Origin of the sequence: Kluyvera sp. (genome assembly GCF_047971185.1) — a bacterium.
GTDB lineage: Bacteria > Pseudomonadota > Gammaproteobacteria > Enterobacterales > Enterobacteriaceae > Kluyvera.
This window is the reverse complement of the sequence record NZ_JBKDZH010000056.1, coordinates 1-54969: the sequence shown is the minus strand read 5'-3', so window position 1 is coordinate 54969 and position 54969 is coordinate 1. Positions and strand designations below refer to the sequence as shown.

General features: G+C 55.5%; 61 protein-coding genes and 1 pseudogene (1 of these 62 only partly in view). 26 read left to right on the top strand and 36 right to left on the bottom strand.

Annotated features, from left to right (window positions below; translation table 11 throughout):
* The 3 genes from ACK5JN_RS16255 to ACK5JN_RS16245 all read left to right on the top strand — a co-directional run.
* Positions 1-182: the final stretch of an alpha-glucosidase/alpha-galactosidase gene (locus ACK5JN_RS16255; RefSeq protein ID WP_416871120.1), read on the top strand. It extends 1174 nt beyond the left edge of the window; only the last 182 of its 1356 coding nucleotides appear in the window; its start codon lies beyond the left edge, outside the window; it ends in the stop codon at positions 180-182.
* 87 nt (positions 183-269) lie between these two features.
* A complete protein-coding gene (melB, locus tag ACK5JN_RS16250) occupies positions 270-1700 on the top strand; it encodes a melibiose:sodium transporter MelB (protein WP_416871119.1) in 1431 nt (476 codons plus the stop codon).
* A 2-nt stretch (positions 1701-1702) separates the two neighbouring features.
* A complete protein-coding gene (locus ACK5JN_RS16245) occupies positions 1703-1957 on the top strand; it encodes a SemiSWEET transporter (protein WP_416871118.1) in 255 nt (84 codons plus the stop codon).
* 49 nt (positions 1958-2006) lie between these two features.
* On the opposite strand, the gene ACK5JN_RS16240 is transcribed toward ACK5JN_RS16245, so the two are convergent.
* Complete coding sequence (locus ACK5JN_RS16240; RefSeq protein ID WP_416871117.1) at positions 2007-2627, bottom strand: DUF2238 domain-containing protein; 621 nt, start codon at positions 2625-2627, stop codon at positions 2007-2009.
* A gap of 171 nt (positions 2628-2798) precedes the next feature.
* Here ACK5JN_RS16240 and lolC point away from each other — a divergent pair, with 171 nt between their 5' ends.
* From lolC to cobB, 5 genes are read left to right on the top strand one after another with little or no spacing between them, the layout of a single operon-like run.
* Positions 2799-3998, top strand: a complete 1200-nt coding sequence (lolC, locus tag ACK5JN_RS16235; RefSeq protein WP_416871116.1) for a lipoprotein-releasing ABC transporter permease subunit LolC — start codon at positions 2799-2801, stop codon at positions 3996-3998.
* Positions 3991-4692, top strand: coding sequence for a lipoprotein-releasing ABC transporter ATP-binding protein LolD (gene lolD, locus ACK5JN_RS16230; protein WP_064549182.1), 702 nt, complete (start codon positions 3991-3993; stop codon positions 4690-4692). The genes lolC and lolD overlap by 8 nt, the downstream gene beginning before the upstream one ends.
* The gene (lolE, locus tag ACK5JN_RS16225) at positions 4692-5936 is read left to right on the top strand and encodes a lipoprotein-releasing ABC transporter permease subunit LolE (protein WP_416871115.1); all 1245 of its coding nucleotides are present in this window, start codon (positions 4692-4694) and stop codon (positions 5934-5936) included. Before lolD ends, lolE begins: the two co-directional genes overlap by 1 nt.
* A 59-nt stretch (positions 5937-5995) precedes the next feature.
* Complete coding sequence (gene nagK / locus ACK5JN_RS16220) at positions 5996-6907, top strand: N-acetylglucosamine kinase (protein ID WP_416871131.1); 912 nt, start codon at positions 5996-5998, stop codon at positions 6905-6907.
* A 12-nt stretch (positions 6908-6919) separates the two neighbouring features.
* Positions 6920-7741 (top strand): Sir2 family NAD+-dependent deacetylase, encoded by an 822-nt coding sequence (gene cobB / locus ACK5JN_RS16215; protein WP_064549186.1) that lies wholly within the window; start codon positions 6920-6922, stop codon positions 7739-7741.
* A gap of 84 nt (positions 7742-7825) precedes the next feature.
* Here the strand turns inward: cobB and potD are convergent, their stop codons facing one another.
* From potD to potA, 4 genes are read right to left on the bottom strand one after another with little or no spacing between them, the layout of a single operon-like run.
* Positions 7826-8872 carry a spermidine/putrescine ABC transporter substrate-binding protein PotD gene (gene potD, locus ACK5JN_RS16210; RefSeq protein WP_416871114.1) on the bottom strand — a complete coding sequence of 349 codons (1047 nt, stop codon included), beginning with the start codon at positions 8870-8872 and terminating at the stop codon, positions 7826-7828.
* Between the two features lie 16 nt (positions 8873-8888).
* A complete protein-coding gene (potC, locus tag ACK5JN_RS16205; protein WP_416871113.1) occupies positions 8889-9680 on the bottom strand; it encodes a spermidine/putrescine ABC transporter permease PotC in 792 nt (263 codons plus the stop codon).
* The gene (potB, locus tag ACK5JN_RS16200; RefSeq protein WP_416871112.1) at positions 9677-10534 is read right to left on the bottom strand and encodes a spermidine/putrescine ABC transporter permease PotB; all 858 of its coding nucleotides are present in this window, start codon (positions 10532-10534) and stop codon (positions 9677-9679) included. Before potB ends, potC begins: the two co-directional genes overlap by 4 nt.
* Positions 10518-11654: a spermidine/putrescine ABC transporter ATP-binding protein PotA gene (gene potA / locus ACK5JN_RS16195; RefSeq protein WP_416871111.1), complete on the bottom strand. Its 1137-nt coding sequence runs from the start codon at positions 11652-11654 to the stop codon at positions 10518-10520. Before potA ends, potB begins: the two co-directional genes overlap by 17 nt.
* A 269-nt stretch (positions 11655-11923) precedes the next feature.
* Between potA and pepT the strand changes: the two genes are divergently transcribed.
* The gene (pepT, locus tag ACK5JN_RS16190; protein ID WP_416871110.1) at positions 11924-13150 is read left to right on the top strand and encodes a peptidase T; all 1227 of its coding nucleotides are present in this window, start codon (positions 11924-11926) and stop codon (positions 13148-13150) included.
* A gap of 148 nt (positions 13151-13298) precedes the next feature.
* On the opposite strand, the gene ACK5JN_RS16185 is transcribed toward pepT, so the two are convergent.
* The 10 genes from ACK5JN_RS16185 to ACK5JN_RS16140 all read right to left on the bottom strand — a co-directional run bounded on the left by ACK5JN_RS16185 (position 13299) and on the right by ACK5JN_RS16140 (position 22247).
* A complete protein-coding gene (locus ACK5JN_RS16185) occupies positions 13299-14420 on the bottom strand; it encodes a JmjC domain-containing protein (RefSeq protein ID WP_416871109.1) in 1122 nt (373 codons plus the stop codon).
* 76 nt (positions 14421-14496) lie between these two features.
* On the bottom strand, positions 14497-15960 hold the full coding sequence (gene phoQ, locus ACK5JN_RS16180; RefSeq protein ID WP_416871108.1) for a two-component system sensor histidine kinase PhoQ: 1464 nt from the start codon (positions 15958-15960) through the stop codon (positions 14497-14499).
* A complete protein-coding gene (gene phoP / locus ACK5JN_RS16175; RefSeq protein ID WP_416871107.1) occupies positions 15957-16631 on the bottom strand; it encodes a two-component system response regulator PhoP in 675 nt (224 codons plus the stop codon). The genes phoQ and phoP overlap by 4 nt, the downstream gene beginning before the upstream one ends.
* A 125-nt stretch (positions 16632-16756) precedes the next feature.
* Positions 16757-18127, bottom strand: coding sequence for an adenylosuccinate lyase (purB, locus tag ACK5JN_RS16170; RefSeq protein WP_416871106.1), 1371 nt, complete (start codon positions 18125-18127; stop codon positions 16757-16759).
* Positions 18128-18130: 3 nt separating this feature from the next.
* Positions 18131-18772 (bottom strand): high frequency lysogenization protein HflD, encoded by a 642-nt coding sequence (gene hflD / locus ACK5JN_RS16165; RefSeq protein WP_333500711.1) that lies wholly within the window; start codon positions 18770-18772, stop codon positions 18131-18133.
* Positions 18773-18846: 74 nt separating this feature from the next.
* On the bottom strand, positions 18847-19956 hold the full coding sequence (gene mnmA, locus ACK5JN_RS16160; protein WP_416871105.1) for a tRNA 2-thiouridine(34) synthase MnmA: 1110 nt from the start codon (positions 19954-19956) through the stop codon (positions 18847-18849).
* A 53-nt stretch (positions 19957-20009) separates the two neighbouring features.
* Positions 20010-20471, bottom strand: a complete 462-nt coding sequence (locus tag ACK5JN_RS16155; protein ID WP_416871104.1) for an NUDIX hydrolase — start codon at positions 20469-20471, stop codon at positions 20010-20012.
* A 57-nt stretch (positions 20472-20528) separates the two neighbouring features.
* Positions 20529-20858: a curli assembly chaperone CsgC gene (csgC, locus tag ACK5JN_RS16150; protein ID WP_416871103.1), complete on the bottom strand. Its 330-nt coding sequence runs from the start codon at positions 20856-20858 to the stop codon at positions 20529-20531.
* A 58-nt stretch (positions 20859-20916) separates the two neighbouring features.
* Entirely contained in the window at positions 20917-21696 is a 780-nt protein-coding gene (locus ACK5JN_RS16145; RefSeq protein WP_416871102.1) for a hypothetical protein, read from the bottom strand.
* Between the two features lie 44 nt (positions 21697-21740).
* On the bottom strand, positions 21741-22247 hold the full coding sequence (locus ACK5JN_RS16140) for a curlin (RefSeq protein WP_416871101.1): 507 nt from the start codon (positions 22245-22247) through the stop codon (positions 21741-21743).
* A gap of 720 nt (positions 22248-22967) precedes the next feature.
* Here ACK5JN_RS16140 and csgD point away from each other — a divergent pair.
* From csgD to csgG, 4 genes are read left to right on the top strand one after another with little or no spacing between them, the layout of a single operon-like run.
* The gene (csgD, locus tag ACK5JN_RS16135; protein WP_416871100.1) at positions 22968-23618 is read left to right on the top strand and encodes a biofilm master transcriptional regulator CsgD; all 651 of its coding nucleotides are present in this window, start codon (positions 22968-22970) and stop codon (positions 23616-23618) included.
* Between the two features lie 2 nt (positions 23619-23620).
* The gene (csgE, locus tag ACK5JN_RS16130; protein WP_416871099.1) at positions 23621-24010 is read left to right on the top strand and encodes a curli production assembly/transport protein CsgE; all 390 of its coding nucleotides are present in this window, start codon (positions 23621-23623) and stop codon (positions 24008-24010) included.
* A gap of 9 nt (positions 24011-24019) precedes the next feature.
* Positions 24020-24433, top strand: coding sequence for a curli production assembly/transport protein CsgF (gene csgF / locus ACK5JN_RS16125; RefSeq protein ID WP_416871098.1), 414 nt, complete (start codon positions 24020-24022; stop codon positions 24431-24433).
* Between the two features lie 19 nt (positions 24434-24452).
* A complete protein-coding gene (csgG, locus tag ACK5JN_RS16120) occupies positions 24453-25298 on the top strand; it encodes a curli production assembly/transport protein CsgG (protein ID WP_416871097.1) in 846 nt (281 codons plus the stop codon).
* Positions 25299-25318: 20 nt separating this feature from the next.
* On the opposite strand, the gene rluE is transcribed toward csgG, so the two are convergent.
* Positions 25319-25981 carry a 23S rRNA pseudouridine(2457) synthase RluE gene (rluE, locus tag ACK5JN_RS16115; protein WP_416871096.1) on the bottom strand — a complete coding sequence of 221 codons (663 nt, stop codon included), beginning with the start codon at positions 25979-25981 and terminating at the stop codon, positions 25319-25321.
* Positions 25982-26196: 215 nt separating this feature from the next.
* Between rluE and icd the strand changes: the two genes are divergently transcribed.
* Positions 26197-27447, top strand: coding sequence for an NADP-dependent isocitrate dehydrogenase (icd, locus tag ACK5JN_RS16110; RefSeq protein ID WP_065356324.1), 1251 nt, complete (start codon positions 26197-26199; stop codon positions 27445-27447).
* A gap of 68 nt (positions 27448-27515) precedes the next feature.
* Here icd and ACK5JN_RS16105 read toward each other — a convergent pair whose 3' ends face one another.
* On the bottom strand, positions 27516-27758 hold the full coding sequence (locus ACK5JN_RS16105; RefSeq protein WP_416871095.1) for a DinI-like family protein: 243 nt from the start codon (positions 27756-27758) through the stop codon (positions 27516-27518).
* Positions 27759-27898: 140 nt separating this feature from the next.
* Entirely contained in the window at positions 27899-28459 is a 561-nt protein-coding gene (locus tag ACK5JN_RS16100) for a thioredoxin fold domain-containing protein (RefSeq protein WP_416871094.1), read from the bottom strand.
* Between the two features lie 223 nt (positions 28460-28682).
* Between ACK5JN_RS16100 and ACK5JN_RS16095 the strand changes: the two genes are divergently transcribed.
* A complete protein-coding gene (locus ACK5JN_RS16095; protein WP_416871093.1) occupies positions 28683-29222 on the top strand; it encodes a DUF2058 domain-containing protein in 540 nt (179 codons plus the stop codon).
* 11 nt (positions 29223-29233) lie between these two features.
* On the opposite strand, the gene ACK5JN_RS16090 is transcribed toward ACK5JN_RS16095, so the two are convergent.
* Positions 29234-29917, bottom strand: coding sequence for an RluA family pseudouridine synthase (locus ACK5JN_RS16090; protein WP_416871092.1), 684 nt, complete (start codon positions 29915-29917; stop codon positions 29234-29236).
* A 189-nt stretch (positions 29918-30106) separates the two neighbouring features.
* On the opposite strand from ACK5JN_RS16090, the gene ACK5JN_RS16085 reads away from it, so the two are divergent.
* Complete coding sequence (locus ACK5JN_RS16085) at positions 30107-30583, top strand: cold-shock protein (protein WP_416871091.1); 477 nt, start codon at positions 30107-30109, stop codon at positions 30581-30583.
* 64 nt (positions 30584-30647) lie between these two features.
* Here ACK5JN_RS16085 and ACK5JN_RS16080 read toward each other — a convergent pair whose 3' ends face one another.
* A complete protein-coding gene (locus tag ACK5JN_RS16080) occupies positions 30648-31043 on the bottom strand; it encodes a DUF1398 family protein (RefSeq protein ID WP_416871090.1) in 396 nt (131 codons plus the stop codon).
* A 246-nt stretch (positions 31044-31289) separates the two neighbouring features.
* Between ACK5JN_RS16080 and ACK5JN_RS16075 the strand changes: the two genes are divergently transcribed.
* Positions 31290-31514 carry a hypothetical protein gene (locus ACK5JN_RS16075; protein ID WP_416871089.1) on the top strand — a complete coding sequence of 75 codons (225 nt, stop codon included), beginning with the start codon at positions 31290-31292 and terminating at the stop codon, positions 31512-31514.
* A gap of 378 nt (positions 31515-31892) precedes the next feature.
* Positions 31893-32528, top strand: a complete 636-nt coding sequence (locus ACK5JN_RS16070; RefSeq protein ID WP_416871088.1) for a carbonic anhydrase — start codon at positions 31893-31895, stop codon at positions 32526-32528.
* Between the two features lie 281 nt (positions 32529-32809).
* On the opposite strand, the gene ACK5JN_RS16065 is transcribed toward ACK5JN_RS16070, so the two are convergent.
* The 3 genes from ACK5JN_RS16065 to ACK5JN_RS16055 are packed head-to-tail and all read right to left on the bottom strand — an operon-like array spanning position 32810 to position 33709.
* Positions 32810-32992 carry a DUF1869 domain-containing protein gene (locus tag ACK5JN_RS16065; protein ID WP_416871087.1) on the bottom strand — a complete coding sequence of 61 codons (183 nt, stop codon included), beginning with the start codon at positions 32990-32992 and terminating at the stop codon, positions 32810-32812.
* A gap of 5 nt (positions 32993-32997) precedes the next feature.
* Entirely contained in the window at positions 32998-33351 is a 354-nt protein-coding gene (locus tag ACK5JN_RS16060; protein ID WP_416871086.1) for a DUF1971 domain-containing protein, read from the bottom strand.
* Positions 33352-33382: 31 nt separating this feature from the next.
* Entirely contained in the window at positions 33383-33709 is a 327-nt protein-coding gene (locus ACK5JN_RS16055) for a DUF1971 domain-containing protein (protein WP_416871085.1), read from the bottom strand.
* 213 nt (positions 33710-33922) lie between these two features.
* Between ACK5JN_RS16055 and ACK5JN_RS16050 the strand changes: the two genes are divergently transcribed.
* Positions 33923-34183 carry a DUF2534 family protein gene (locus ACK5JN_RS16050; protein ID WP_416871084.1) on the top strand — a complete coding sequence of 87 codons (261 nt, stop codon included), beginning with the start codon at positions 33923-33925 and terminating at the stop codon, positions 34181-34183.
* Between the two features lie 195 nt (positions 34184-34378).
* Entirely contained in the window at positions 34379-35854 is a 1476-nt protein-coding gene (locus tag ACK5JN_RS16045) for a GGDEF domain-containing protein (RefSeq protein WP_416871083.1), read from the top strand.
* Positions 35855-35953: 99 nt separating this feature from the next.
* On the opposite strand, the gene ACK5JN_RS16040 is transcribed toward ACK5JN_RS16045, so the two are convergent.
* Positions 35954-36058, bottom strand: coding sequence for a YoaK family small membrane protein (locus ACK5JN_RS16040; RefSeq protein ID WP_100249921.1), 105 nt, complete (start codon positions 36056-36058; stop codon positions 35954-35956).
* Between the two features lie 46 nt (positions 36059-36104).
* Positions 36105-37124: a sensor domain-containing diguanylate cyclase gene (locus ACK5JN_RS16035; protein WP_416871082.1), complete on the bottom strand. Its 1020-nt coding sequence runs from the start codon at positions 37122-37124 to the stop codon at positions 36105-36107.
* A 324-nt stretch (positions 37125-37448) separates the two neighbouring features.
* On the opposite strand from ACK5JN_RS16035, the gene ACK5JN_RS16030 reads away from it, so the two are divergent.
* On the top strand, positions 37449-37697 hold the full coding sequence (locus ACK5JN_RS16030) for a DUF333 domain-containing protein (protein WP_416871081.1): 249 nt from the start codon (positions 37449-37451) through the stop codon (positions 37695-37697).
* Positions 37698-37757: 60 nt separating this feature from the next.
* Positions 37758-38063 carry a hypothetical protein gene (locus ACK5JN_RS16025; protein ID WP_416871080.1) on the top strand — a complete coding sequence of 102 codons (306 nt, stop codon included), beginning with the start codon at positions 37758-37760 and terminating at the stop codon, positions 38061-38063.
* A gap of 34 nt (positions 38064-38097) precedes the next feature.
* Here ACK5JN_RS16025 and ACK5JN_RS16020 read toward each other — a convergent pair whose 3' ends face one another.
* Positions 38098-38442, bottom strand: coding sequence for a DUF488 domain-containing protein (locus ACK5JN_RS16020; protein ID WP_416871079.1), 345 nt, complete (start codon positions 38440-38442; stop codon positions 38098-38100).
* A gap of 140 nt (positions 38443-38582) precedes the next feature.
* Between ACK5JN_RS16020 and ACK5JN_RS16015 the strand changes: the two genes are divergently transcribed.
* A complete protein-coding gene (locus ACK5JN_RS16015) occupies positions 38583-39290 on the top strand; it encodes a CTP synthase (RefSeq protein ID WP_416871078.1) in 708 nt (235 codons plus the stop codon).
* Between the two features lie 34 nt (positions 39291-39324).
* Here the strand turns inward: ACK5JN_RS16015 and ACK5JN_RS16010 are convergent, their stop codons facing one another.
* Positions 39325-40512, bottom strand: a complete 1188-nt coding sequence (locus tag ACK5JN_RS16010; protein WP_416871077.1) for a CynX/NimT family MFS transporter — start codon at positions 40510-40512, stop codon at positions 39325-39327.
* Between the two features lie 96 nt (positions 40513-40608).
* On the opposite strand from ACK5JN_RS16010, the gene ACK5JN_RS16005 reads away from it, so the two are divergent.
* Entirely contained in the window at positions 40609-41403 is a 795-nt protein-coding gene (locus tag ACK5JN_RS16005) for an AraC family transcriptional regulator (RefSeq protein ID WP_416871130.1), read from the top strand.
* Here ACK5JN_RS16005 and ACK5JN_RS16000 read toward each other — a convergent pair.
* The 7 genes from ACK5JN_RS16000 to yeaG all read right to left on the bottom strand — a co-directional run bounded on the left by ACK5JN_RS16000 (position 41387) and on the right by yeaG (position 51179).
* Positions 41387-41833, bottom strand: coding sequence for a DUF441 domain-containing protein (locus ACK5JN_RS16000; RefSeq protein WP_416871076.1), 447 nt, complete (start codon positions 41831-41833; stop codon positions 41387-41389). The genes ACK5JN_RS16005 and ACK5JN_RS16000 overlap by 17 nt on opposite strands.
* 163 nt (positions 41834-41996) lie before the next feature.
* Positions 41997-44033, bottom strand: a complete 2037-nt coding sequence (locus ACK5JN_RS15995; RefSeq protein ID WP_416871075.1) for a TIM-barrel domain-containing protein — start codon at positions 44031-44033, stop codon at positions 41997-41999.
* A 7-nt stretch (positions 44034-44040) separates the two neighbouring features.
* Positions 44041-45384 (bottom strand): glycoside-pentoside-hexuronide (GPH):cation symporter, encoded by a 1344-nt coding sequence (locus ACK5JN_RS15990; RefSeq protein ID WP_416871129.1) that lies wholly within the window; start codon positions 45382-45384, stop codon positions 44041-44043.
* 216 nt (positions 45385-45600) lie between these two features.
* Complete coding sequence (locus ACK5JN_RS15985) at positions 45601-46101, bottom strand: YbaK/prolyl-tRNA synthetase associated domain-containing protein (RefSeq protein WP_416871074.1); 501 nt, start codon at positions 46099-46101, stop codon at positions 45601-45603.
* A gap of 20 nt (positions 46102-46121) precedes the next feature.
* Positions 46122-47603 (bottom strand): diguanylate cyclase DgcJ, encoded by a 1482-nt coding sequence (dgcJ, locus tag ACK5JN_RS15980; protein WP_416871073.1) that lies wholly within the window; start codon positions 47601-47603, stop codon positions 46122-46124.
* A gap of 246 nt (positions 47604-47849) precedes the next feature.
* Entirely contained in the window at positions 47850-49133 is a 1284-nt protein-coding gene (locus ACK5JN_RS15975) for a YeaH/YhbH family protein (protein ID WP_167576146.1), read from the bottom strand.
* 111 nt (positions 49134-49244) lie between these two features.
* Positions 49245-51179, bottom strand: a complete 1935-nt coding sequence (yeaG, locus tag ACK5JN_RS15970) for a protein kinase YeaG (protein WP_163445726.1) — start codon at positions 51177-51179, stop codon at positions 49245-49247.
* A 439-nt stretch (positions 51180-51618) separates the two neighbouring features.
* Here yeaG and ACK5JN_RS15965 point away from each other — a divergent pair, with 439 nt between their 5' ends.
* Both ACK5JN_RS15965 and ACK5JN_RS15960 read left to right on the top strand, forming a co-directional pair.
* Positions 51619-52365 (top strand): MipA/OmpV family protein, encoded by a 747-nt coding sequence (locus ACK5JN_RS15965; protein ID WP_416871072.1) that lies wholly within the window; start codon positions 51619-51621, stop codon positions 52363-52365.
* A 172-nt stretch (positions 52366-52537) separates the two neighbouring features.
* Positions 52538-53389 carry an aldo/keto reductase gene (locus tag ACK5JN_RS15960; RefSeq protein ID WP_416871071.1) on the top strand — a complete coding sequence of 284 codons (852 nt, stop codon included), beginning with the start codon at positions 52538-52540 and terminating at the stop codon, positions 53387-53389.
* A 47-nt stretch (positions 53390-53436) separates the two neighbouring features.
* Here ACK5JN_RS15960 and ACK5JN_RS15955 read toward each other — a convergent pair whose 3' ends face one another.
* Entirely contained in the window at positions 53437-54321 is an 885-nt protein-coding gene (locus ACK5JN_RS15955; protein ID WP_416871070.1) for a D-hexose-6-phosphate mutarotase, read from the bottom strand.
* Positions 54322-54404: 83 nt separating this feature from the next.
* Positions 54405-54969 (bottom strand): annotated as a pseudogene (locus ACK5JN_RS15950) (type I glyceraldehyde-3-phosphate dehydrogenase); the annotation flags it as partial.

The window sequence follows — 54969 nt, the reverse complement described above, 5'->3', positions numbered from 1 at the left end:
ACATCAACGTGCAGACGCTGCTGACGGAGGCCATTCTGACCGAAAACCGCGACCGGGTTTATCACGCCGCGATGATGGATCCGCATACCGCCGCCGTGCTGGGCATCGACGAAATCTATGCGCTGGTGGATGACCTGATTGCCGCTCACGGCGACTGGCTGCCGGCCTGGCTGCACCGCTAAAAAAAGACGGCGCCGGGCAAAGTATCCGGCGCTTTACCTCTTGCTAATAACAGAAGGCGGGCGCTGGTAACAGTGACCCGGTACCCTATGAGCATCTCTCTGACAACAAAACTCAGTTACGGATTCGGGGCGTTTGGTAAGGATTTCGCCATCGGCATCGTTTACATGTACCTGATGTATTACTACACCGATGTGGTGGGGCTGTCGGTTGGCCTGGTCGGTACGCTGTTCCTCGTGGCGCGTATCTGGGACGCGATCAACGATCCGATTATGGGATGGATCGTGAATGCCACCCGCACGCGGTGGGGGAAATTTAAGCCGTGGATTTTCGTCGGCACGCTCGCCAACTCACTGGTGCTGTTCCTGCTGTTCAGCGCCCATCTGTTTGAAGGCACCGCGCAGGTGGTGTTTGTCTGCGTTACCTACATTCTGTGGGGGATGACCTACACCATCATGGATATTCCGTTCTGGTCGCTGGTGCCGACCATTACCCTTGATAAGCGCGAACGCGAGCAGCTGGTGCCGTATCCGCGCTTTTTCGCCAGCCTGGCAGGGTTTGTGACGGCGGGCATCACGCTGCCGTTTGTGAGCGCCGTCGGCGGGGCGGATCGCGGCTTCGGCTTCCAGATGTTTACGCTGGTGCTGATTGGCTTCTTTATCGTCTCGACCCTCGTCACCCTGCGCAACGTTCATGAAGTGTTCTCCTCCGATAGCGATGCGTCCGCCGACAGTTCTCGCCTGACGCTGAAAGGCATCGTCGCGCTAATCTACAAAAACGATCAGCTCTCCTGTCTGCTGGGTATGGCGCTGGCCTACAATATCGCCTCCAACATTATTACCGGCTTTGCGATTTACTATTTCACCTATGTGATCGGCGATGCGGCGCTGTTCCCGTACTACCTGTCCTATGCGGGGGCGGCGAATTTGCTGACCCTGATCCTGTTCCCGCGGCTGGTGAATGCGCTGTCGCGGCGCGTGCTGTGGGCCGGGGCATCCATTCTGCCGGTTATCAGCTGCGCGGGGCTGTTTGCCATGGCGCTGGCGGGGTATCACAACGCGCCGCTGATTATCGTGGCGGGGGTGTTCCTTAACGTCGGCACGGCGCTGTTCTGGGTGCTTCAGGTCATTATGGTGGCGGATACCGTCGACTACGGTGAATTCAAGCTGCACGTGCGCTGCGAAAGCATTGCCTACTCGGTGCAGACCATGGTGGTGAAGGGCGGCTCGGCGTTTGCGGCCTTTTTCATCGCCGTGGTGCTGGGGATTATCGGCTATACCCCCAACGTGGCGCAGTCGGCGCAAACCATTCAGGGCATGCAGTTTATTATGATTGCGCTACCGGCACTGTTTTTTATCGTTACGCTGGTGCTGTACTTCCGCTATTACCGGTTAAACGGCGATACGCTGCGCAAGATACAGATCCACCTGCTGGATAAGTACCGTAAAGTGCCTCAGCCCGCCGTGGTGCTGGAAAAACCGGTGGCGGTGTCCAGCGTGGCGCGCGATGTGCAGGCCTGATCATGGAATGGACATCCTGGATTGGTTATCTGGCCGCCAGCCTCACGACGCTCTCTTTCTTGCCGCAGGCGATTAAGGTCATCACCACACGCAATACCCAGGGCATTTCGGGATTGATGTACGTGATGTTTGTCTGCGGGCTGGCGCTGTGGCTGGTGTACGGCGTGATGATTAACGATACGGCGGTGAGTATGGCGAATTTTCTGACGCTGCTGTTCGCGCTGCCGATTCTGATCATTAAGCTGCGTCGCGGGTAGGGAACACCGGCCTGCAGGTGGCATCCTGTAGGCCGAATAAGCCTTCGCGTCATCCGATAGCGTTGAGTTGACGGCTATGCCAGCGCGCCAGCAACAGCACCGTCGTCAGCGCTCCCAGCAGGGCGCAGAACATGTCCGATTGCGTATCCCACGGGTCGCCCTGGGTGCCGAGGAAGTCATCCGCGCCTTGCCCCATCGCCAGCGCGGCCCACCACTCGATCAGCTCATAGGTGGCGCTAATGGCCAGCGCCACGCAGCACACCAGAAATGCCAGCATTTTACGGCCCCGCACAATCCCGCCGCGCAGCAGAATTTCGCGCGCCGCCAGCGCCGGAACCAGCCCCTGGAAGAAATGGCCCAGCTTGTCATACGGATTGCGGCTCAGGTTCAGCCACGCCTGCACGTCAAAGCCAATCGGCACCTTCGCGTAGGTATACTGACCGCCGACCATCAAAATAACGGCGTGGCAGAAAATCAACGCGTACAGCAGCGGCGTCAGCGGATAGCGCTGTGCGGTTAACAGCAGCAGCGGAACGATAATAATCACCGGCGTGACCTCCATCAGCCAGGTCACTTTTTCCGCGGCGCTAACGCCGGTGTAAATCAGGAACAGGGCCAGCAGCAGGGCGCCAGCGCGTAATATCAGAGGGTTAACGGTGCGGCTCGTCATGAATTCGCCAACGGTTGGGGAAAACCTCACTATTGACCGCCGCGGCGAAAATTTCAACATTCGTGTTACGTCACGGTGAATTGTCAGCCTTGCGCTTACGGTTCAGTCATTTACCCATTCCGCTTTCGCTTATATACTCGTGCTTCTGCTATCAGCAACCAGACGGATTACATGTATCAACCTGTCGCACTATTTATCGGCCTGCGCTACATGCGCGGGCGGGCAGCGGACCGCTTCGGTCGCTTTGTTTCCTGGCTGTCGACCATCGGCATTACGCTTGGCGTGATGGCGCTGGTCACCGTCCTTTCGGTGATGAACGGCTTTGAACGCGAGCTGCAAAACAACATTCTGGGGCTGATGCCGCAGGCCATCCTGAGCGCTGACAACGGCTCGCTGAACCCGCAAAAATTCCCACAGACCAGCGCTAAGCTTGAGGGCGTGACGCGCGTTGCGCCGCTGACCACCGGCGATGTGGTGCTGCAAAGCGCGCGCAGCGTGTCGGTCGGCGTGATGCTGGGCATTGACCCGGCGCAGGCCGACCCGCTGACGCCGTATCTGGTGAACGTCAAGCAGACCGATCTTACCGCCGGAAAATACAACGTGATCCTCGGCGAGCAGCTGGCGGGCCAACTGGGCGTTAACCGTGGCGATCAAATCCGCGTGATGGTGCCGTCAGCCAGCCAGTTCACCCCGATGGGGCGTCTGCCAAGCCAGCGTCTGTTTACGGTGATTGGCACCTTTGCCGCCAACAGCGAAGTCGACGGCTACCAGATGCTGGTCAATATTCAGGACGCCTCGCGCCTGATGCTCTATCCGCAGGGTAACATTACCGGCTGGCGTCTGTGGCTGGATAAACCGCTGCAGGTTGACACCCTCAGCCAGCAAACGCTGCCGGAAGGCACCAAATGGCAGGACTGGCGCGAGCGTAAAGGCGAGCTGTTCCAGGCCGTGCGTATGGAAAAGAACATGATGGGGCTGTTGCTGAGCCTGATCGTCGCGGTCGCCGCGTTTAACATCATCACCTCGCTGGGGCTGATGGTGATGGAGAAGCAGGGCGAAGTGGCCATTCTGCAAACCCAGGGGCTGACGCCGCGGCAGATCCTCACCGTCTTTATGGTGCAGGGGGCCAGCGCGGGCATCATCGGCGCGCTGCTCGGCGCGGTGCTGGGCGTGCTGCTCGCCAGCCAGCTCAATAATTTAATGCCGATTATCGGCGCGTTCCTCGACGGCGCGGCGCTGCCGGTTGCCATCGAGCCGCTGCAGGTTATCGTGATTGCGCTGGTGGCGATGGCCCTGGCGCTGCTGTCAACGCTGTACCCTTCCTGGCGCGCTGCCGCCACCCAACCCGCTGAGGCTTTACGTTATGAATAAGATCCTGTTGCAATGCGACAACCTGTGCAAACGCTATCAGGAAGGCTCGGTGCAGACTGACGTACTGCACAACGTCAGCTTCAGCGTGGGCGAGGGCGAAATGATGGCCATCGTCGGCACCTCCGGTTCCGGGAAAAGTACGCTGCTGCACCTGCTCGGCGGCCTCGACACGCCGACCTCTGGCGACGTGATTTTCAGCGGCCAGCCGATGAGCAAGCTCTCCTCGGCGGCGAAGGCCGAGCTGCGTAACCAGAAGCTTGGGTTTATCTACCAGTTCCACCACCTGCTGCCGGACTTCACCGCGCTGGAAAACGTGGCGATGCCGCTGCTGATTGGCAAAAAGAAAGCCGCAGAGATCAACTCGCGCGCGCTGGAGATGCTGAAAGCAGTTGGGCTGGCGCACCGTGCGAATCACCGCCCGTCGGAGCTGTCCGGCGGCGAACGCCAGCGCGTGGCGATTGCCCGCGCGCTGGTCAATAATCCGCGGCTGGTGCTGGCGGATGAACCGACCGGTAACCTCGACGCCAAAAACGCCGACAGCATTTTTAAACTGCTCGGCGAGCTGAACCAGTCGCAGGGCACCGCCTTCTTGGTGGTCACTCACGACCTTCAGCTGGCGAAACGCATGGGCCGCCAGCTGGAGATGCGCGACGGTCATCTCAGCGACCAGTTGACCCTGATGGGAGCGCATTAATGGCTCCTTCGCTGTCGTTACTGATTGGCCTGCGCTTTAGCCGCGGGCGTCGGCGCAGCGGCATGGTGTCGCTGATTTCCGTTATCTCAACCGTCGGCATCGCGCTGGGCGTGGCGGTGCTGATCGTCGGCCTGAGCGCAATGAACGGCTTCGAACGCGAGCTGAATAACCGCATCCTCGCGGTGGTGCCGCACGGTGAAATCGAAGCGGTGAACCCGCCGTGGAACCACTGGCAGAACGTGCTGCCGAAAGTCGAAGCGGTCAAAGGGATCGCGGCCGCCGCGCCGTACATCAACTTTACCGGCCTGGTGGAGAGCGGCAGCAACCTGCGCGCCATTCAGGTGAAAGGGGTGGATCCGCAGCAGGAGAGTAAGCTCAGCGCGCTGCCGCGTTTTGTACAGGCGGATGCCTGGGCGAACTTTAAGGCCGGCGAACAGCAGATTATTCTCGGCAAGGGCGTGGCCGATGCGCTGAAGGTGAAGGCCGGAGACTGGGTGTCGATCATGATCCCCAACTCGAACCCTGAGCATAAGCTGCTGCAGCCGAAACGCGTGCGCCTGCACGTGACCGGCATTTTGCAACTGAGCGGTCAGCTCGACCACAGCTTCGCCATGATCCCGATGCAGGACGCCCAGCAGTATCTCGATATGGGGGAGAGCATCTCCGGTATCGCCATCAAGGTGAGCGACGTGTTTAACGCCAACAAGCTGGTGCGCGACGCGGGCGAGGTCACCAATAACTACGTCTATATCAAGAGCTGGATTGGCACCTACGGCTATATGTATCGCGACATTCAGATGATCCGCGCGATCATGTATCTGGCGATGGTGCTGGTGATCGGCGTGGCCTGTTTCAACATCGTGTCAACGCTGGTGATGGCCGTGAAAGATAAAAGTAGCGATATTGCGGTGCTGCGCACATTGGGCGCCAAAGACGGGCTGATTCGCGCAATTTTCGTGTGGTATGGTTTATTGGCTGGCCTGCTGGGCAGCATTTGCGGCGTGGTTATCGGCGTGCTCGCTTCGCTGTACCTCACCGATATTATTCACGTGATTGAAAAGATGATTGGTCACCGATTCTTATCCGGTGACATCTATTTTATCGACTTCCTGCCGTCTGAACTGCACTGGCTGGATGTCGTTTATGTGCTGGTCACGGCACTGTTGCTGAGTCTGCTGGCAAGCTGGTATCCCGCCCGCCGCGCCAGCCGTATCGACCCTGCGAGGGTGCTGAGTGGCCAGTAATTTGACGTCCTGACCGCGCGGTGTTGCTGCTGCGTGCGTCAGTTAGAGGAATGAACATGATGCATTATGGATTTGACATTGGCGGCAGCAAAATCGCGCTGGGCGTATTTAATTCATCGCGCCAGCTTCAGTGGGAAAAACGTATCCCGACGCCGAAAGAGAGCTATGAAAGCTTCCTTGCGGCGGTCACCGGGCTGGTGGCGGAGGCCGACGAACGCTTCAACTGCCGGGGAACCGTGGGTATTGGTATTCCCGGTATGCCGGAAACCGAAGACGGCACGCTGTACGCCGCCAACGTTCCGGCGGCGAGCGGCAGGCCGCTGCGTGCGGACCTGAGCCGTCTGCTGGACCGCGACGTGCGTCTGGACAACGACGCCAACTGTTTCGCGCTCTCCGAGGCCTGGGACGACGAGTTCACCCAGTATCCGCTGGTGATGGGCCTGATTCTGGGCACCGGCGTGGGGGGCGGTATCGTGCTGAACGGTAAATCGATTACCGGTCACAGTTATATCGCCGGGGAGTTTGGCCATATCCGCCTGCCCGTCGACGCGCTGGAGGTCGTTGGGCGAGACTTCCCGCTGGTGCGCTGCGGCTGCGGCCAGCTTGGCTGTATCGAAAACTATTTATCCGGACGCGGTTTTGCATGGCTGTATAACCATGTCTACCAGCAGCCGCTGACCTCGCCGGAGATTGTTGCCCTCTGGCAGCAGGGAGACGAAAGGGCGCACGAGCACGTAGAGCTGTATCTGGATCTGCTTGCCGTTTGCCTGGGGAATATACTGACCATTGTCGACCCGGATCTGCTGGTGCTCGGCGGTGGGTTATCAAATTTTTCAGCGATCGCCGATGGACTTGCGCACCGCTTACCGCGTCATTTACTGCCTGTAGCCCGCACGCCGCGCATTGAACGCGCACGCCACGGTGATGCAGGGGGGATGCGCGGCGCTGCGTTCCTTCATCTGACCAACTAACATGGAGTAGATATGCAGTCGCGCCGCTTACATCGATTGAGCCGTTTTCGTCGGAATAAACGTCAGCTGCGCCAGCGTCTGCGCCAGCGGATTTTTTTCACGGACAGGGTGATGCCAGAAGAGATGGATAAACCAAGAGTGTTGGTGTTAACCGGCGCGGGGATTTCGGCAGAGTCGGGGATTCGAACTTTCCGGGCGGCCGATGGGCTATGGGAAGAGCATAAGGTTGAGGACGTGGCGACGCCGGAAGGCTTCGCCCGTAATCCTGAGCTGGTGCAGAGCTTTTACAACGCTCGTCGCCGTCAGCTCCAGCAGCCGGAGATTGCGCCTAACGCGGCGCACCTGGCGCTGGCCCGGCTGGAAGAGGCGCTCGGCGAGAACTTTATGCTGGTCACGCAGAACATCGACAATCTGCACGAGCGCGCGGGCAACAAAAACGTGCTGCACATGCACGGTGAGCTGCTAAAGGTGCGCTGCACCCAAAGCGGCCAGGTGTTCGACTGGCCGGGCGATTTGCCGGTAGACGAACGCTGTCACTGCTGCCAGTTCCCGGCGCCGCTGCGCCCGCATATCGTCTGGTTTGGCGAGATGCCGTTTGAGATGGACCATATCTACCTCGCGCTGTCGATGGCCGATATTTTTATCGCCATCGGCACCTCCGGCCACGTTTACCCGGCGGCCGGGTTTGTCCACGAAGCGAAGCTGCACGGTGCGCATACCGTCGAGCTGAACCTCGAGCCAAGCCAGGTGGGCAGCGAGTTTGAAGAGAAGCACTATGGGCTGGCGAGTGAAGTGGTGCCGGCGTATGTGGATGAACTGCTGAAATCGCTCTAATACGGCGACGCAGAGAATCAAAAAGCGGAGCACAGGCTCCGCTTTTTTGTGGCCGCTCTCCCGGCGTTGTGCAGGCTGTCGCGATTAACGCCCGGCTTTCAGCTTCTGGTAGTACTCTTCATACAGCGTGCTGGCGCTGCCGACATCGTTCTGCCACTCGCCTTTCTGCACGGTTTCCGCATCTGGATACAGCGACTTGTCGTTGGCCACTTCCGGGCTCAGCAGCTTGCGCGCCGCCAGGTTTGGCGTCGGGTAGCCGATGGTTTCCGCGACCTGTTTCGCTACGTCCGGACGCAGCAGGAAGTTAATCAGCTTCAGCGCGCCGTCCTTGTTTTTGGCGTTGGCCGGAATCGCCAGGCTGTCCATCCAGAAGATACCGCCTTCTTTCGGCCACACGATTTCCAGCGGCGTACCCGCCTGGCGGGCGACGAATGCCGAACCGTTCCATACCATCCCCAGATTCACTTCCCCTTCCATATACGGGTTGGCCGGGTTGTCGGAGTTGAAGGCGGCCACGTTTGGCATCAGTTTTTTCAGCTCGTTGTAGGCCGCTTCAATCTCTTTCGGGTCGGTGGTGTTGCCGGAGTAGCCCAGTTTACGCAGGGCAATCTGGAACACTTCGCGCGCGTCGTCGGTCAGCAGCAGGCTGCTTTTGTATTCCGGCTTCCACAGGTCGGCCCAGCTGGTGACGGTTTTCGGGTCAATCTCGTCGCTGTTCACGCCGATGGCCGTGGCACCCCAGATGTAGGGGATAGAGTAATCGTTGTTCGGGTCAAACGGCTTGTTGAGCATCTCGGGGTCGAGATTTTTAAAGTTGCTCAGCTGCGTTTTATCGATCTTCTGAATCATCCCCTCTTTGCGCATTTTGTCGACAAAGTAGGTGGACGGCACGACCAGGTCGTAGGCACCGTCTTTATAGGTCTTGAGCTTGGCGTACATGGTTTCATTCGATTCATAGGTCGAATAGATAACCTTGATGCCGGTCTCTTTGGTGAACTGTTCCAGCAGTCCAGGCGGAACGTATTCCGTCCAGTTATAGAAGTACAGCGTCTTGCTGTCGTCCGCGTGGGCCGCGCTCATACCGAGCGCTAAAGCACCTGCCGCGAGCAGGTGGCGTGACCATTTCATCATTTTACGTCCCCTGAGTTTAAGACCTGACCTTCAGGCCCTTCGTTTTATCACGTGCAATCAGCTGGCTGGCAATCACCATCACCAGCGACAGAACCAGCAGAATTGTTGCCAGCGCGTTCACTTCCGGTGATACGCCCACTTTCACCATTGAGTAAATCTTGAGCGGCAGAATTTCGTATCCCGGCCCGGTGACGAACGACGAAACCACCACGTCATCCATCGACAGCGTAAAGCTCAGCAACCAGCCCGCCGCCACCGCAGGCATCGCCAGCGGGAGGATAATTTTGCGCAGGATCGTCAGCTCGCTGGCGCCCAGATCTTTTGCCGCTTCCAGCATCCGCACGTCAAACCCCTTCAGGCGGGAGAAAACGGTGACCACCACGAACGGCAGACAGAAGGTGATATGCGAGAACAGCAGCGACCAGAAGCCCAGCTGAATGCCCAGCAGCATAAACAGCACCAGCAGGGAGATCGCCATGACGATATCCGGCGACATCATGACCACAAACAGCATGCCGCTGACGAACGGCTTGCCGCGAAAGCGATAGCGGTACAGCGCCACGGCGGTCAGTGAACCGATAAGCGTCGCAGCGGTGGCGGAGAAAATTGCCATCGTCAGCGAGTGCTGGGCCGCCTGGAGCAGGCTGTCGTTGTTCATCAGCAGGCTGTACCAGTTGGTGGTAAAGCCCTGCCAGTTGATGCCGAAACGTGAGCTGTTGAACGAGTTCACGATCAAAATGATAATCGGAATATAAAGATAAGCGTAAATGGCGGTCATAAAGCCGCCGCGCAGCAGTCGACCCATCATTCCAGTTCCACCTTCTTATTCAGCAGGCGCGAGGCGCGCCAGTACACCAGCAGCATCAGCCCCATCACCACCGTCAGCGTAATGCTGGTGGCCGCGCCGAACGGCCAGTCGCGAATGTTGAGGAACTGGCTCTTTATCACGTTACCAATCAGCAGGTTTTTCGCCCCGCCCATCAGATCCGAGACGTAGAACAGCCCCATGGCGGGCAGCATCACCAGCAGGCAACCGGCAATAATCCCCGGCATGGTCAACGGAATGATAATGCGGATAAAGGTTTGCAGCTTATTGGCGCCGAGGTCTTTTGCCGCTTCCAGCAGCGGTTTGTCGAGCTTTTCAATGCTGGAATACAGCGGCATCACCATAAACGGCAGCAGGATATACACCAGGCCAATGATCACCGCGCTGGGGGTGAACATGATGCGCATCGGCGTATCAATCACCCCCAGCCACAGCAGGAATTCATTGAGGTAGCCTTTGGTGCTGAGGAAAATTTTCAGCCCGTAGATGCGGATGAGCGAGTTGGTCCAGAAGGGGACAATCAGCAAGAACAGCAGCAGCGGGCGCACCTTCTGCGGCAGGCGGGCGAGGAACCAGGCAAACGGATAGCCCAGCACCAGGCACGCCAGCGTGGCGATCGCCGCCATATTCAGCGAATGCAGCAGCACCTGGGCATACAGCGGATCGAGCAGGCGCGCGTAGTTATCCAGGGTGAAGACCATCTGGACAAAGTTGGCATCGTCACGCGTCAGGAAGCTGGTGACGATGATCATCAGGTTGGGCAGGAACACAAACAGCACAAGCCAACCGACGATAGTGGCAATGACCACGTTCTGGAATTTACTTGTGCTCTTCATCAGCCAGTACGACCTCCCAGCTTTCGACCCAGTTGATCGCCATTTTCTGGTCCAGCGAGTGGTCGAAATCAGGATCGTCTTCGTTGAAGAACTCGCTGACCATCACCATCTTGCCGTTTTCCAGCTCGACGACCGATTCCAGGGTCATGCCCTTGTAGTTACGCTCGCGGATGTAGCCGATAAGCCCTTCCAGCTCGGTGCCGTCGTGGATTTCATCGACGCGCAGATCTTCCGGGCGCAGCAGAACGTTGAGCTTTTGCCCCGGGGTGACCGGGAAGTTAACGTAGATATTGCACTCGCGGCCTTCGACGTTGGCGCGCACGCGCTGCTCGTCAAGGCGTTCAATGACGGTGGCATCGAAGAGGTTAATCTCGCCGATAAAACCGGCGACAAACAGGTTTTTCGGCTCTTCGTAGATTTCCCGCGGCGTGCCGTCCTGCTCAATTTTGCCGTCGCGCATCACCACGATACGGTCTGACATGGTCAGCGCCTCTTCCTGATCGTGGGTGACGAAGACGAAGGTGATACCAAGCTTACGCTGGAGGGCCTTCAGCTCATTCTGCATCTGTTTACGCAGCTTATAGTCGAGCGCAGAGAGCGACTCATCGAGCAGCAGCAGGCTCGGTTTATTCACCACCGCGCGGGCGATGGCAACGCGCTGCTGCTGGCCGCCTGAAAGCTGGTGGGGTTTACGTTGAGCGAACTCTTCCAGTTGAACCATGCGCAGGGCGTCGAGTACGCGCGGGGCGATTTCGCTCGCCGGCGTTTTCTGCATGCGCAGGCCAAAGGCGACGTTATCGAAAACGGTCATATGCGGGAAAAGCGCGTAGCTCTGAAAGACGGTATTGACGTGACGATCTTCGGCTGGAACGCGGGTTATGTCCTGGTTTTCCAGGTGGATCTGCCCGGCATCGACGTTTTCCAGCCCGGCAATCAGGCGCAGGACGGTTGTTTTGCCGCAGCCAGAGGGGCCAAGCAGCGTGAGAAACTCGCCGTTATTGATGGTCAAATCGAGATCCGAGATGACCGTTTTACCATCGAAGTCCTTGCGAATCCCCACTAGCTCCACCAGCGGTGACAGCGAACGCGATTTAGTATTCAATTTATTACTCTGTCCCATGTAAACGCATCGAGAAAAATCCTGGCGATGCGGGGTTTGTGGTTAACCACCTTTAGACGTTTAGAGGTCTGAAATGTATTAATAAGGGCTGGCATTCTACGGCAAACATACTCAATCGCCAATCCTTGTTAAACTTCCTATAAGAATATCTGACGATTAGACGCGATACGGGAAAAAAAATGGCCTTTGCCGGGCTAAAAGTGACCTGACGCAATATTTGTCTTTTATGGCTTATTGATAATGTTGTCACAAAAAGTGAGGGTGGCTACATGGATAAATTGCTTGAGCGTTTTTTGCAGTACGTTTCTCTGGACACGCAATCGAAGCCCGGCGTGCGTCAGGTGCCGAGTACCGAGGGGCAGTGGAAACTGTTACATCTGCTCAAAGAGCAATTAGAAACGATGGGGCTGGTGAACGTCACGCTGAGCGAGAAGGGCACGGTAATGGCAACATTGCCCGCCAACGTCAGCGGCGATATCCCGGCGATTGGTTTTATTTCCCATGTGGATACCGCACCGGATTTTAGCGGTAAGAACGTGAACCCGCAGATCGTCGAAAACTACCGCGGCGGCGATATCGCGCTGGGGATTGGCGATGAAGTGCTCTCTCCCGTGATGTTCCCGGTGCTGCACCAGCTGCTGGGGCAGACGCTGATCACCACCGACGGCAAAACGCTGCTCGGCGCTGATGATAAAGCCGGTATCGCCGAAATCATGACCGCGCTGGCGGTGCTGAAAGGGCAGAACATTCCGCACGGCGACATCCGCGTGGCCTTTACGCCGGATGAAGAAGTCGGCAAAGGCGCTAAACATTTCGACGTCGAAGCTTTTAACGCCCAGTGGGCCTATACCATCGACGGCGGCGGCGTGGGCGAGCTGGAGTATGAAAACTTCAACGCGGCTTCCGTCACCATCAAGATTGTCGGTAACAACGTCCATCCGGGCACCGCAAAAGGGGTGATGGTCAATGCGCTGTCGCTGGCGGCGCGCATTCATGCGGAAGTTCCCGCCGATGAAAGCCCGGAAAAAACCGAAAGCTACGAAGGCTTCTACCATCTGACCAGCATCAAGGGCACGGTTGACCGCGCGGAAATGCACTATATCGTGCGCGACTTTGACCGCAAGCAGTTTGAAGCGCGCAAGCGCAAGATGATGGAGATCGCTAAGAAGGTCGGTAAAGGGCTGCACCCGGACTGCTATATTGAGCTGATCATTGAAGACAGCTACTACAATATGCGCGAGAAGGTGGCGGAGCATCCGCACATTGTGGATATCGCCCAGCAGGCGATGCGTGATTGCGATATCGAACCGGATCTCAAACCGATCCGCGGCGGCACCGACGGCGCACAGCTGTCGTTTATGGGCCTTCCGTGCCCAAACATTTTCACCGGCGGCTACAACTACCACGGCAAACACGAGTTTGTGACGCTGGAAGGGATGGAGAAAGCGGTGAAGGTGATTGTGCGTATCGCTGAGCTGACGGCCCAGCGCGGCTAACCGGCAAAGAAAACCCGGCGTATATTTGAGCCGGGTTTTTTTATGTAGGCCGGATAAGGCGAAGCCGCCATCCGGCAGACTCCGCGCAGATTGCCGGATGGCGGCGTAAACGCCTTATCCGGCCTACCATCAGCGTTGGTCCGGTCGTTTATTCTGCGAAGAACCAGTATCCGCTGTTGACCAGCGCGGTCAGCATCACCAGGAACGAGGGATCTTCCAGCGCCTCACCAAAGTGCTGGCTCTCCAGCATGATACTGCCCGCCATTGCATCCAGCGCCTGATGGTGCGGTGAATCGACCTTCTCACCGTTGACAAAGAAATCATCGCCGATACGAATGACGCGCAGCCCGCCCAGGCGTTGCAGCAGGTCGCCCTGCTGAAGGGCGTCGTAAATCTCATCCGGCTGATACGGCGGCTCCGGCGGCGCGACGTCCAGCTCGTGGCGCGACTGGCTGATAAATTCCCCCAGCCACTGCTGGAAATGCTCCGGCTGCTGAATCAGCCCTAACATCATCTCGCGCAGGCGATCGACCTCCTGAGGCAGCATGTCCGCCGGGTGGTCGCGCGACGGGACGTCCGGGTCGCTGTAGTGCTGATTGCCGAGATCGCGTTGCAGAATATAGTCGGCAAAGCCGCTAATCAGCTCGCGGCTGTTCGGTGAGCGGAAGCCCACGGAATAGTTCAGCGAGTTTTCCAGCGCGTAGCCCTCGTGCGGGAAGCCCGGCGGAATATACAGAATATCGCCCGGCTCCATCTCTTCATCAATAATCGCGTCGAACGGCTGTACCTGCAGCAGGTCCGGGTGCGGGCAGTGCTGCTTGAGCGCGCCTTTCTCGCCGACGCGCCAGCGGCGACGGCCGGTACCCTGAATGATAAACACGTCATACTGATCGAGGTGCGGGCCAACGCCGCCGCCGGGCACGGAGAAGGAGATCATCAGATCGTCGATACGCCAGTCGGGGAGGGCGCGGAACGGGCGCATCAGCGCGCTGGACGGCTCGTGCCAGTGGTCAACCGCCTGTACCAGCAGCGACCAGTTGCTTTCGCCCAGATGATCGTAGCTTTCGAACGGGCCGTGGCTGACCTGCCAGTCACCGTCAAGGTGGCTCACCAGTCGGCTATCGACCTCATTTTCCATCGCCAGACCCGCCAGTTCATCCGGTGAAATGGGGTCGATAAAATTGGCGAAGCCGCGTTTAAGCACGACCGGGCGTTTTTGCCAGTAGCGCGCCAGAAAATCGGGCCAGTTTAACGTTAAGTGGTATTCCATATGACTCTTTCCGCAGCAGATGTATGTCCGGATTATACATCTTATTCACAAAACTACCCTGCTGCGGAAACACAATTTACCCTTCGTGACTCTCCAGATTTTGATGGCCGAAAATAACTTCCATTTTGGCGCCGCCGAGCAGGCTGTCGCGAGACATTATCTGCCCGTCGTACTGGCTTACAATATCGCGGGCAACGGCGAGGCCCACCCCCTGGCCGGGACGCATGGTATCGGCGCGCTGGCCGCGGTCGAAGACGATATCACGCTTGCTTTGCGGAATGCCCGGGCCGTCATCTTCGACGATAATATGCAGATAATCATCGGTCTGGCGGGCGGAAACCTCTACAAATTCAAGGCAGTACTTGCAGGCGTTATCCAGCAGGTTGCCCATCACTTCCATAAAGTCGTTTTTCTCACCGGCAAAGGTGATTTCCGGCGAAATATCCAGCGTGATGTTCACCCCTTTTCGCTGATAGACCTTATTCAGCGCGGAGGTCAGGCTGTCCAGCAGCGGCGCCACCGAATGCAGCTCGCGGCTGACTAACGTGCTGTCGGTACGCATACTGGCACGATGCAGGTAGTAGCCAATCTGCTGCGAAATTCGGCTGATTTGCTCGAGCATCACCGGTTCGGCTTCGCTGACGCTGATCTTTTCACTGCGCAACGAACGTAGCGAACTTTGCAGCACCGCCAGCGGCGTTTTCAGACTGTGCGTCAGGTCGGTGAGGGTGTTGCGGTATTTGTCGTAGCGCTCGCGTTCGCTTTTCAGCAGCCGGTTGAGGTTGCGCACCAGGCTGGTCAGCTCGCGGGTGGTCTCCGGGTTGAGATGCTCGCGGTGATGCTCCTCCAGCTCGCGCACCTCACGGGTAAGGTCGGCGATAGGGCGCAGGCTCCAGTGGGCGGCAATCCACAGTAGCGGGATCACCAGCAGCAGGTTGGCCGCCAGCACGTAGGAGAACCAGCTCCAGACCATATAGGAACGCTTAAGCTCAATCGGGACGGTATCCACAACCACGATCGTCAGCGCGGGCATCGTGGCGGTAGCCGGGTAGCTGTTTACGGCCACCGAGTGCGTCATTTCCGAGTCATCGCCTTCCTGCTGCATTTCGGTGAGTTCTTTTTGAATCTCATGATCGCCGTGTAACAAGGTGCTTGAAGAGCTGGCGTCGGCCTCAATTTCATAGAAACCGTTGCCTTTAAGCCACTCGGGATGAATGCTTTTCGTCAGCCACGGCAGATCTTTTTGCTGCCACAGCAATTTGCCATGGTCGTCATAAATCAGCGCGATGGTTGGGCCCTGCATATTGAGATTCTCGGGAATATCAACGTCCAGGGTGTTGTTTTCCCATGTGGCGAGCGTATAGAACAGGTTGCTCTCGCCGCGCAGCAGACGAAAGGTAGTTTTATCGAAGCTGACGCTGTAGCCCACCAGCGCCACCATGCCGTAGGCTAGCGACAGTATGATAACCACGGCGGCCGTCGCCAGCAGAAAACGCATCCGCAGCGACAGCGGCAGAAGATGCCGACGGAGATTTTTCATTCGCGAAGTTCGAACAGATAGCCCTGGCCGCGGACGGTAATAATGACGTCATGCGGGTACTGAGCCTGAATTTTTTTACGCAGGCGGCCCATCAGCACATCGATGGTGTGACTTTCGCGCAGCTCGGCGTCCGGGTAGAGCTGAAGCATCAGAGAATCTTTACTGACCACTTTCCCGTTATTGCGGATCAGCGTTTCCATAATGGTGTATTCGAAGGCGGTGAGTTTGATCACTTCTTCATTAATGGACAGCTCGCGGCGCGACAGGTCAACCTGGAACGGAGGCAGGGAGATCACCTGAGACGCGTGGCCGCTGTTACGGCGCATCAGCGCCTGCATGCGGGCGGAGACTTCTTCAATATGGAACGGTTTGGTGACGTAGTCGTCGGCGCCCGCGCTCAGCACTTCTACTTTGTCCTGCCAGCTCTCACGCGCCGTCAGCACCAGAATCGGCAGCGAGATGTCGTGGCTGCGCCAGCGGCGAATCAGCGACAGGCCGTCTTCGTCCGGTAGCCCCAGATCGACAATAGCAATGTCGGGAATGTGTTCGCCTAAGTAATAATCTGCTTCCTTCGCATCTTCTGCGGCATCCACCTGGTGACCCATTTCCTGGAGTTGAACTTTCAGGTGGTGACGTAACAGAGCGTTATCCTCTACGACGAGTACGCGCATGCTGTTTCTCCATTAAATTAACGACGTGAATAGTTTAACGCTGATTATGTCGTTCTGGAGATAAACATTTAATAAATTGATGGGAAAGACCCCTTCTTCAGGACGAAGAAGGGGGAGAGCGGTGATTATTTCAGCTCGTCAACCATGGTGATGGCGCGGCCGATATAGTTCGCCGGGGTCATCGCCTTCAGGCGGGTTTTCTCTTCTTCCGGCAGCGCGAGGCCGTCGATGAACTGCTTCATGCCTTCGGCGTCAACGCGTTTGCCGCGGGTCAGCTCTTTCAGCTTCTCGTACGGCTTCTCAATGCCGTAGCGACGCATGACGGTCTGAATTGGCTCAGCCAGCACTTCCCAGTTGTGATCCAGTTCGTCCAGCAGACGATCGCGATTAACTTCCAGCTTGCTCACGCCTTTCAGGGTGGACTGGTAGGCGATCAGCGCGTAGCCGATACCCACGCCCAGGTTGCGCAGCACGGTGGAGTCGGTCAGGTCGCGCTGCCAGCGGGAAACCGGCAGTTTGCTGGCCAGGTGCTGCAGCACGGCGTTGGACAGGCCCAGGTTGCCTTCGGAGTTTTCGAAGTCGATGGGGTTGACCTTGTGCGGCATGGTGGAAGAGCCGATTTCACCGGCGATGGTTTTCTGCTTGAAGTGGTTCAGCGCGATATAGCCCCACACGTCGCGATCGAAGTCGATAAGGATAGTGTTGAAGCGCGCGACGCAGTCAAACAGCTCGGCGATATAGTCGTGCGGCTCGATCTGGGTGGTGTACGGGTTCCACTGAATGCCCAGCGAGGTGACAAACTCTTCGCTGAACTGGTGCCAGTCAACGTCCGGGTAGGCGGCGATGTGGGCGTTGTAGTTGCCGACCGCGCCGTTGATTTTGCCGAGGATCTCCACCTGCGCCAGCTGGCGGTACTGACGTTCCATACGGTAAGCAACGTTAGCCATCTCTTTACCGATGGTGGACGGCGTGGCCGGCTGGCCGTGGGTACGGGAGAGCAGCGGGATGTCACGGTACTGAACGGCCAGATCTTTGATGGCGTCGATAAGCTTACGCCAGTACGGCAGCACCACGTCTTCACGCGCGGTTTTCAGCATCAGCGCGTGGGACAGGTTGTTGATGTCCTCGGAGGTGCAGGCAAAGTGGATAAACTCAGACACGGCGTGCAGCTCGGGCACCGACGCGACTTTTTCTTTCAGGAAATACTCAACCGCCTTCACGTCGTGGTTGGTGGTGCGCTCGATAGTTTTAATGCGCGCGGCGTCTTCTTCATTGAAGTTTGCCACGATGCTATCAAGGTAACCGTTTGCGTCGGCAGCAAAAGCAGGAACTTCCTTGACGGCTGCGTGTGCGGCCAGCTTCTGCAGCCAGCGTACTTCGACTTGTACACGGAATTTCAGCAAACCATATTCGCTGAAAATCCCGCGCAGCGCGCTGACTTTATCGCCGTAGCGTCCATCGACAGGGGAAACGGCGGTCAGTGAGGATAATTCCATAGATCACAACTCCGGGGTTAAATGAGCAAGAATTTGTTTTGCCTGAGTGGTCAGGCGATTACGAGAAAACATCAGCTGCAGACGTCCGCCGCCGACCTGGTGCCACAGCACCGCCGAGCGGATCCCGGCCAGCAGCGAGGCGCGAACTTTGGCCTGCACCTGCGGGCTTTGCAGCACGGCAGGGGAGCCGGTGACCTGAATGCGCGGGCCGAGCGGGCTGATGACGTCAACATAGATACCCGCCATGGCGCTCAGCAGGGTATCGGACTGCAAATCGAAATGGTCGAGCTGGCGCTGTAACCCGTTGATGCGGTTACCCAGCGTGTCCATTGCGCCTTTGGCGGCGGCGAGCTTGCGCTCCAGCACCATCAGGCTAAGAGTATAGCGGGTTAACTCGGCGTTCAGACCCTGACGGCTGCTGGCATTGAGCACACCGAGTAAGGTTTCCAGGCCGAGACGAAGATTGGCTTCGCTGCCACCGAACACGCCCAGCGCGGAGTCTGGGTTAAGGTCGATAACGCTGTTCAGCGATACGTGTAACGCGTCGCCATCGCAGTGCCCCTGATGGGCCAGCTGCTGCACCAGACGGGCTGACTGGCAAATTCCCGCCAGCGCCAGGGTGATGTCATAGTAATTCTTCGCCACGCTAACTCCTTGTTGGCGTCTGCCCGACGGCGCGACGCCAGGCAGACTACGTTATGCCCTGCTCAGTGAGGGCTTTATACCACAGGCAGCGGCAGGCGCTGCTCAATCACGCCGCCGCCCAGGCAGACTTCACCGCGATAAAACACGGCGGACTGGCCCGGAGTGACGGCGGCAACAGGTTCATCAAAATGAACCTCAATACGTTCTGCATCCAGCGCGGTGACGGTGCACGGGATATCCGTCTGACGATAGCGGGTTTTCACCGTGCAGCGGAAGGTGCCGCTGACCGGCTCGCGGTCCACCCAGTGCAGCTGTTGGGCGATCAGTCCTACCGACATCAGACGCGGGTGATTGTGACCCTGAGCGACCACCAGAATGTTGTTCTCAACGTCTTTATCGACCACGTACCACGGATCTTCGCTGCCTTCTTTGGTGCCGCCAATGCCCAGCCCTTTACGTTGACCCAGCGTGTGGTACATCAGCCCCTGATGGGTACCGATCTCTTCACCCTCGACGGTGATAATTTTACCCGGCTGCGCGGGCAGGTAGCGGCCAAGGAACTCGCGGAATTTACGCTCGCCGATAAAGCAGATACCGGTGGAGTCTTTTTTCTTCGCGGTGATGAGATCCAGCTCTTCGGCAATTTTACGCACCTGCGGCTTTTCCAGCTCGCCAACCGGGAACAAGCTTTGGGCAATTTGTTCGTGGCCCAGCGTGTAAAGGAAGTAGCTCTGGTCTTTGTTGCCATCCAGGCCGCGCAGCAGCTGGCTCTTGCCGTTGACATCGGCGCGGCGCACGTAGTGGCCGGTGGCGATGTAGTCGGCGCCGAGGTCTTCTGCGGCAAACTCGAGGAAGGCTTTAAACTTGATCTCTTTGTTGCACAGAATATCCGGGTTCGGCGTGCGGCCGGCTTTGTACTCTTCCAGGAACAGTTCAAAAACGTTGTCCCAGTATTCGGCGGCAAAGTTCACGGTGTGCAGCTCAATGCCGAGCTTATCGCAGACCGCTTGCGCATCGGCAAGATCGGCGGCGGCAGTGCAGTATTCCTCGCCGTCGTCTTCCTCCCAGTTCTTCATGAACAGGCCCTCCACCTTATAGCCCTGTTGTTGCAACAGGTAGGCGGAAACGGAGGAATCAACACCGCCGGACATGCCGACGATCACTTTTTTCTGGCTTTCTGACATTGGAATACTCACGACATTGGACTTCAAGGCGGCATATTCTAGCACGCAGCCTGTTACTTGGCACCCTCGGTAAACGGCCAGTTAAATGCGCCGATTAATGACAGCGGATAGCGTTCACCCTGCTGATAGCTGTGGATGCTTTCGGCAACCAGCGCCGAGCGCAGGTTTTTCGCCGTAAGGATCTCCTCAGCGCTGACCCACAGGCAGCGATCGATGTCGCTGTCGTGCGGCTGGGTAGGGCACGTTTCGGTAAGTTCAATCGCAAAGAGGAAGCGCAGGAACGGCGTGCGGTCCGGGGCAATCCACTGGTGCAGACGAATAAAATGCTGCGGGGTGGCGCGAATGCCGGTCTCCTCCCACAGCTCGCGCTCGGCGGCCTGTACCAGCGTTTCATCCGCTTCCAGATGCCCGGCGGGCTGATTCCACAGTGCCTTGCCGTTGATGGTTTCTTCAACGACAAGATATTTGCCCGCGGCGTGAACAATGCAGGCGACGGTAACGTGGGGTTTAAACATGCGGCGTCCTTATCGAGCGAGAGAGACGATAAGGATATAAAGAAGAAGAGGGGAAAATCAAACCCGCGCCGGGGAACTCCAGCTCTGCGTCATAATAACGCCCTGTTGATTGCTGAGCGTGACGGTAATTTGCGTCCATTCGCCCTGAGGGAGATTCAGGTGCAGGCTGGCAAGCGGCTGGGGGTGCTGGGATTTAAGAGACACTAGCCCGCTCTGGCTACTGTTGCTGGTGCCGGACTGGCCCTGATGGATAACGTTGATGGTCATCTGGCAATGGCAGTCGTCCGTCAGCGTGGCCATCGGCGTCACCACCAGCGTGTCGTCCTGCTGTTGAGTTTCAAACCACAGCTGGTTGCTGAGTGCGGCGGCAATAAGCAGGAGGTGCATAGGAGGCCTCGTCAGTGAGTGAAAGACAGCCGGATGACAAGTCACCCGGCTGTAGGGGTTAGTTCTGATTAACGTAAGAAGTGTTACCTGAACCCGATTGCTGAACGTAGGTCACAGCATTGTTGTGCGTCTGACCGACGCTGCTGAAGTTCGACGCGTTGGTCTGAGCCACTAAGATAGCGGACTCATTAGCACTTTGATTCACGTAGGACTTATTCAAGCCGACAGATTGCTGGACATCAACAACGCTTTTGTTGCCCGCCTGGACAATATCAGAGAAGTTGAAGTTGCCGCTCTGTGCTACAGAACTTGAGTTACTGGTGCCGGATTGTTTAACGCCGGAATTATTGCCCGTGCCGTCTTGTGACACCACGATGGCGTTACCCGAGCCCCCCGGCTGCTGTGTGGCTGAAGAGAGGTTGTTGGCACCTTTCTGAGTCACGCTGATTGAGCTCGTTGTCCCGTTCTGCGTTGCCACAGATTGGTTACCCGAGCCATACTGGTTCACGAATACTGCACTTTTGGTCGCGTTCTGGTTAACAGTGGAGCTACCATAGTTGCCGTACTGATGGACATCAATAACGGATCCGGAGGAGCTTGCCTGATTCGCCAGCGAGAAGTTGCCGCTACCCGGCTGGTAAATATGGATAGCCTGATCCCATTTACCGCTTTGCGGAACGATAGGGGCTTTGGCCGCAATCGTCGGGATGTCCGGAAGCGTAACGCCGGAGCTCCCCCCTGCAGGAGGCCAATGACCACCGCCTTTATCCTCATCCCCAGCGACGGCGACACCAGAGACTAACAACGATGACAAAATAACAATTTTCCACGTTTTCATTGAGATACCCCATAGGTTTAGAGATTGGTTAATCAGGTAAAACACTAATTTTGGGTAATACGAATTGCCATTCCTGCCGAGTTTTGCACAACGGCCGCGCCGCGGCTTGTGCCTGTTTGATTAATCTGCGTAATATTGCCAACGCCTTTGCTGACAATTTCCGCAGAGTTATCAAAGCCGGTTTGCGTAATATCCGCCTGGTTCCCCGTTCCAGCCTGTACTAAGACGGCTGAATTGTTCGTCCCTGATTGGCTCACCGTGGCGTTATTACCGTTACCGTATTGTGCTATTGCTGCGCGATTATTAAATCCATTCTGGTTTAATATCGCGCTGTTATATCCACCTACCTGCGAAATAGAACCATAAATATGCGAGCCAGACTGTGTAATAGACGCAGTGTTATTACTGCCGTGTTGGCCAGTAATGGCAACCATATCGTAGCTGTGACGATAATTGTTCAGCCCTGCAAATTCAGCGCTGGCAAGATCGCCTCCCGCAGTAGTGATATATGAATAGCCCAATAAGGGTATTAATAATAACCACTGTTTCATAATGGCACCTAGATTTAACCGAGGTTAAGGTCAGGCGTTAAATCAGCCAGACCTTAACCCGATAATGGATTAGGGAATGAAACTGATTTATGGATTGAGTATGTCCGAGAGGGATATCTCTGTTTTTCGCCTGGATGGCGTATTTTGAAAATGGGCGTCAGTCATTAGTATGAGAATATAAGGATGAGAAGCGAGATGCGGCAAGGCTTAAGCGCTCAGGCTGACAATGCGGCGGTACCGATCGTGTTGCAGTCGCGTCAGCTTTACACTCTGATGGTAACCTGCCTGTAGTAAGGTTTACCGGCGGCACGAAAAATTGACATATCGGCCAGCGGTTGTTGGTGACTGGCATACTTTGAGGTCCGCGATGTTTAAATACGTCATTAACTGCGGCTGCTGTATGATATAGCGAGAGCCTATTTTTCTCTATTAATCATGAAGAAAGGTGGAATTTTTTGTAATAAAATGACATGTTCTAGTTACATTTTGAAACACAAATAGTCCTTGCTATAAAAATGGCAATGTCTAGATTGAACAGTATTGCAGCACTTGGGAAACAAGCGCGCAACGCGTGCTTAATACCTTTTGGTCATACTTATTAATTGTCATACTTATTAAATCAGCAACTACACAGAACAGCGACCCTTTCTGTATATGCAGCCTTTTGTGCATTGCAGAAAGGGCTCGCGTTCCGAGCAGCAAGCGGGATGGGATTACATAATGCCGAAAGAAACTGAACCGGTTTATAACGATATTTTGTTGTTAATAACCAGGCCGTCATTGCAGGCTACCGCCCTGGTCCACCAACTCAAAACTTCATTAACGATTAATGTTAAAATACAGAATATTCAAAAATCGCTCGACCAGCCGAATGCCGAGCGGATTCTGGTGCTTTTTGATCTTAGCGAGTCGGATAGAAAAAGAACGCTGCTGTGGCAGAGTGAGCTTCGACGATTACGCGAGAAGGTGAAAGTGCTGCTGATCAATATGCCAGATGACTATCAATTTCATGAGGTTGAAACCTGGCTTGGGATCAGTGCCGTATTCCAGCTTTCCGTTGATGAAGCCACGTTGGTCGGCGGTATCCGTAATGTCATAAACGGCGGCTGCCATTTCCCCCACGATCTTACCAGCTATCTTATTAATCAGTCAGGCAGTTATCGGTATCATGACGATACCAGCGGGCTGACACAAAGAGAAAAAGATATTCTTAATAAACTGCGAATGGGCGCGTCCAACATTGAAATTGCCCGTCTGTTGTTTATCAGTGAAAACACGGTAAAAACACACTTATATAATCTATTTCGAAAAATAGCAGTAAAAAATAGAACGCAGGCGGTTACCTGGGCCAACGAAAACCTTAGACGCTAATCATGAAATATCTGATAGTCATAACAGTATCTTTTATGATGCTGCTGGCGCCGTGCGCCAGTTATTCTGCGGAAATAGAGGTGCCGGGGCTGGTGACCGATAATACCGTTACCCGTGTCGGCCACGATTTCTATCGCGCATTTACCGATCGCTGGGAGGAGGAATATCCGGGTTCGATTACCATTAATGAGCGTCCCAGCGCCCGATGGGGCAGTTGGATAACGATTAAGGTCGATCAAGATTTACTGTATCAGACATTTTTATTTCCGAGCAAAAACGACTTTGATAAACAAGTTAATGTCGCACTCGCTGCCGTTTATGAGGCTTTGCAAAAACGCGCCATTAATAAGGCTTTATTAAATACCGGCGACTTAACCAAAGATGAGTTCTAGGAGCGTACGATGAAAGTGCTTTCTTTAATTCTTAGTATTGGTTTTTTATCTACCACAGCCCAGGCTGGGAACCTGACTTTCCAGTTTATTAACCCTAATTTTGGCGGTAACCCCAATAATGGCTCTTTTTTGTTATCGGAGGCTAACGCGCAAAACTCCTATAAAGATCCTGATGCTTACGACTGGAGTACTTCGTCATCAAGCTCCACGCTTGATAATTTCACTTCCGCTATCCAATCGCAGCTGCTTGGCAGCCTGATGGGCAACCTGTCCACCGGCAAGCCTGGGCGGCTGGTCACTAAAGATTTTATTGTTGATATCACCAATACCGACGGTCAACTGATGATGAATATTCTTGATCGCTCAACCGGGAAATCCTCCTCTATTCAGGTCAGCGGCCTGAGCAGTATTTCAACAAATTAATCAGTGGCGGGATGCTGAGATGAAAAATATAACCGGCGTAGTGGTCATTTTTATGAGTCTGTTGATGCTGACGGGCTGTATTACCTCTTCCCCTAAACAGGCTGCAAAACCAACGCTGTTGCCGCGCTCGCAGAGTTATCAGGACTTAACGCATCTGCCGCCACCGCAGGGTAAACTGTTTGTCTCCGTTTATAATATCTCGGATGAAACCGGGCAATTTAAGCCTTACCCGGCGAGTAACTTTTCAACCTCGGTCCCGCAGAGTGCCACGGCGATGCTGGTTTCGGCGCTAAAAGATTCCAACTGGTTTACTCCACTGGAGCGTCAGGGGCTGCAAAACCTGCTTAATGAGCGCAAAATTATCCGCGCGGCGCAGGAAAACGGCACCGTCGCGGAGAATAACCGCAGTCAGTTGCCGTCGCTGGTGGCGGCAAATATCCTGATTGAAGGCTCGATTATCGGTTATGAAAGTAACGTCAAGTCGGGCGGGGCGGGAGCGCGGTATTTTGGCATTGGCGCGAGTACGCAGTATCAGCTCGATCAAATCGCCGTGAACCTGAGGGTGGTCAACGTGAGCACCGGCGAAGTGCTCTCCTCAGTGAACACCAGCAAAACGATTCTCTCCTACGAGTTCCAGGCAGGGGTCTTCCGCTACATCGATTATCAACGCCTGCTGGAAGGCGAAGTGGGGTACACGGTCAATGAACCGGTGATGCTGTGCCTGATGTCGGCCATTGAAACCGGCGTCATCTATCTGGTTAATGACGGGATCTCGCGCAACCTCTGGCAGCTGAAGAACGCCTCAGACATCAACTCGCCGGTACTGGAAAAATACAAGAGCATTGTCGTTCCCGACATTTCCTGACACCCGCTGCCGGGCGAACGCTATCCGCGTTCGCCGTCGGCCTCGCGCCATTCGCCGTTGCCGAGGTTATCCAGCGTATAGCCGCCCATGGCATAGCGAATCAGGCGCAGCGTCGGATAGCCCACGTGGGCGGTCATCCGCCGTACCTGGCGATTACGCCCTTCATACAACGTCACCTTCAGCCAGGCCGTGGGGATCGACTTACGCTCGCGAATGGGCGGGGTACGCGGCCACAGCCAGTCGGGGGCGTCGACGCGCTCGACACCGGCCGGCAGCGTGGGCCCATCATTAAGCGTTACGCCATCACGCAGCGCGGCCATCGCTTCTTCCGTTGGCTCACCTTCGACCTGGACGTAGTAAATTTTGCCCGTCCGCTTACCCGGCTGCGTTAGCCTGGCCTGTAAGGCTCCGTCGTTTGTTAACACCAGCAACCCTTCGCTGTCGCGGTCTAGACGTCCGGCGGCGTACACATTCTGTACGGGAATAAAATCTTTCAGCGTGCTACGGCCCGCTTCGTCGGTAAATTGCGGCAAAACATCATAGGGTTTATTGAACAGTATAACGCGTTTTGGTTGGTTATCCCGGCGCGGCTTAGCGGCTTGTTTTGAGCTGAATCGCTCAACCCGGTGTTTTCTAAAAGAAGTTTTAATCATAGTATTTTCAGGCTTTATAGATTCGCGCATTATAGCCTAAGAACGAGAGTCTTTCATGGCGCCAAACAATCAGGTAGTATTGACAGGCTTATTACAAAACATTAACAAAAATGCTCTAACTCTTTGTGTTGCAGGAAGACGGTAAGACAGTGCATCTCCAGACTCGGTGGAGTGGGTGTAGTAGCGGCAAGAACCTGTGGCGTAAAGGATGACGAGCACACCAGTAGCGCTCGAAGGAGAGGTGAATGGAAAGCAAAGTAGTTGTTCCGGCGGAAGGTCAAAAAATCACCCTGAAAGACGGCAAGCTGAATGTGCCACACAATCCGATTATCCCATTTATTGAAGGCGACGGTATCGGCATTGACGTGACTCCGGCAATGCTTAAAGTGGTTGATGCCGCTGTTGAAAAAGCCTACAAAGGCGAGCGTAAAATTTCCTGGATGGAAATTTACACCGGGGAAAAATCCACTCAGATCTACGGCCAGGACGTATGGCTGCCAGCAGAAACGCTGGATCTCATCCGCGATTACCGCGTTGCTATCAAAGGCCCACTGACCACGCCAGTTGGCGGCGGCATCCGTTCTCTGAACGTTGCGCTGCGTCAGGAACTCGACCTGTACGTGTGTCTGCGCCCGGTGCGTTACTACCAGGGCACTCCTAGCCCGGTGAAACACCCAGAACTGACCGATATGGTTATCTTCCGTGAAAACTCAGAAGACATCTACGCGGGTATCGAATGGAAAGCTGACTCTGCAGACGCTGAGAAAGTGATTAAATTCCTGCGCGAAGAGATGGGCGTGAAGAAAATTCGCTTCCCGGAACATTGCGGTATCGGCATTAAGCCGTGCTCCGAAGAAGGGACCAAGCGTCTGGTACGTGCGGCGATCGAATACGCGATCACCAACGACCGTGACTCCCTGACTCTGGTGCACAAAGGCAACATTATGAAGTTCACCGAAGGCGCGTTTAAAGACTGGGGCTACCAGCTGATTCGCGACGAATTCGGCGGCGAACTGATCGACGGCGGCCCGTGGCAGAAAATCAAGAACCCGAACACCGGTAAAGAGATCATCATTAAAGATGTGATCGCCGATGCGTTCCTGCAGCAGATCCTGCTGCGTCCGGCGGAATACGACGTGATTGCCTGTATGAACCTGAACGGCGACTACATCTCTGACGCCCTGGCGGCGCAGGTTGGCGGTATCGGTATCGCACCGGGCGCGAACATCGGTGACGAGTGCGCGCTGTTTGAAGCCACCCACGGTACTGCTCCGAAATACGCAGGCCAGGATAAAGTGAACCCAGGTTCCGTGATCCTCTCCGCTGAGATGATGCTGCGCCACATGCAGTGGTTCGAAGCCGCAGACCTGATCGTCAAAGGCATGGAAGGCGCTATTGCAGCTAAGACCGTGACCTATGACTTCGAACGTCTGATGGAAGGCGCTAAGCTGCTGAAATGTTCAGAGTTTGGTGACGCGATTATCGCGAACATGTAATCCAGATTCTGGATTAACAATCAACGGGAGCCCATGCGGTTCCCGTTTTTTTTGACCGTACCGCTGCTTTATTCACTCACCAGCCAGAACTCAGCCTCGTCAAACATTTCGGTGACCACTCTGCTGATCTGCTCTTTTTCGTGTTTGCTGGCGTCGGTATTGATAGCTGGCAGCGTCATCATCGGCTTAACCCGAACTTCTGCGTCGGGAAAAACGGTGTGCACTCTCTTGCTCAGCTCTTCCAGGATTCTCTCTTTCGCGCCGGGTAAACCTTCAAAATTCCGTTTGTCATAGACGAGTTCCACAAACATGCTGCTGCTCCGATAACTGTATAAAACAACAGTATATATACTGACAGTGTGAACCGTGTCAATGGTATTTAGCGATCAAAAAACCCCGACATGCGGGGTTTAACATCATCTATGCGCGCGATAACCACGACACCGTGCGGCTACAGCGCTTTGCCGCCGATCTTGTCCAGAATCGCATCCGGCTTCGCGCTACCCAGAATTACCTTCGGTGGGTTATCCAGCACAATCATCGTTGGCGTCAGCTGAATGCCCAGACGCTCGGCCAGAGCAGACTGTTTGACCACCTCGTCTGAACAGCTGGCGCTGGTTTCATTATTCGGGAGAAAGCCAGCCATCGCACCTTGCAGGCTTTTCTGGCGATCGTCCGAGCACCAGACGCGGCCCATATCTTCAATGACGGAGTCGCGAATAGAGGGGGGCGCGACGGTCAGAAATGACATGGTCAGCCCGGCGTCGTTGTAGCTTTTAATATTCTTGACCACCTGCGAACAGAAAGTGCACTGGTTATCAATGAATACCAGCACCTTGTGTTTTTCATCGGCGGCGGTAAAGGTGACAGGGGTTAATTCAGGCAGAGTGCGGTCGAGATCCTTAAATGCTTCTGCGGTGCTCTCATCGGCGCTGGCCGGGGCATCAGCGGAAAAAACGCTAGAACTCATCGCCCAGACGACTGGCAGGGCAATCAGCGGAATTACTTTCACGGTATACCTCATTGGATAATGCTCAGGATCGTCAACGGCGTCTACGGATGATATTTTCGCATCACCTGTAAAACGCTGTGACTGTAGCGGATCGGAGTATCGTTGAGCAATGATTATTTTTTGTACAAAATGAGATTGGCGAGGAAGCCGTTCTGTCATCTGGAATCGACGCGAACATTACGGGTATAATCTTGCAAAATTTATCAATGAGTTTAGAGCGAAGATGACAAAACTGACCTTACAAGAGCAGATGCTGAAAGCGGGGCTGGTCACCAGTAAAAAAATGGCGAAGGTGCAGCGCACGGCGAAAAAATCGCGCGTTCAGGCCCGCGAGGCGAGAGAGGCGGTAGAAGAAAATAAGAAGGCCCAGCTCGAGCGTGACAAACAGCTGAGCGAGCAGCAGAAACAGGCGGCGCTGTCGAAAGAGTACAAAGCGCAGGTGAAGCAGCTGATTGAAATGAACCGCATCAACGTTGCCAGGGGCGATATCAACTTTAACTTCACCGACAATAACCTGATCAAAAAGATGGTGGTGGATAAGTTGACGCAAACGCAGCTGATTAACGGTCGTCTGGCCATTGCGCGGCTGGCGACTAACGCGGCGGGTGAAAGCGAATATGCCATCATTCCGGCGGTGGTGGCGGAAAAAATTGCGCAGCGTGACGCCTCCAGCATCGTCCTGCACAGCACCCTCAGCCAGGACGTTCAGGACGAGGACGATCCGTACGCAGACTTCAAAATTCCTGACGATCTGATGTGGTAACCCGCTGCGGATTAGAACGGGCTGGCACAACAGGCGTCGATCTTTTCGCCGCTCACGGGGTGCGTAAAGCACAGTTCGCTGGCATGCAGCATCAGACGCGGCGTCTGTTCTGTGCCCGGTAGTACGCGGCCGCCGTACAGGTCGCAGCCTAAAATCGGGTAGCCTAGCAGCTGGCAGTGAATGCGGAGCTGGTGGGTGCGGCCGGTTTCCGGCACCAGTCGTACGCGGGTGAGCGGCAGCCCGTCGTGATACAAACGCGTCACGACGCGATAGCGAGAACGCGCGGGCTTGCCGCCGACGGCGGAAATCGACATCAGCGGGAAACGCGCCGGATCTTTGGCAATCGGCGCATCAATCACCCCCTCGTCATCGCGCAGATACCCGCACAGCAGGGCGCTGTAGGCCTTGCTCACCGCACGCTGGCTGAACTGCTGGCAGAGGGCGGCATTGATCTCCTTACTGCGGGCGATGACCATCAGACCGGATGTGCCGAAATCCAGGCGATGGACCAGCGTGCAGCCGGGAAATTGCTGAACCAGACGATAGTGTACGGAATCGAGGTTCTGCGGATTTTTCCCCGAGAGGCTGAGCAACCCGCTGGGCTTATTGATAATCAGCAGATGCGCGTCCTGATGAAGTATCTCTATTTGCTCATGGCAGGGTGGGGCAATAAAGGTATCGACAATGGTAGACATCAGGCTGCACGGCTGGAGAATGGGAGCGGATGATACCCAATTTTTGGCCAGCAGGCGAATCCGCACGTTCGCACGGCAGAAATTTATCATCCACACTTAAGCCAAAGACATAGTCTGCGCGGGCATTGTGCATTACACTGCGCGCTGCAAAAATTAAGTTGATAAACGATTAACCAGGCGGTAACGGCGATGAACGGAACAATCACAACGTGGTTTAAAGATAAAGGCTTTGGATTTATCAAAGATGAAAACGGCGACAATCGCTATTTTCATGTGATTAAGGTTGCCAACCCTGAGCTGATTAAAAAAGATGCTGCGGTAACCTTTGAACCTACGACCAATAACAAAGGGCTGTCGGCCTATGCGGTGAAGGTGATACCGGATAGCAAGTACATCTATATCGCGGGTGAGAAGCTGAAGCTGACCTCTATCAAATCTTTCCTGGTCTATAGCGAAGAAGTGCCCGCAGAGACCCGTATCGACAAAGAAAACGCGGTACTGTCGGTTGGCCTGCTGATGAACAGCATCAAACCGAAGTCCGAAGTGAAACCGGGTGAAATGCGCACGCTGAAGAAACTGGCTATTACCACCTTCCAGGGCACGACGCTGATTTTCTCAGAAGATGAAATCGATATAGAAGACACGGTAAAAATGCTGAAAATCTAGTCTCAGCGTTGAGTGATAAAAGGGGAGATCGCTTAATGCGTATCTCCCTTTTTTGGATATTTGATTACGTAGGACTAATAATATTTTCGGCGTGTAAAAGCTGGTTATCTTTAGACCAGTAATAGCGATTCACTTCCCCAACGTCCACCACCCATTTAAATACACCCGCTCTGGCTAACTCCCGACAATACTGGTCGAAAGAGGTGATGCCACTGAAATGTCGTCTGGCGGCGATTTTAGTTAAGCAGGTACTGCCACCGGCGCTCACTTTAATTAAGCTACGATGACTCTTCATTGAAACGTAAGAATCAGTGGTTGTTACAATTTTGACATTGCCGGTTGCGACGAAATAAATGTAATAAGAGATGTTGTTTTGTTTTAACTCTGTTAAGAATTGCAGGAAATCTGACTTGCACCTGACCTGCTCAAATAAGTCACAGAGCATTTCACTAAATTCCATTTCTGTCCTCTATGTATGCCTTTTATAACATTGATGTTATTTATTATTTTGTGTGTGCTGTGCTGGAAATTAGTTGATACGGTTAATCAATTAAAAAACTAATAGTTAACCATTGACATCTTAGTGGCTTCGAATGAATTGGAATAGTGTTTCAATTGTTACGAGGTGTTGCATTGTCGCGCCGATTTTGATGGCGCACCTAAGGCTATACCCCTACACTAAGGCTGTAATCATAAGGAGAGCACGATGTTAGAAGGGTACTTTGATCTTGATGGCGCGACCGGCGTGGACGCCGCTGAAAACCACAAGCGCTTACTGGCCGTACAGGCCGCTCTGGAGATTTCCAAAGCGTCCGTTTCAGCTTCCACCGCAAATTCGGGGATCCGCTCCCAGATGGACCTGCGCAATGTGTCTCAGGAAGTGGCGGCACTGGCAGACGCCATTCAGGACGCGCTGGAGTCTGAGGCGTAATACATTAATACCGCCTTCGGGCGGTTATTAACATCGGATCCATTACTCTATTTTAACGCTTATTTTAGGCCTGACGTGATGTCAGGGCATATTTCTCAATGTCCATGACGGTAATGATCCCGCAGCGTGTTTTTAACCTACGGTGATAAATCATATGGACAAATAGCCGGTAGCTAATCGGTATTTATAAGCGTAATTACGGCCAGATGGGGAAGCGATCATTAAACCGTGGTGGGTCGCTGTCGACGTAACAAGTTGATGACCCGTGCTTAACATGCACATTCGCGCGAGAAGGGGCTTTTCCTTCTGCGCTCAGGTGGTACACTGAAAATGTGATGTTAATCATGACCTGCGTAAAAACGAAAAAGAGATACTGCTATGCAACATATCATTGAAGGGTTCCTCAACTTTCAGAAAGAAGTTTTTCCTCAACGTAAGGAACTCTTCCGCAGCCTGGCCTCTAGCCAGAATCCCAAAGCGCTGTTCATCTCCTGTTCAGACAGCCGCTTAGTTCCCGAGCTGGTCACGCAACAAGAGCCGGGGCAGCTGTTTGTCATCCGTAACGCCGGTAATATCGTGCCTTCCTTCGGCCCCGAGCCGGGCGGGGTATCAGCAACGATTGAATACGCGGTTGTCGCCCTGGGCGTAACGGATATTGTTATCTGCGGTCACTCTAACTGCGGCGCGATGAAAGCCATCGCCACCTGTCAGTGCCTGGAGCCGATGCCGGCCGTCTCGCACTGGCTGCGCTATTCCGACGCGGCTAAAGCGGTGGTCGAGAAGAAAACCTTTAATAACGAAACCGATAAAGTCAACGCGATGGTGGAAGAGAACGTCATCGCTCAGTTGAACAATATCAAAACGCATCCGTCGGTGGCGGTTGGGCTGCGCGACAACGCGATCCGCCTGCACGGCTGGGTGTACGATATTGAAAGCGGTGAAATTCGCGCGCTGGATAAAAACAGCAAAACCTTCGTGTCGCTGGCCGATAACCCGGACGTTTTCTTCGAGTAACCGATGACAAGCGCCGCGTTCTGCGGCGCCAGGCGTTACTTGCCGACCAGCCGCAGTTTTCCGCGTTTCGGTGAACGGTGCGGCAGCATAGGGTTGGTTATCAGAAACAGAAAAGGGCGCCAGGCCATGACATGATCCTCTCGTGATGACTGTTTTAAACATGGCAAAACGGGAGAAAAGGGCGCTAAAACAAAAGTATGAATCCGCGCTCTTGCCTGATGCATTCGGTTGAGAACGATAAAAGGGAGCCTGAACCGGCTCCCTTTTTCATTCAGACGGCGCTACCAGCCGCAAACGTCGTGCTCGTTTTCGGTATCGTACGCGCGAACGGTGTTGATCAGATCTTTGACCACGTCAGCGGCAACATCTGGGACCAACAGCGCCATCGGCGTCTCAGTTTCATAATCGACAGAAATACCGTTGCTATTGTTGGTGACGGTCACCGTATAGGTTGCCTTGCCCATGATTGTTACCTCTTATGCGAATTAACCACTTTGCCCAGACCGGTACCTTCAAGCTGGGCATCAGGATCGGCAAAGAAGTCGATATTAAAATAAGTGTCGTCAGTCAGTAGCTCGATACGATGCCACTTCTGCGGTGGTGAAATGCCGAAGGAACCCGCTTCAATCACCACCTCAAGGTCTGGCTCGGTGGCGTCGGCGTCAGGGAAGCCGAAATAGCGCACCGCACCCTGCATCACGGACAAACGACCGTAGACGTGGGCTTTGGTGTTGTGATGGGTGAACAGGGCTTTCGGCGCGGTGTCTTTATTCCAGAACGGGGTCGAACGCGAATGAACAAAATTCTCGGGAATGCGTAACATAGATGGCTCCTTACTACATCACCATAGGGCTCTATAGGGATTTCAGCACATCAGCTTCGACAAAGAAGTCGATGTTAAAGACGGTATCGTCGGTCATCGTTTCGATGTAATGCCACTTCTCCGGCGGGAACACGCCAAAATGGCCGGCGTTGATGATCAGCTCGCTCTCCGGCTCCGGCGACGTTTCGCTGGCAAAACCAAGATAGCGCACCGCGCCCTGATGCACGGACAGACGTGGATATACCCCCGGGCGCGTGCCCTTATCAAGATGGCGCTGAAAAATACCGGCGGGCGCCGTGTCTTTGTTCCAGAACGGAGTGGAACGGGTATGAATACAAGTGTGCGGAATGCGTTGCATGTTTTCCCCCTATACGTTGAATGTATTAAATCACAAATCCAGAGCGCTGTTCACCATAAAATGCATTTTAAATGCATCTTTCGTTAAAGGTTAAATGTTTGTGCTTTTCTCCCAGGTTATTGTCTAAATGTTGCAACAATAAATATTCATTTCATGCTTCATTAATGTTACAAATACAGCGAAATATCGTGAAGTCAGCGTCGGGAGGATGCGATGATTCTGGAGAAACTGCGGACGCCAAACGGCAAAAAGTTCCTGCTGTCCGCTTTTGTGGTGTTTATGATTGCCGCGGTGGTGGTCGGTCGCGCCACTTTTGGCGGTGTAGTGCGTGAGTACAATTTGCCTTATGCCGATTGGACGACCAGCATGTTTGTACTGCAAGGGGCGATGGTGTTTGTTTACAGCTGCATTTTCACGCTGCTGTTCGCTATCCCGCTGGGTTTTTTCTTCTTAGGCTCAGATAACCAGCGTTAATCCTTTTGTGCGGGCATTGCGCCTGCACGCTCATTTCTTATTGTCTTTCCGGCAAGGACCTGACACGATCAAAATTCACGCTTGCGGAAGATCTCATCCATACTGATCCACATATGTAATGAAGACGTACCGTGACGCTTAGGTTGACTGCGTGGGTGGCGTTTCAGGGAATTAACCCATCAGTACGGAGTGTCAGTGAGAATTATTCAGGATAGTTTGCGAAAAAAGCAGTCGCTGCTGGCGTCGGCGGCGGTTACCTGCGTGCTGATTTGTATTGCCCTCTTTTTTCTCTACCAACGAGCCATATCGCAGGTGAATGAAGGCGTGAGCGCCTTGCAAAGCCAGATGGTCACCCTATTTAACGATAACGAACTGATGGCGGAAGCCACCGGCGTACGTTATCAGCAGGTCATCCGTCATGCGCTGTGCGGTGATACCGATGTTTTTCGCCCACGAGAGGATGCGTGGGGGATTAACGCGAATGCTGAAGCGTTAAATACCGATCGCGGCGCGCTGGTTACGCAAGTACCCGACAACAGCGCCCGCTGTATCTACATCGCCGCTGAGTATATCCGCGCGAAGGTGCACGCGCTGAATCCGGAACAGCATGATATTCACCGTTATATCATTGCCAGCGATGGCCGCTGGTTCTACTGGTTTAATCCGGCCGACTCGCTACCGTTTAGCTTCTCTACGTCACAGATGGCGCGTAATCCTCAGCAGTTCTTTAATGAACCCGACATGTTTTATGACCGGGTGCTGCAAAAAAGCATACGCAAGAAATCGCTCAGCTCGACCCATTTCTACACCGATAAAATCACCGGTGACAAAGCCTACAGCGTAGTGAGCTACATTTACGATCTCTCTGAAGGCGAGCCGAGCAATCATATTATTGGCTATCTGGCCTACGATCTCTCGCGCCCGGAGCTACAGCATATGCTGCGGGCGGCCTTTGATGGGCGGGTGCCGGAAGGGTTGATTCTGGGCTACCAGAGCCGACAGGACGGCGAAATGCTGTGTATCTTAGGCCATTGTCGCTGGCTGGAGGGGTCACGTTCCCATCCGGTATCGTCACGCTATGAGATAAAATTCGCCTTGCCCGTCTGGCTGTTTATCTCCCAGGACCGCCATGCGCTGGGCGTGCTGGCGCTGGTACCGGTGCTGCTTATTCTGCTGTTTTTGCTGATTCGCTATCATCTTAATCGTGCCGACCTGCGTTTCTACCGCGATCCGTTGACCGGCTGCTTCACGCGTCATATTTTTACCCTGATTCAACAGCGTTCGCTGCCGTTTATGACGGTGATTCTCTTCGACTGCAACAGGTTCAAGTCAATCAACGACAGCTATGGCCATCAGGCGGGAGACCGCGCGCTTCAGGCCATCGCCGACTGCATGCTCAATCACGTGCGCGCTAACAGCGACTGGGTTATCCGCAGCGGCGGCGACGAGTTTGTGGTGCTGCTCAGCCGCACCGACATTGCGCATGCCCATATGGTGGCGGAACGCATTGCCGCCAGTATCGCCGTCTATCCGTTTAGCCCGCAGGGGCAGTCGGTGCCGTTATCGGTATCGTGGGGCGTGGCGACCTGTGTGGAGACGCTGGATGCGGCTATTCAGCAGGCGGATGCCGAGATGTATCGAATGAAAAAACGGAAAGGGGAAAGGCGATAAGCCAGCCGCACGCCAGCTTATCTTTGGCTCACCACCAGCCGAGCTGGACGCCCGCAACGGTGACGATGGCAATGATTAGCATGATGATGGTGGTCTTTCTCATTGTGCTCCTCCCGGCAGCGCATAGCCGCCAATAAAAAACCAGCCCAGAAAGATCACGGCAATAAAAAAGATAACGATGGGGAAGGCAATACCCAATCTCATGGTGATATCCTGATTCCTGTTATAGACAGCGCGTATGATACTGTAATTAGTTTACCCGCTGGGCGCTAATTTCCGGGCGATGGCGAAATTTTTTGTCCTGATACATCGCGCTATCGGCGGAGCGCAGCGCGCTATCCGGATCCATTATTGCCGGATCAACGCTCACCGCGCCGATACTGGCACCCGGGTAGTGAATCAATACGTCACCCAGCAGATAATCGCCGACCAGCAGCTGACGCAGCGTCTCGGTAAACTGCGCGAGCTGCGCCGTTGAGCGCTCAAGGGTGGCGACCATAAACTCGTCCCCGCCCAATCGCCCAAGCTGGTCATCGGCCGAGATGCCTGATTTCAGGCGCTGGGCAACCTGCTGTAAGAACTCATCGCCCGCCTGATGGCCGTAGCTGTCGTTGATCTTCTTGAAGTGATCGAGGTCAATAAACGCCAGAATCACCGAATGGTTGAGGTGCCGGGCCAGGGAAAACAGCGTGTCGAGATTTTCAAACACCGCGCGGCGGTTTGGCAACCCGGTGAGTGCGTCGGTGTAGGAGTGATAAATCAGCGCCGCGTTGGCCTCTTGTAACTGGGCGACCAACGATTCTTTTTCGATATAGCGGGCAATGATGCTGGCAAACAGCTGCAAAACATGCTCGCTGTTAAAGCTCAGCGATTTTTGCTGCGTGCTGGTAGCGCACAGCGTGCCGTACAGCGAACCATCCGTCAGGTGAATCGGCGTGCTCAGGAAGGTGGTGATCCCCAGCGCCTTTGCCGCCTCGCAGTCGGCCCAGCGCTCCGCGACGTTATCGCTGTAAAAGCAGTTATCATCCATGGCGCGTTTGCACAGGCTGTCGCCCCATGGCACCGAGAAATTTTCGGGGATAGTCATATCGCCGCTGTTACGGGAGTAGATAATGTGCTGCAGGTCGGCCTGGGTATCAATTTTCGTCAGATAGGTCGATTCCATACTGGTGACCAACCCAAGCATCTCAAGCAGTTGACGAACAAGGCTTTCTAGCGACTGTTCCGTGGCAAGCGTTTGTGACACCCTGGCAAGAATAAGATCTGACATGAAAACGGCGGTCCCCTGGATTGGCAAATGAACTCATAGTGTATGATCCCAAAACGAAATTGGACCTACTAAATTTTATACATTATGTATCCGGAACGTAAGATCTCCGTTACCAAAAGCGGACGTATCTGGGGTATGCGCTTCTAATTGCAGGTAAAAAAAGGCCCCATCGGGGGAGATGGGGCAAAGTAACTCATTGATTATGGAATGTTCTGTTCTCTGGTCAGTTGAGAACGAGACGTACTTTACGTATCAAAAGTGTAGTTAAAATGAAGAAATTATGGAGTTTAAAGCTAAACTCCAGCGTAAAACTAAGGAGAACACATGTCATTCCGCTATCTTTTACTGTTGCCTCTGCTCCTTGCTGGCTGTGCGAAGCAGGCTGAACCTGACGCGCCAAAACCGCCGCAGGTGGGTATGGCCAATCCTGCTGCCGTCTATTGTCAGCAGCAGGGCGGTGAAAGTATTCCGCAGGTTAATGCGCAGGGGCAATACAGCCTGTGTAAGCTGCCAAACGGTGAAACCATTGAAGAGTGGGCGCTGTGGCGTCGCGATCATCCGCAGAAAAAATGACAGCGAATCGTACATCCAGTACACTTCGTGTCCAGGATTATTCTGATTAACGAGAGATGTATGTTTTCGCTGAAACCGGGCGCTACCGCGATAATCATCGGTGCCCGTACGACGGCTGGTCGAGCCAATATTGGCAAGAGCGTCGAGCTTTTTGCCCTGATTAACCCAGGCGAGCGCTGCCTGAACCCGGTCAACGGGGTGATGACCGAACTGTCCGCCGACGCGCCGCGCGCGCTATGGCTGGTGACCGGTGAAGTCAGCGCCGGCGAGGGGCAACACGGTTTTGCTTTTGTCCGCTCTGAATATTTGCTGCCGTTAACACCGGATGTGCTGCCGGCGCGTGAACGAGAAGCGTTGGTCGGATAAACGCGACGCCGTTCGACGTCGCGGGTCGGGGCTGCTACAGGTTTTTCAGCCAGTCGGCGAGCACGCGCGCATGGTTTTGCGTGGTGTTCGCGGCGGCGTAAACCAGCGTGACCCCCTGTTTTTGCGCAATGCCCGCCAGACGGCGGCCATCCTCAAGATGGTGGGATAGCTCGTCGCGATAGTGCTGGCAGAAACTGGCAAAATCGATCACTTCGCCGTGATAGGCCTTGCGCAGCTCGGCGGAGGGGGCAAGGGTTTTACACCACTCATCGTAGATGAGATCTTCCTTTTTGATGCCGCGTGGCCACAGTCTATCAACCAGAACACGGTAGCCGTCATCGGGTGCGGCGTCTTCGTATACGCGTTTACACTGGATCATATCCGTCCTCCCTTTATCCTCTTTTGACCATACCACAAACTTTGGTGAGGTTCGCTAGCCGGGTATTGCTATTGCGCGCCGACATCGCTAGTCTGAGGCTCCTTATGCCGTACGTTAACGCCAGCCCATAAGGACCGATCATGGAAAACTCCACCGTAACCCCCACTCTTCGTATTGCACTGGTTGGCGACTACAACGCCGACGTTATCGCGCATCAGGCCATTCCGCTGGCGATTGATGATGCTGCAGCGGTCATGGAACTCCCGGTTGAATACCGCTGGCTGGCGACAAAAGATGTGAAAAGTGCCGACGATCTCGCTGATTTTGACGCGATCTGGCTGGTGCCTGCCAGCCCGTACCAGCACACCGAAGGCGCGTTGACCGCGGTCCGCTACGCGCGTGAAAACAGCCTGCCGTTTCTCGGCACCTGCGGCGGCTTCCAGCATGCGATTCTGGAATACGCGCGTAATGTGATGGGCTGGGAAGATGCGGCGCATGCCGAGACCGACAGCGAAGGGCGAATGGTTATCGCACCGCTGACCTGCTCGCTGGTGGAAAAAAGCGACACCATCGAACTGCGCGCTAATACCCTGATTGCCCGGGCTTACGGGCGCGACAGCATTGAGGAAGGGTACCACTGCAACTACGGAATTGCCGCCGACTTCGCCGCCGAGCTGGAAACTCAGCCGCTGCGGGTGACCGGCTGGGATGACAATGGCGATATTCGCGCGGTGGAGCTGGTGACGCATCCGTTCTTCGTGGCGACGCTGTTCCAGCATGAGCGCAACGCGCTGGCGGGGCGTCCGGCGCCGCTGGTGCAGGCCTTCCTGTACGCTGCCGCGCAGTAAACCAGAGGCACACCGGCCTGGTGTGCCACTCCCGCTATTGACCGACGTGAATCTCTCTATCGCGCCCGGCCAGCCCGCCAAATACCGCCATTACCAGCGCAATCGCCGCGACCGCCATCAGCGACAGGTGCCAGGCGCCGGTGGCATCATGCATTTTGCCCATCAGCGGTGGCCCGCAGGCCGCCAGCAGATACCCCACGGCCTGCGCCATGCCTGAGAGCGCGGCGGCCTGGTGCGCCGAACTGGCGCGCAGCCCGATAAAGGTCAGGCCCAGAATCATGGTTGCGCCGGAACCGAAGCCGAAAATCACCGTCCACACCGCCGCCTGTGAGGGGAAGATCCAGTAACCCAGCGCGCTGACCGCACACATCAGCGCCACGACGATGGCGATCCCTCGCTGATCTTTGAGTCGATGGAGGATCAGCGGAATCGCAAAGCCGGGGGCCGCGGTCGCCAGCTGGAGCAGGCCGTGCAGCGACCCGGCCTGCGCTTCGCTATAGCCCTGACTAATCAAAATGGCGGGCAGCCAGCCAATAATCACGTAATAAACCAGGGAGTTCAGCCCGAGGAACAGCGTCACCTGCCAGGCCAGCGCCGAGCGCCAGATCCCACGGTTGTGCATCGCGCCGCTACTGGAAACGGTGGCGGTCGTCGATGCCCGCCACTGCGGTAACCACAGCAGCAGCGCCAGCAGCGGGAAGGCCATCAGCAGCAATAGCGCGCCGCGCCAGCCGAAGCCGCTCAGCGCAATCGGCACCACCAGCGCGGAGCCCAGCGCCGCCGCGGCCCCCATGGTGACGGAATAGGCTCCGGTCATTTTGGCGACCTGCCCGGAAAAATCCCGCTTAATCAGGCCCGGCAGCAGCACGTTGCCCAGCGCGATCCCGCAGCCAATAACCGCGGTACCGATAAACATCAGCGCGACGGACGGTAGGGAACGCACGGCGATCCCGGCGCAAATCAGCAGCATGGCGATAAACAGGCTGCGTTCCATGCCCAGTCGGCGGGCAATACCGGCCGCCAGCGGCGATACCAGCCCAAAGGCCAGCAGCGGCAGGGTGGTCAATAACCCGGTTTGTGCGGTGGTCAGGCCATATTCGGCGCGTATGGCGTCAAGCAGCGGTGCCGCGCCGGTAAAGGTGACGCGTAGCGTTGAAGCGATGAGTAAAATACCGACAATCAACAGCCAGCGGCGTTGTGAAGAAGCAACAGCGTCAGACATAGCGTTCTCAAACAGAAAATTGAGCAACTACGATACCCGGTTTAGCTGCCGTTGAAATCAAGCTAAAATGACAGATTATCGCTAAATTCGGACAAAATAATGCTCGGACTCGGTTTAGGCGGCTATCACCCGGACAGCCACGATGACGCCGCGGTGGCCTTTGGTATTCAGGTGGTTGAAGGGGAGCAGCATATTCCCCAGCATCAGCACCGTAAGGGGCAGCTGATTCTGGCGCTTCACGGGGCGATCACCTGCGAGGTGGAAAACGCAATGTGGATGGTGCCGCCGCAGTTTGCGGTGTGGATCCCCGGCGAAGTCCCCCACAGCAACCGCGCCACGCCACAGGCGGAGCTGTGCTTTTTGTTTATCGAGCCGGGGGCGGCGCAGATGCCCGCTCACTGTTGCACGCTGAAAATATCGCCGCTGGTGCGGGAGCTGATTTTAACGCTGGCCGAGCGGGACGAAGGCGCGCGTATGACGGCAGAAAGCCAGCGGTTGATACAGGTGCTGTTTGACGAGCTGCCGCAGCAGCCGGAGCAGCAGCTCCAGCTACCGGTCTCCGCGCATCCGAAAATTCGCGTCATGGTGGAGACGATGGAAGCTGAACCGGCGCAGTGGCAGACGCTGGCGCAGTGGGCCAGCCGCTTTGCCATGAGCGAGCGCAATCTGGCGCGACTGGTGGTCAAGGAGACCGGGCTGAACTTTCGCCGCTGGCGCCATCAGCTGCAGCTGATCCTCGCGCTACAGATGCTGGTGCGCGGCCTGAACGTTCAGCAGGTTGCGCTATCGCTGGGCTACGACTCCACCACGGCGTTTATCACCATGTTCCGCAAAGGGCTAGGGCAAACGCCGGGGCGTTATCTGGCGGCGCTGGCTACGACTTCCCAATAAGCAGCGAGACCAGGCCTGCGGCAATCAGCGGCCCCACCGGCACGCCGCGAAACAGCGCGACGCCGAGCACGGTGCCTATCAGCAGCCCTGCCACCAGATGCGGCTGGCTGCCCATCAGCGTGACGCCGCGTCCGCCAAGCCAGGAGACAAACACCCCAACGGCGATAGCGACCAGTGATTTCCAGTTGCCGAAAGAGTGAATCAGCGTACTGGCGGGCAGCGCACCGCTGGCAATGGGTGCCATAACGCTGATGGTGAGAATGATGATGCCGATACTAAGCCCCTGTTTTTCCACCCACGGGAAAAAGGTGCTCAGCGGCGTAACGCGGATGATGATCAGAACAAGAATGGAGACGGCGACGGTGGTGTTGTGGCTCACGAAGCCGAGCGCAGCCAGACCCAGAAGGATCAGCAGAGTGGTATCGAGCATAGAACGGTAATCCTTGCCAAAAAGAGAAAAAGACAGCATTTCGTAGCCACGGCGTCGCGACGCTTAACCGGGCTACGTATTTTCGTTTGTCTACTCTACGCAAGAAGCGGCGCGTAAACAGGTCTTTTTCAATCTTAGTAATGGATTTCAGGCATTTGCCTGATTATTTGGCCAATACCGTGATTAATGGGCTACCTTCGCGAATAAACAGAGGAATCGTCTCCAGCCCGGCGGCGACGGCGATCCGCTGTCCGCCCTGATAGCGCTCGCCATCAAGGCCAATCCAGGCGTTGCCGCTCGGTAACCAGACGTCACGCTGACGCTGCCCGGCGTGCATCACCGGCGCGACCAGCAGATCTTCGCCGAATAGATACTGATCCTCCGTCTGCCAGCTCTGCGGCTCGTCCGGGTAGTGCCAGAACAGCGGACGCATCAGCGGGTCACCGTGGCGGTGGGTATTGTCATACAGCGCATCAATGTAGGGACGCAGGCTTTCCCGCACCTCAAGCCAGCGCTGCATGATGGCGTAGTTTTCCTCGCCGTAGCTCCATAGCTCGTTCGGCGAGCCGCTGTCGCACTGCGGAATGCCGTGACGGTAGCTTTCCGGCGGCTGCACGCGCGGTTCACGGTAGCCATGCATACGCAGCACCGGGCAGAATACCGCCCACTGGAACCAGCGAATCAGCAGTTCGTGGAACGCCGGATCGTGAATATTGCCGCCCTGGAAACCGCCGATATCGGTGGTCCACCATGGAATGCCCGCCAGCCCCATATTCAGCCCGGCCGCCAGCTGATTGCGGAAGGCGTGGAATGAAGAGTGCACATCGCCGGACCACGCCAGCACGCCGTAGCGCTGGCTGCCCGCCCAGCTACAGCGCACCAGGTTGACGATATCGCGCTCGCCCGCCTCGCGCAGGCCGTCGTAGAAACCCTGGGCAAAATCGCGCGGGTAACGGTTGCCAACCTCCAGCACCGGGCCCGCGTGATAGCGGTAGTTGTCAAAATCATAAGCGCGGTATTCCGGCTCCGCTTCGTCCAGCCAGAACAGCTTGATGCCGAGATCGTAGTAGTTTTTCTTCACCGTCTCCCAGACGAACCGGCGCGCCTGCGGGTGGGTGGCATCGAAGAAGGTGGTGTTGCCCATAAAGTCGAGGTTGACCTGCACGCCCCGGTCGCTGGTAACCAGCCAGCCTTTGGCCTTCATCTGCGGGAACAGCGGACTGCGCGCTTCCACCGTCGGCCAGACTGAAACCATCAGCTTGATGCCCAGCGATTCCAGTTCGTCGACCATCGCCTGCGGGTCCGGCCAGTCCACCGGGTCAAAACACCAGGTCCCCTGGTTCGGCCAGTGGAAAAAGTCGATCACCATCACCGATAGCGGCAGATTGCGTCGGCGGTATTCACGGGCAACCTCCAGCACCTCCTGCTGATTGCGGTAGCGCAGCTTGCACTGCCACAGCCCACTGATAAACGCCGGGGCGGGCGGCGGCGTGCCGGTGGCGCGGGCGTACTGGCGGGTGACCTGCGCGACGCTATCCCCCGCGGTGATCCAGTAGTCCATCTCTTCGGTAACGCGCGCCGTCCACTCGGTGTGGTTTTTCGCAAGCCGCGCTTCCCCGATGGCCGGGTTGTTCCACAGCAGGCCGTAGCCGAGGCTGGACTGTAAAAAGGGCACGCTGGCCTGCGAGTTGCGCTGGGCAAGCTCCAGCGAGCAGCCTTTGAGATCCAGCCACGGCTGCTGGTACTGGCCCATACCGTACAGCCGCTCGCCGTCGCGGGATTCAAAACGTACCGTGAGCTGGTATTTGCCGCCGGGCAGCGGTTTAAATTCGCGGCCGTCCAGCTTCAGGGCGCTGACGTATTTGTCCTGGCTCTTTTCGCTGGCGCCAATCCCACCGGTTGAACGCTGACGCCACATCTCTTCCAGCAGCAGCTCGCCGCGCTGGTTATAAAACGCCAGTTGTCCTTTGAGGTTCAGCACCGCGCGAATGTTGCCGTGGGCTAAGGTCAACGTTTCCGCATCCTGCGCAATGACGGCCTGACCGCTGTCCGGTGGTAACAGCGCGTGCAGTTCATCGTTGAACGCCGGAGCGCAGGTGGCGCGCACGCGCAGGCTGTTTTCTCCCCACGGTTCAATGCGCAGGATCTGTCGTTCAAAACGCCATTCAATAGCGTTCGCGTGCTGAATTAATTCGCTCATGGTTGGCTCATCCTTTAACGAGAGATTGGGTTTTCGCGAGATTGATTTCCTGCATGGTGTGGTCGTCGAGCTTGTACCAGCGCAGGGTGATGAATGCGCCGAGCGACAGCAGGCCCGGCACCACGGTAAAGAGCGCGACGATGCAGTGCATCGCCAGCGGCGTTTGCTCCGGCGCGTTGGCGACGTAGCCGCTGAAGCCGAGCGTCCAGCCGACGATGGCCCCGCTCAGCGCCATACCCAGCTTAAGCACGGCCAGGAAGGTCGAGAAGATAATGCCGTCCATACGTTTGCCCTGACGCCATTCGCCGTAGTCGGCGACGTCGGCCATCATGACCCACATCAGGGTGGTCGTAGACTGATAAAGGGTGGAGACGATAAAGGTGAGCGGAACCAGCACCAGTACCGCTTTCGGGGCGAAGAATAGCCCGATGCTCAGCAGCCCGGCCAGCACGGAACAGTAGCCGAACATCTGTACCTTATTGGCGTTGCGGGTCAACCGTTTCGCCAGCAGGCTGCCGGCGGCCTTGCCGATAATATGTGCGGCCAGCATCCACATAAAGTAGGCAGCGTTACCGAGGTAGTAGGTGACGAAATACATCATCGCGCCCAGGCGGATAACGCCGAAACCAATGTTGGTCATCACCAGTACGGCGACGACGCGCCACTGGTCATTGCGCAGCAAATCGCGCAGTTCCGCGAGATAGTTATTGTGGGTGGCGGGGGCTTTGATGCGCTCGCGGGTGTTAGCAAAGCAGAACCAGAACATAATGACCGCGGCGCTGGCCATAATCGCCATCGCCCAGCGATAGCCCGCCAGCTTGTCCGCGCCGCCGAGATATTCGGCCAGCGGCATCATAAAGAACGTCGACATCGCGCCGCCGAGGGTGGCGAGGAAAAAGCGCCAGGACTGTAGCGAAATGCGTTCGTCGTTATCCGGAGTGATCACCGCCCCCATTGAACAGTAGGGGATGTTGATGGCGGTATACATCAGCATCATAAAGGTGTAGCTGACGCTGGCGAAAATCATCTTGCCGGACATGTCCAGCGACTGCGGTACGGCGTAAGTCAGCAGGCAGCTAACACCAAACGGCAGGGCCAGCCACAGCATCCATGGGCGGAATTTACCCCAGCGAGAACGCGTGCGGTCAGCCATATAGCCCATTGCCGGGTCGATGATGGCGTCGGCGGTGCGGGCCAGTAAGAACATGGTGCCGACAAAGGCGGCCGGTAGGCCCACCACGTCGGTATAGTAGAAGGTTAAGAAGATAATGACGTTATCCAGCCCGATGTGGCTGGCCATGTCGCCCAATCCATAGCTGATCTTTTCTTTACGGGTAACTTTTGTATTCATCATGTCACCTGGTGTCGTTAAGGTACAATTGTGGGGAAAGACGCCATATAGTGTGGATGGGTGCGGGGAGTTAACAATTGCGATATTCCGTATTACGTTTACGTAAACTGCTTTACGTGATACCGGTAACAAAAAGTACGTAACACGGGCGCAACGATTCATTCACCGGATTGATATCCGGCAAATGAAGGGGTAAGTCAGATTGAAGAGAGGGCGTCAGGACTGACGGCGGAAGGCAACCAGCTCCGGCTGGGCGATGCGCAGGTAGTCGGCGGTGTTGAGAATGACCGATTTTTCCAGGCTGCCGGCGTTAAAGGCAATTTCATCGAAGCGTTCAAACAGCAGCGGGTCGGCAATAAGACGCAGCGCGCGGTGAAAGCTAAACGGCGGGATGGCGCCAAAAACGCAGGCCGTCAGCGCATCCACTTCGGTGGGGCTGGCCAGCGAGGCCTTCAGCCCGCCAACGTGATGCGCCAGGCGCGACAGGTCGGCCTGCTGGTCGGCGGCGAGGATCGCCAGCACGTGCTGGTTGACGCCGTTGCCTTTTACCTTGCACACCAGCGCTTTCGCGCCCTGGCCCAGCGCGGTGCCGCGAATTTCCGACACGGCTTCACATTTACCTACCGCTTCATGCTCCATCACCCGGTAGCGCGCCTGCTGGCCGTCGAGCAGGGCCAGCAGCTGCTGGTGGATGTTGGGTGATACGGGCTCAATCATGTTTTTCTCCCCTAATGCTGTCAGGTGTCGTGATGGCGCTGCTTCTTTTGCTGGTACAGACGTTGGTCGGCAATTTCCATCGCGCCGTCGAGATTGTCCCCGACGCACATTTTATAGGCGCCCCACGAGAAGCTGACGCGATTATCGTCGTCGATAAGCGCCAGTTGTTCCTTGATTCGCTGTGGAATTAACTGCGCGTCCTTCTCGTCGTAGTCCACCAGAATAATGCAGAACTCGTCGCCGCCAAGACGCACGGCATAGTCGCTTTTGCGTACCGTCGCGGAGATGGCCTGCGCCAGCATGATAATCGCCCGGTCGCCTTCGTTGTGTCCCCAGGTGTCATTAATATGCTTCAGTTTGTCGAGATCCAGCGCGATGATCACGATGCTCGCGCCCTGTTCGGTCAGCCGCTGAAGGCGCATGCTTTGCACCGGTGAGAGGATTTTACGGTTATACAATCCGGTGAGCGAATCGCTGATGTTCTCTTTGCTGACCATCCGATAAAGGCGGAAATGGGTGCGTACAAGGTGCAGCAGTACTGCTGTCGTAAGCAGGTAGAAGAGGAACAGTTTCCAGGAGCTGAGCAGGAAATACATCACGTCCAGCGACAGCACCACGTGCATGTTTTCCGCCAGCGGGCGCGAGTAGTTGACGTAGCTCAGCAAATGCGCCGCGCTGCGATGAACCTCGATGTTGGCGTTGTTGTCGGAATCGGTAAACGAAATATCGAGGTAACGCCAGACCAGCGGGCGATCGCGGGTGTAGAAAATTTCTCGCATATCCTGATGCGACAGGTCGACCATGACAATACCTTTCAACTGCTCCTGGCGATAAACCGGCGTCAGAAAAGTTAAGATATTCTTACGAGTGAAGGTGTCGACATAAATACTGGAGACCACCGTACGACCAAGAAATAAATTCTCCAGACTGGCTGATGAAATTCCCAGACGTGCGCCATAAAGAAAATTCCAGCTGGTTAAAGTTGGGTCTTTAATTACGACTGGTGAATTAAAATAAATATATTGATTCACCAAATCAATGTAATAGCGAAAACGCTTTTCCGGTCTGAGATCGTCAGGCAGTAGGGGATTCCAGACAATATCGTTGCTAATTGCGCTATCAAACGCCTCAAGCATAGGGAGGTCCTGGACCCACTGTGAGCAGGGCGTTTTGCCCGCAGTTAATGAACCCTTGAGCGGTGAGTAGCTGTGGCCGTCAATGTTCAGACCGACAACATTGCCCAGGCGCTGCACGCTGTCACAAGCTCTCGTGGCCGCATCAACGGTAGGGGCTTCATCCATCTTTCGCGAGAGTTGCGATATAATCAGCTGGTTCTGATATTTATCATAGAGAAAGGCCGATTCTCCTTTGTCTATGATATATCGCATATAATCCGTCATATCCCGATGACTTGAGATTAACTCATAGATCAGAAATGAGGATGTCAGTATTACCACGCCGGATGAAATCACGAAGCGGAGTATTTTGTTTTGCAGTTTCATGGCGAAATTATAAGTTCTTCCGTGTAATGTGAAATTTTACCATGTGCGGGGCGCTATCACTAGCAAAGCATTAGCCACGAAAATGTATTACGAATATCGGGGGAGGGCTTTCTGTGACGAGGCCGCTGATTTATCTCCTTTTATCCCTGTACCTCTCTGCGCCAGAGGGCCCAAAAGTATCCTGATGTTATTTTGTGGGGTAGGCAATCAGCCAGAAACATATGTTAACTGGCTGATTGATATTGATTAATCCTTGACTGTACTACCCTGTTTATGGAACAGCTCGCGGAACACCGGGTAAATATCCTCCTGATCGCGGATATGCTGAATGGCAAAGTTATCAAACGTCTGCTGCAGATGCTCGTACTCACGCCACAGGGTTTGATGCGCCCGCCGGGTAATTTCGATATAGCTGTAGTAGCGCACCACAGGCAGAATTTTCTTCGCCAGTATTTCGTGGCACAGCGGCGAATCGTCCGCCCAGTTATCGCCATCCGAGGCCTGCGCCGCATAGATGTTCCACTGCGCCGGGTCGTAACGGGCTTTCACCACCTCATCCATCAGCTTCAGGGCGCTGGAGACGATCGTGCCGCCGGTCTCCTGTGAATAGAAGAATTCGTGCTCGTCGACCTCTTTTGCCTGCGTATGATGGCGGATATAAACGACTTCGACGTTTTTATAAGTCCGGCTCAGGAACAGATAGAGCAGGATATAAAAGCGTTTTGCCATATCCTTGGTGGACTGGTCCATTGAACCGGAGACGTCCATCAGGCAGAACATCACCGCCTGGCTGGAAGGCTCCGGCCGCTTCTCGTAGTTTTTGTAGCGCAGGTCAAAGGTGTCGATAAACGGCACGCGGTCGATCTTCGCGCGCAGATCGGCGATCTCTTTGCGTAACCGCTCCTCTTCCAGCAGCTGCGCCGGTTCGCTTTTGGCCACTTCATCCAGCGTGGCTTCCAGCGCGTGCAGCTCGCGGCGCTTGCCTGCCGTCATGGCGGTACGGCGGGCGAGGGAGTTTTGCAGCGATCGCACGACGCTGATGTTGGCGGGCACGCCGTTAGAGGTGAAGCCCGCGCGATGGGTTTTAAACTCGGTCAGCTGGCGCTGCTGGTTACGCTTCAGGTTGGGCAACGCCAGATCCTCAAACAGCAGGTCCAGATACTCGTCTTTGGAAATCTGAAATACAAATTCGTCCTGACCTTCGCCGTCGGCGCTGGCCTGGCCCTGACCGCTACCGCCGCCACCTCCGCCTCCCTGGGGGCGCTCGATACGATCGTTTTGCACAAAGTGGTCGTTACCGGGATGAACCCGGTGCCGTAATCCGCCGCGTCCCTGATGGAACATCGGCTCGCTAATATCATCCGTCGGAATAGAGACAGATTCGCCGCTGTCGATATCGGTCACCGAACGTTTGTTGATGGCCTCGGAGATCGACTGTTTTATTTGCGCTTTATAACGGCGCAAGAAGCGCTGGCGGTTAACCGCGCTCTTGTTTTTGCCGTTCAGACGCCGGTCAATGAACCAGGTCATAAATCCCCCCGTACTGCATGTGCCAACTTGCAGCGCCTGTAAGTGCCGGAAACGCCGGCCTACGGGACATTGTTGTAGGCCCGGTAAGCGCACGCGCCACCGGGCAGACTGTTAAGACGACTTACGCACGCGCAGGTACCACTCGCACAGCAGGCGAACCTGCTTGCGGGTGTAGCCTTTTTCCATCATCCGGTCGACAAAATCGTCGTGCTTCTTCTGCTCGTCGGTTGAGGTCTTCGCGTTGAACGAAATGACCGGCAGCAGCTCTTCGGTATTGGAGAACATTTTCTTCTCAATGACCGTGCGCAGCTTCTCATAGCTCGTCCAGTTCGGATTGCGGCCGTTGTTGTTGGCGCGGGCGCGCAGCACAAAGTTGACGATCTCGTTACGGAAGTCTTTCGGGTTGCTGATCCCGGCAGGCTTCTCAATTTTCTCCAGCTCGGCGTTCAGCGATTCACGGTCGAACAGCTGGCCGGTATCCGGGTCGCGGTATTCCTGATCCTGAATCCAGAAATCCGCGTAGGTGACATAACGGTCGAAAATGTTTTGTCCGTATTCGGAATAGGATTCGAGGTACGCCGTCTGGATCTCTTTGCCGATAAACTCGGCGTATTTCGGGATCAGATAGCCTTTCAGGAACTCCAGATAGCGCTCTGACTGCTCCTGCGGGAACTGTTCGCGCTCAATCTGCTGCTCCAGCACGTAGAACAGATGCACCGGGTTGGCCGCCACTTCGGCGTGGTCGAAGTTAAACACCCGCGAGAGGATTTTAAAGGCGAAGCGGGTCGATAGACCGTTCATCCCTTCGTCCACGCCCGCGTAGTCGCGATACTCCTGGTACGATTTCGCTTTCGGGTCGGTATCTTTCAGGCTCTCGCCGTCGTAGACGCGCATTTTCGAGTAGATGCTGGAGTTTTCCGGCTCTTTGAGACGCGAAAGAATCGAGAAGCGCGACAGCGTTTCCAGGGTGCCCGGCGCGCACGGCGCATGGGTCAGCTCACTGTGGTTAAGCAGCTTCTCGTAAATTTTGATCTCTTCGGAGATCCGCAGGCAGTAAGGCACCTTGACGATGTATACACGGTCGAGGAACGCCTCGTTGTTTTTATTGTTACGGAAGGTGACCCACTCAGATTCGTTCGAGTGGGCGAGAATAATGCCGTTAAACGGCAGGGCGGAAATCCCTTCGGTACCGTTGTAGTTACCTTCCTGGGTCGCGGTCAGCAGCGGATGCAGCACCTTAATGGGCGCTTTAAACATCTCGACGAATTCCATGATCCCCTGGTTGGCGCGGCACAATGCGCCGGAGTAGCCGTAGGCATCCGGATCGTTCTGCGCGTAGTGTTCCAGTTTACGAATATCGACCTTACCGACCAGCGCGGAGATATCCTGGTTGTTCTCATCGCCCGGCTCGGTTTTGGCAATTGCGATCTGTTCGAGAATCGACGGCCACACTTTCACCACGCGAAATTTGGTGATGTCGCCGCCAAACTCGTGCAGGCGTTTTGCCGCCCACGGCGACATGATGGTGCCGAGGTAGCGGGTAGGCACGCCGTACTCTTTTTCCAGAATCTGCGCGTCTTCCTGCGGGTTAAACAGGCACAACGGATGGTCGTTAACCGGGCTGCGTTCGCCGTTGGCGCTCAGCACGTAAATCGGCACCCGCTGCATCAGGGATTTCAGGCGTTCAGCCAGCGACGATTTACCGCCGCCAACCGGCCCCAGTAAGTAGAGGATCTGTTTTTTCTCTTCCAGTCCCTGGGCGGCGTGTTTCAGATAGGAAACTATCTGCTCAATGGCTTCTTCCATGCCGTAAAACTCTTCGAACGCCGGGTAGCGCCCGATGACTCGGTTCGAAAAGAGACGGGAAAGCCGCGGTTCCTGGGCGGTATCAACCATTATCGGCTCGCCAATAGCCGTTAATAGCCGTTCTGCCGCGTTAGCATAGGCACTGCGATCCTGCTTACATACAGCAAGAAACTCCTGCAGTGTGAACTCTTCGTCCTTGGCAGCTTCATAGCGCTGGCGATAGTGATCGAATATATTCATGGCATGCCGTCCTTTCGTTTTTTTTAGCACAGGTTAAGAGCCGTTGGTATGAATAATGGGGGCTCCCGGAAGAGGTAAGCCGAACGACGCTCAACCTTGATCCAGCAACCCGTGTGCCAGGTTGGCGGACAATGAGCCGTGACGTTTTGCAGCAATTACGTCTTCTAAAAATAAGCGTAGATGGCATTTGCAAAACTTGCATGGCGATAAAATCGATTTTCAATGACATATCAATAACTCATCAAAAAATACGGGCATTAAATCTTTTCATCTTTTTTGTGCTTTCATATAACTGTCACGCATTTGCAAGTGTGTTGACATTGTTGGCAGAGATAATGGCAAGTCATAATGTGTAATTACAGGTAAAAAATTTGTCGTAGGGCGGTGTGAAAGGTAAACTTCCGCAGCTGATACGTTGAATAAAAAGGAATTACAGATTGTGAATCGAATCAAACTTCTTGCATTAGGGGTCCTGATTGCCACTTCGGCTACTGCGGTACAGGCTGAAAGTAAGTTCACGCTGGGCGCAGGCGTGGGGATCGTCGAACATCCTTACAAGCAGTACGACCATGATGTGTATCCCGTTCCAGTTATCAATTATGAAGGGGACAACTTCTGGTTCCGTGGCTTAGGTGGCGGTTACTACCTGTGGAATGATGGCACCGACCAGCTTTCCCTGACGGCCTACTGGTCGCCGATGTACTTCAAGCCAGGCGACAGCGACAACAGCCAGCTGCGTAAACTGGACCGTCGTCAGTCCACGATGATGGCCGGCGTGTCCTGGTTCCACCACACCCAATATGGTTCACTGCGTACGACGCTGGCCGGCGACACGCTGGATAAAAGCAACGGTCTGGTCTGGGATCTGGGCTGGGTTTACCGTTACACCAACGGCGCTTTGACCCTGACGCCAGGCATCGGCGTGGAGTGGAACAGTGAAAACCAGAACGACTACTACTATGGCGTATCCCGTCGTGAGTCGGCGCGTAGCGGCCTGCGCAGCTATAGCCCGGACAGCAGCTGGAATCCGTATCTGGAGCTGAGCGCTAACTATCGCTTCGCCGGTAGCTGGAGCGTATACGGTACCGCGCGTTACACCCGCCTGTCCGACGAAATTACCGACAGCCCGATGGTTGATAAGAGCTGGACCGGCCTGCTGTCTACCGGTATCACCTACACCTTCTAATCATGTCGCGTGATGATGTGCAAAAGCTCGCCGCCCGGCGGGCTTTTTTTATGCACTAAAACAGGGCGTAGTTGGGCGAATGCACGATGATGGTGCGCACAATTTGGGCAACACAACAGCGGACCGCAGAACGGTTATCCTTTACGGTAGAACCAGTGAACAGGAGGGACCTATGACGGACAGCAGCATTCATTTTTGCGGCCAATCGCTGCCGGCGATCGGTCAGGGAACCTGGTACATGGGTGAAAACCGCGCTCGCCGCCGGCAGGAAGTGGCGGCGCTGCGTGCCGGGATCGATTCAGGGCTGACGCTCATTGATACCGCCGAGATGTATGCGGAAGGCGGCGCGGAGCAGGTGGTCGGTGAGGCGATTCGTGGCCAGCGCGATAAGGTATTCCTGGTATCCAAAGTGTATCCGTGGAACGCGGGCGGACGGCAAATGGCCAACGCCTGTGAAGGCAGCCTGCGTCGACTGGAGACTGAGGTAATCGATCTCTACCTGCTGCACTGGCGCGGCGATTTTACGCTGGCGGAAACGGTAGAAGCGATGCAGGCGCTGGTGGCACAGGGGAAAATTCGCCGCTGGGGCGTTTCCAACCTCGATATTGAGGATATGCATGAACTGTGGCAGACAGACGGTGGTCGCGACTGTGCCGCCAACCAGGTGCTTTATCATCTGGCCTCCCGTGGCATTGAGCATTCACTGCTGCCCTGGTGTCAATCGCAGGCGATTCCGGTCATGGCCTACTGCCCGCTGGCACAGGCCGGACGTTTACGCAGCGGGCTGCTGGCGCACCCGCAGGTTCAGGCGGTGGCGAACGCCCACGGCGTGACGCCTGCACAGGTGCTGCTGGCGTGGGTCATCCAGCATCAGGGAGTGATGGCGATACCAAAGGCGGCGACGATAGCCCACGTCGAAGAAAACGCGGCAGCTTTGCAGCTGAGGCTGACGGCAGACGATCTGGCGAGTCTGGAGAGAGCGTTTCCGGCTCCCGGAAGAAAAGTCGCGCTGGATGTGGTGTAGGAGGGGAGAAACCCGGCGTCACAACGCGCCGCCGGGTGAGGGAAAGCTTAGCGTTTCGCGACTTTAATGGTCTGCGACAGACGCGCCGGTTTTTCTTCCGTTGCTTTCTGGGTTGCGCTGGCGCAGGCGGTTTCGACGCAGACGAAGGTCTTGTAGCCGTCATCCGGCATGTCGGTCATGCTGACGGACAGCGCCGGGCCTGGGTTCCAGCCCACTACGTTGACGTGATGGTGGTGGATGACGTCGATCGCGCGCTGTAGCGAGGCATCGTGGATCACGCTGCAGGCTTCCGGATTCAGATAAACGCGGTCGGTACGATCCGGGAAGGTCTGTACGCCGTCGCTCAGCTCGCCGATTTCTGCATTCTGCACTTTATCGATGTAACGATCGCCGAGCCCGCTGACTTTGACCGCGTGGATATCACCGACGTTGAAGTAGGTGTGCAGCGCGGTCGTCGTTTCAAATTCACCGTGCGCTTCCAGCTCCATTTCGCAGGTGTTACCCAGCTTGAAGCGGGCCAGCAGGCTGAACTCGTGCGGCCAGTACTGACGGGTGGCATCGCTGCTTTTCAGCTCAAAGGTCAGCACCACGCCGTTATCGTCTTCATTGTGCGCCTTCAGCTCCCACGGCAGGTTACGTGCAAAGCCGTGGGCCGGGAAGCCCTGCTGCGCCGCTGGGCCAAACCATGGCCAGCAGATCGGCACGCCGCCGCGAATGGCGACGCCGTCTTTGAACGGGGTGTTATCGCTTAGCCACAGCACTTCTTTTTCGCCTTCCGGTTTCCACGAGAGCAGGTGAGCGCCCTGGAAGGCGACGGAGGCTTTAACTTTCGGGTGGTCGACGACGATAACGTCCAGTTCATCCAGCTGGCGGCGGGAGAGGACAGGGGTAAGCTGTTCGATAACCGGGAGAGCGAAAATTGTCTTAATCATGATGCAATCCTTGGTGTTGAAAACTTTTAGCCATAAAAAAAGGCGACCGAGGTCGCCTTTTTGGATCAGTTTCTCATCTCAACTTATTTGGAGATGTGAGCGATCAGGTCCAGAACTTTGTTGGAGTAACCAGTTTCGTTGTCATACCAGGAAACCAGTTTCACGAAGTTGTCGTTCAGAGCGATACCCGCTTTAGCATCGAATACGGAAGTGCAAACTTCACCGTTGAAATCGGTAGATACAACGTCGTCTTCGGTGTAACCCAGAACGCCTTTCATTGCGCCTTCGGAAGCAGCTTTGATTGCTTTCTTAATTTCTTCGTAAGAAGCAGCTTTTTCCAGACGAACGGTCAGGTCAACTACGGATACGTTCGGGGTAGGAACGCGGAACGCCATACCGGTCAGTTTGCCATTCAGTTCTGGCAGTACTTTACCTACCGCTTTAGCAGCACCGGTAGAGGACGGGATGATGTTCTGGGATGCGCCGCGGCCGCCGCGCCAGTCTTTGTGAGACGGGCCATCAACGGTTTTCTGAGTTGCGGTGGTCGCGTGAACAGTGGTCATCAGACCTTCGATGATGCCGAAGTTGTCGTTGATAACTTTTGCCAGCGGAGCCAGGCAGTTGGTGGTGCAGGATGCGTTAGAAACG

What these genes read in the sequence shown, in the direction of transcription:
- melB (WP_416871119.1), top strand. Translation starts at nt 270, where the DNA reads ATGAGCATCTCTCTGACAACAAAACTCAGTTACGGATTCGGGGCGTTT.
- ACK5JN_RS16245 (WP_416871118.1), top strand. Translation starts at nt 1,703, where the DNA reads ATGGAATGGACATCCTGGATTGGTTATCTGGCCGCCAGCCTCACGACG.
- ACK5JN_RS16240 (WP_416871117.1), bottom strand. Translation starts at nt 2,627, where the DNA reads ATGACGAGCCGCACCGTTAACCCTCTGATATTACGCGCTGGCGCCCTG.
- lolC (WP_416871116.1), top strand. Translation starts at nt 2,799, where the DNA reads ATGTATCAACCTGTCGCACTATTTATCGGCCTGCGCTACATGCGCGGG.
- lolD (WP_064549182.1), top strand. Translation starts at nt 3,991, where the DNA reads ATGAATAAGATCCTGTTGCAATGCGACAACCTGTGCAAACGCTATCAG.
- lolE (WP_416871115.1), top strand. Translation starts at nt 4,692, where the DNA reads ATGGCTCCTTCGCTGTCGTTACTGATTGGCCTGCGCTTTAGCCGCGGG.
- nagK (WP_416871131.1), top strand. Translation starts at nt 5,996, where the DNA reads ATGCATTATGGATTTGACATTGGCGGCAGCAAAATCGCGCTGGGCGTA.
- cobB (WP_064549186.1), top strand. Translation starts at nt 6,920, where the DNA reads ATGCAGTCGCGCCGCTTACATCGATTGAGCCGTTTTCGTCGGAATAAA.
- potD (WP_416871114.1), bottom strand. Translation starts at nt 8,872, where the DNA reads ATGATGAAATGGTCACGCCACCTGCTCGCGGCAGGTGCTTTAGCGCTC.
- potC (WP_416871113.1), bottom strand. Translation starts at nt 9,680, where the DNA reads ATGATGGGTCGACTGCTGCGCGGCGGCTTTATGACCGCCATTTACGCT.
- potB (WP_416871112.1), bottom strand. Translation starts at nt 10,534, where the DNA reads ATGAAGAGCACAAGTAAATTCCAGAACGTGGTCATTGCCACTATCGTC.
- potA (WP_416871111.1), bottom strand. Translation starts at nt 11,654, where the DNA reads ATGGGACAGAGTAATAAATTGAATACTAAATCGCGTTCGCTGTCACCG.
- pepT (WP_416871110.1), top strand. Translation starts at nt 11,924, where the DNA reads ATGGATAAATTGCTTGAGCGTTTTTTGCAGTACGTTTCTCTGGACACG.
- ACK5JN_RS16185 (WP_416871109.1), bottom strand. Translation starts at nt 14,420, where the DNA reads ATGGAATACCACTTAACGTTAAACTGGCCCGATTTTCTGGCGCGCTAC.
- phoQ (WP_416871108.1), bottom strand. Translation starts at nt 15,960, where the DNA reads ATGAAAAATCTCCGTCGGCATCTTCTGCCGCTGTCGCTGCGGATGCGT.
- phoP (WP_416871107.1), bottom strand. Translation starts at nt 16,631, where the DNA reads ATGCGCGTACTCGTCGTAGAGGATAACGCTCTGTTACGTCACCACCTG.
- purB (WP_416871106.1), bottom strand. Translation starts at nt 18,127, where the DNA reads ATGGAATTATCCTCACTGACCGCCGTTTCCCCTGTCGATGGACGCTAC.
- mnmA (WP_416871105.1), bottom strand. Translation starts at nt 19,956, where the DNA reads ATGTCAGAAAGCCAGAAAAAAGTGATCGTCGGCATGTCCGGCGGTGTT.
- ACK5JN_RS16155 (WP_416871104.1), bottom strand. Translation starts at nt 20,471, where the DNA reads ATGTTTAAACCCCACGTTACCGTCGCCTGCATTGTTCACGCCGCGGGC.
- csgC (WP_416871103.1), bottom strand. Translation starts at nt 20,858, where the DNA reads ATGCACCTCCTGCTTATTGCCGCCGCACTCAGCAACCAGCTGTGGTTT.
- ACK5JN_RS16145 (WP_416871102.1), bottom strand. Translation starts at nt 21,696, where the DNA reads ATGAAAACGTGGAAAATTGTTATTTTGTCATCGTTGTTAGTCTCTGGT.
- ACK5JN_RS16140 (WP_416871101.1), bottom strand. Translation starts at nt 22,247, where the DNA reads ATGAAACAGTGGTTATTATTAATACCCTTATTGGGCTATTCATATATC.
- csgD (WP_416871100.1), top strand. Translation starts at nt 22,968, where the DNA reads ATGCCGAAAGAAACTGAACCGGTTTATAACGATATTTTGTTGTTAATA.
- csgE (WP_416871099.1), top strand. Translation starts at nt 23,621, where the DNA reads ATGAAATATCTGATAGTCATAACAGTATCTTTTATGATGCTGCTGGCG.
- csgF (WP_416871098.1), top strand. Translation starts at nt 24,020, where the DNA reads ATGAAAGTGCTTTCTTTAATTCTTAGTATTGGTTTTTTATCTACCACA.
- csgG (WP_416871097.1), top strand. Translation starts at nt 24,453, where the DNA reads ATGAAAAATATAACCGGCGTAGTGGTCATTTTTATGAGTCTGTTGATG.
- rluE (WP_416871096.1), bottom strand. Translation starts at nt 25,981, where the DNA reads ATGCGCGAATCTATAAAGCCTGAAAATACTATGATTAAAACTTCTTTT.
- icd (WP_065356324.1), top strand. Translation starts at nt 26,197, where the DNA reads ATGGAAAGCAAAGTAGTTGTTCCGGCGGAAGGTCAAAAAATCACCCTG.
- ACK5JN_RS16105 (WP_416871095.1), bottom strand. Translation starts at nt 27,758, where the DNA reads ATGTTTGTGGAACTCGTCTATGACAAACGGAATTTTGAAGGTTTACCC.
- ACK5JN_RS16095 (WP_416871093.1), top strand. Translation starts at nt 28,683, where the DNA reads ATGACAAAACTGACCTTACAAGAGCAGATGCTGAAAGCGGGGCTGGTC.
- ACK5JN_RS16090 (WP_416871092.1), bottom strand. Translation starts at nt 29,917, where the DNA reads ATGTCTACCATTGTCGATACCTTTATTGCCCCACCCTGCCATGAGCAA.
- ACK5JN_RS16085 (WP_416871091.1), top strand. Translation starts at nt 30,107, where the DNA reads ATGAACGGAACAATCACAACGTGGTTTAAAGATAAAGGCTTTGGATTT.
- ACK5JN_RS16080 (WP_416871090.1), bottom strand. Translation starts at nt 31,043, where the DNA reads ATGGAATTTAGTGAAATGCTCTGTGACTTATTTGAGCAGGTCAGGTGC.
- ACK5JN_RS16075 (WP_416871089.1), top strand. Translation starts at nt 31,290, where the DNA reads ATGTTAGAAGGGTACTTTGATCTTGATGGCGCGACCGGCGTGGACGCC.
- ACK5JN_RS16070 (WP_416871088.1), top strand. Translation starts at nt 31,893, where the DNA reads ATGCAACATATCATTGAAGGGTTCCTCAACTTTCAGAAAGAAGTTTTT.
- ACK5JN_RS16065 (WP_416871087.1), bottom strand. Translation starts at nt 32,992, where the DNA reads ATGGGCAAGGCAACCTATACGGTGACCGTCACCAACAATAGCAACGGT.
- ACK5JN_RS16060 (WP_416871086.1), bottom strand. Translation starts at nt 33,351, where the DNA reads ATGTTACGCATTCCCGAGAATTTTGTTCATTCGCGTTCGACCCCGTTC.
- ACK5JN_RS16055 (WP_416871085.1), bottom strand. Translation starts at nt 33,709, where the DNA reads ATGCAACGCATTCCGCACACTTGTATTCATACCCGTTCCACTCCGTTC.
- ACK5JN_RS16050 (WP_416871084.1), top strand. Translation starts at nt 33,923, where the DNA reads ATGATTCTGGAGAAACTGCGGACGCCAAACGGCAAAAAGTTCCTGCTG.
- ACK5JN_RS16040 (WP_100249921.1), bottom strand. Translation starts at nt 36,058, where the DNA reads ATGAGATTGGGTATTGCCTTCCCCATCGTTATCTTTTTTATTGCCGTG.
- ACK5JN_RS16035 (WP_416871082.1), bottom strand. Translation starts at nt 37,124, where the DNA reads ATGTCAGATCTTATTCTTGCCAGGGTGTCACAAACGCTTGCCACGGAA.
- ACK5JN_RS16030 (WP_416871081.1), top strand. Translation starts at nt 37,449, where the DNA reads ATGTCATTCCGCTATCTTTTACTGTTGCCTCTGCTCCTTGCTGGCTGT.
- ACK5JN_RS16025 (WP_416871080.1), top strand. Translation starts at nt 37,758, where the DNA reads ATGTTTTCGCTGAAACCGGGCGCTACCGCGATAATCATCGGTGCCCGT.
- ACK5JN_RS16020 (WP_416871079.1), bottom strand. Translation starts at nt 38,442, where the DNA reads ATGATCCAGTGTAAACGCGTATACGAAGACGCCGCACCCGATGACGGC.
- ACK5JN_RS16015 (WP_416871078.1), top strand. Translation starts at nt 38,583, where the DNA reads ATGGAAAACTCCACCGTAACCCCCACTCTTCGTATTGCACTGGTTGGC.
- ACK5JN_RS16010 (WP_416871077.1), bottom strand. Translation starts at nt 40,512, where the DNA reads ATGTCTGACGCTGTTGCTTCTTCACAACGCCGCTGGCTGTTGATTGTC.
- ACK5JN_RS16000 (WP_416871076.1), bottom strand. Translation starts at nt 41,833, where the DNA reads ATGCTCGATACCACTCTGCTGATCCTTCTGGGTCTGGCTGCGCTCGGC.
- ACK5JN_RS15995 (WP_416871075.1), bottom strand. Translation starts at nt 44,033, where the DNA reads ATGAGCGAATTAATTCAGCACGCGAACGCTATTGAATGGCGTTTTGAA.
- ACK5JN_RS15990 (WP_416871129.1), bottom strand. Translation starts at nt 45,384, where the DNA reads ATGAATACAAAAGTTACCCGTAAAGAAAAGATCAGCTATGGATTGGGC.
- ACK5JN_RS15985 (WP_416871074.1), bottom strand. Translation starts at nt 46,101, where the DNA reads ATGATTGAGCCCGTATCACCCAACATCCACCAGCAGCTGCTGGCCCTG.
- dgcJ (WP_416871073.1), bottom strand. Translation starts at nt 47,603, where the DNA reads ATGAAACTGCAAAACAAAATACTCCGCTTCGTGATTTCATCCGGCGTG.
- ACK5JN_RS15975 (WP_167576146.1), bottom strand. Translation starts at nt 49,133, where the DNA reads ATGACCTGGTTCATTGACCGGCGTCTGAACGGCAAAAACAAGAGCGCG.
- yeaG (WP_163445726.1), bottom strand. Translation starts at nt 51,179, where the DNA reads ATGAATATATTCGATCACTATCGCCAGCGCTATGAAGCTGCCAAGGAC.
- ACK5JN_RS15960 (WP_416871071.1), top strand. Translation starts at nt 52,538, where the DNA reads ATGACGGACAGCAGCATTCATTTTTGCGGCCAATCGCTGCCGGCGATC.
- ACK5JN_RS15955 (WP_416871070.1), bottom strand. Translation starts at nt 54,321, where the DNA reads ATGATTAAGACAATTTTCGCTCTCCCGGTTATCGAACAGCTTACCCCT.